General features: G+C 68.1%; 57 protein-coding genes, 4 tRNA genes and 1 riboswitch (1 of these 62 cut by a window edge). Of the genes, 30 read left to right on the top strand and 31 right to left on the bottom strand.

What is annotated here, in order from left to right; genetic code table 11:
• Positions 1-491: the 5' portion of an LmeA family phospholipid-binding protein gene (locus RU01_RS07360; protein WP_042573879.1), read on the bottom strand. It extends 289 nt beyond the left edge of the window; 491 of the gene's 780 nt are visible here — the first part of the coding sequence; its start codon is at positions 489-491; its stop codon lies off the left edge, out of view.
• A gap of 170 nt (positions 492-661) precedes the next feature.
• On the opposite strand from RU01_RS07360, the gene RU01_RS07355 reads away from it, so the two are divergent.
• The 6 genes from RU01_RS07355 to pstB all read left to right on the top strand — a co-directional run bounded on the left by RU01_RS07355 (position 662) and on the right by pstB (position 6,520).
• Entirely contained in the window at positions 662-1,462 is an 801-nt protein-coding gene (locus RU01_RS07355) for a winged helix-turn-helix transcriptional regulator (protein WP_042573878.1), read from the top strand.
• Position 1,463: 1 nt separating this feature from the next.
• Positions 1,464-2,369 carry a mycothiol synthase gene (gene mshD, locus RU01_RS07350; RefSeq protein ID WP_042573877.1) on the top strand — a complete coding sequence of 302 codons (906 nt, stop codon included), beginning with the start codon at positions 1,464-1,466 and terminating at the stop codon, positions 2,367-2,369.
• A 212-nt stretch (positions 2,370-2,581) separates the two neighbouring features.
• Positions 2,582-3,679 (top strand): phosphate ABC transporter substrate-binding protein PstS, encoded by a 1,098-nt coding sequence (pstS, locus tag RU01_RS07345; protein ID WP_042573876.1) that lies wholly within the window; start codon positions 2,582-2,584, stop codon positions 3,677-3,679.
• 82 nt (positions 3,680-3,761) lie between these two features.
• A complete protein-coding gene (pstC, locus tag RU01_RS07340) occupies positions 3,762-4,799 on the top strand; it encodes a phosphate ABC transporter permease subunit PstC (RefSeq protein ID WP_042573875.1) in 1,038 nt (345 codons plus the stop codon).
• Positions 4,800-4,802: 3 nt separating this feature from the next.
• On the top strand, positions 4,803-5,726 hold the full coding sequence (gene pstA / locus RU01_RS07335; RefSeq protein ID WP_042573874.1) for a phosphate ABC transporter permease PstA: 924 nt from the start codon (positions 4,803-4,805) through the stop codon (positions 5,724-5,726).
• A 17-nt stretch (positions 5,727-5,743) separates the two neighbouring features.
• On the top strand, positions 5,744-6,520 hold the full coding sequence (pstB, locus tag RU01_RS07330; RefSeq protein WP_042573873.1) for a phosphate ABC transporter ATP-binding protein PstB: 777 nt from the start codon (positions 5,744-5,746) through the stop codon (positions 6,518-6,520).
• Between the two features lie 75 nt (positions 6,521-6,595).
• Here pstB and phoU read toward each other — a convergent pair whose 3' ends face one another.
• From phoU to RU01_RS07310, 4 genes are all read right to left on the bottom strand, one after another.
• Entirely contained in the window at positions 6,596-7,273 is a 678-nt protein-coding gene (gene phoU, locus RU01_RS07325) for a phosphate signaling complex protein PhoU (protein ID WP_042573872.1), read from the bottom strand.
• Between the two features lie 75 nt (positions 7,274-7,348).
• Positions 7,349-9,319, bottom strand: coding sequence for an LCP family protein (locus RU01_RS07320; RefSeq protein WP_042573871.1), 1,971 nt, complete (start codon positions 9,317-9,319; stop codon positions 7,349-7,351).
• Between the two features lie 60 nt (positions 9,320-9,379).
• Positions 9,380-10,519 carry a tRNA dihydrouridine synthase DusB gene (dusB, locus tag RU01_RS07315; RefSeq protein ID WP_042573916.1) on the bottom strand — a complete coding sequence of 380 codons (1,140 nt, stop codon included), beginning with the start codon at positions 10,517-10,519 and terminating at the stop codon, positions 9,380-9,382.
• A 126-nt stretch (positions 10,520-10,645) separates the two neighbouring features.
• Entirely contained in the window at positions 10,646-11,611 is a 966-nt protein-coding gene (locus RU01_RS07310) for an acyl-ACP desaturase (protein ID WP_042573870.1), read from the bottom strand.
• Between the two features lie 306 nt (positions 11,612-11,917).
• Here RU01_RS07310 and RU01_RS07305 point away from each other — a divergent pair, with 306 nt between their 5' ends.
• Genes RU01_RS07305 through RU01_RS07295 form a run of 3 tightly spaced genes read left to right on the top strand, consistent with a single transcriptional unit; the run spans position 11,918 to position 13,986 of the window.
• Positions 11,918-12,541, top strand: coding sequence for an AIM24 family protein (locus tag RU01_RS07305; RefSeq protein ID WP_056070395.1), 624 nt, complete (start codon positions 11,918-11,920; stop codon positions 12,539-12,541).
• Position 12,542: 1 nt separating this feature from the next.
• Positions 12,543-13,217, top strand: coding sequence for an AIM24 family protein (locus tag RU01_RS07300; protein WP_042573868.1), 675 nt, complete (start codon positions 12,543-12,545; stop codon positions 13,215-13,217).
• 16 nt (positions 13,218-13,233) lie between these two features.
• Positions 13,234-13,986, top strand: a complete 753-nt coding sequence (locus RU01_RS07295) for an AIM24 family protein (RefSeq protein WP_042573867.1) — start codon at positions 13,234-13,236, stop codon at positions 13,984-13,986.
• 37 nt (positions 13,987-14,023) lie between these two features.
• Here RU01_RS07295 and RU01_RS07290 read toward each other — a convergent pair.
• A tRNA-Lys gene (locus RU01_RS07290) sits at positions 14,024-14,099 on the bottom strand.
• 318 nt (positions 14,100-14,417) lie between these two features.
• On the opposite strand from RU01_RS07290, the gene RU01_RS07285 reads away from it, so the two are divergent.
• The 8 genes from RU01_RS07285 (at position 14,418) to RU01_RS07250 (ending at position 20,201) form a co-directional block, all read left to right on the top strand.
• Positions 14,418-15,068: a ScbR family autoregulator-binding transcription factor gene (locus RU01_RS07285; protein ID WP_042573866.1), complete on the top strand. Its 651-nt coding sequence runs from the start codon at positions 14,418-14,420 to the stop codon at positions 15,066-15,068.
• Between the two features lie 96 nt (positions 15,069-15,164).
• Positions 15,165-15,237: transfer RNA gene (locus RU01_RS07280), tRNA-Glu, on the top strand.
• Positions 15,238-15,344: 107 nt separating this feature from the next.
• Positions 15,345-15,418 (top strand) — tRNA-Asp (locus RU01_RS07275).
• Positions 15,419-15,484: 66 nt separating this feature from the next.
• Positions 15,485-15,558 (top strand) — tRNA-Phe (locus RU01_RS07270).
• A 108-nt stretch (positions 15,559-15,666) separates the two neighbouring features.
• On the top strand, positions 15,667-16,920 hold the full coding sequence (locus RU01_RS07265) for an FAD-dependent oxidoreductase (RefSeq protein WP_042573865.1): 1,254 nt from the start codon (positions 15,667-15,669) through the stop codon (positions 16,918-16,920).
• Between the two features lie 93 nt (positions 16,921-17,013).
• The gene (locus RU01_RS07260) at positions 17,014-17,715 is read left to right on the top strand and encodes a response regulator transcription factor (protein ID WP_042573864.1); all 702 of its coding nucleotides are present in this window, start codon (positions 17,014-17,016) and stop codon (positions 17,713-17,715) included.
• Positions 17,712-18,674: a HAMP domain-containing sensor histidine kinase gene (locus RU01_RS07255; protein ID WP_042573863.1), complete on the top strand. Its 963-nt coding sequence runs from the start codon at positions 17,712-17,714 to the stop codon at positions 18,672-18,674. The genes RU01_RS07260 and RU01_RS07255 overlap by 4 nt, the downstream gene beginning before the upstream one ends.
• 75 nt (positions 18,675-18,749) lie before the next feature.
• The gene (locus tag RU01_RS07250; protein ID WP_052493161.1) at positions 18,750-20,201 is read left to right on the top strand and encodes a DUF4153 domain-containing protein; all 1,452 of its coding nucleotides are present in this window, start codon (positions 18,750-18,752) and stop codon (positions 20,199-20,201) included.
• Here RU01_RS07250 and RU01_RS07245 read toward each other — a convergent pair.
• From RU01_RS07245 to RU01_RS07235, 3 genes are all read right to left on the bottom strand, one after another.
• Positions 20,140-20,415 carry a protealysin inhibitor emfourin gene (locus RU01_RS07245; RefSeq protein ID WP_042573862.1) on the bottom strand — a complete coding sequence of 92 codons (276 nt, stop codon included), beginning with the start codon at positions 20,413-20,415 and terminating at the stop codon, positions 20,140-20,142. The genes RU01_RS07250 and RU01_RS07245 overlap by 62 nt on opposite strands.
• 1 nt (position 20,416) lies before the next feature.
• Positions 20,417-21,541 carry a M4 family metallopeptidase gene (locus RU01_RS07240; RefSeq protein WP_042573861.1) on the bottom strand — a complete coding sequence of 375 codons (1,125 nt, stop codon included), beginning with the start codon at positions 21,539-21,541 and terminating at the stop codon, positions 20,417-20,419.
• A gap of 71 nt (positions 21,542-21,612) precedes the next feature.
• Positions 21,613-22,074, bottom strand: a complete 462-nt coding sequence (locus RU01_RS07235; RefSeq protein ID WP_156148828.1) for a hypothetical protein — start codon at positions 22,072-22,074, stop codon at positions 21,613-21,615.
• A gap of 70 nt (positions 22,075-22,144) precedes the next feature.
• On the opposite strand from RU01_RS07235, the gene RU01_RS07230 reads away from it, so the two are divergent.
• A complete protein-coding gene (locus RU01_RS07230) occupies positions 22,145-23,239 on the top strand; it encodes a hypothetical protein (RefSeq protein WP_042573860.1) in 1,095 nt (364 codons plus the stop codon).
• Here RU01_RS07230 and RU01_RS07225 read toward each other — a convergent pair.
• Positions 23,181-24,032 (bottom strand): pseudouridine synthase, encoded by an 852-nt coding sequence (locus RU01_RS07225; RefSeq protein ID WP_197074709.1) that lies wholly within the window; start codon positions 24,030-24,032, stop codon positions 23,181-23,183. The two genes, RU01_RS07230 and RU01_RS07225, sit on opposite strands and share 59 nt — an antisense overlap.
• Positions 24,033-24,167: 135 nt before the next feature.
• On the opposite strand from RU01_RS07225, the gene RU01_RS07220 reads away from it, so the two are divergent.
• A complete protein-coding gene (locus RU01_RS07220) occupies positions 24,168-25,052 on the top strand; it encodes an oxidoreductase (protein ID WP_042573858.1) in 885 nt (294 codons plus the stop codon).
• A gap of 3 nt (positions 25,053-25,055) precedes the next feature.
• On the opposite strand, the gene RU01_RS07215 is transcribed toward RU01_RS07220, so the two are convergent.
• From RU01_RS07215 to RU01_RS07205, 4 genes are all read right to left on the bottom strand, one after another.
• Positions 25,056-25,478, bottom strand: a complete 423-nt coding sequence (locus tag RU01_RS07215; protein WP_042573857.1) for an organic hydroperoxide resistance protein — start codon at positions 25,476-25,478, stop codon at positions 25,056-25,058.
• Positions 25,479-25,505: 27 nt separating this feature from the next.
• Positions 25,506-25,937 carry a MarR family winged helix-turn-helix transcriptional regulator gene (locus RU01_RS07210; RefSeq protein ID WP_042573856.1) on the bottom strand — a complete coding sequence of 144 codons (432 nt, stop codon included), beginning with the start codon at positions 25,935-25,937 and terminating at the stop codon, positions 25,506-25,508.
• Positions 25,938-26,015: 78 nt separating this feature from the next.
• Positions 26,016-26,174, bottom strand: a complete 159-nt coding sequence (locus RU01_RS22790; protein WP_156148827.1) for a hypothetical protein — start codon at positions 26,172-26,174, stop codon at positions 26,016-26,018.
• A 67-nt stretch (positions 26,175-26,241) separates the two neighbouring features.
• Positions 26,242-27,036: a DUF1206 domain-containing protein gene (locus tag RU01_RS07205; RefSeq protein ID WP_042573855.1), complete on the bottom strand. Its 795-nt coding sequence runs from the start codon at positions 27,034-27,036 to the stop codon at positions 26,242-26,244.
• A 200-nt stretch (positions 27,037-27,236) separates the two neighbouring features.
• Between RU01_RS07205 and RU01_RS07200 the strand changes: the two genes are divergently transcribed.
• Entirely contained in the window at positions 27,237-28,319 is a 1,083-nt protein-coding gene (locus RU01_RS07200) for a 3-deoxy-7-phosphoheptulonate synthase (RefSeq protein WP_197074708.1), read from the top strand.
• Here RU01_RS07200 and RU01_RS07195 read toward each other — a convergent pair.
• Both RU01_RS07195 and RU01_RS07190 read right to left on the bottom strand, forming a co-directional pair.
• Complete coding sequence (locus tag RU01_RS07195; protein WP_042573854.1) at positions 28,285-28,914, bottom strand: alpha-ketoglutarate-dependent dioxygenase AlkB; 630 nt, start codon at positions 28,912-28,914, stop codon at positions 28,285-28,287. The two genes, RU01_RS07200 and RU01_RS07195, sit on opposite strands and share 35 nt — an antisense overlap.
• Before the next feature lie 40 nt (positions 28,915-28,954).
• Positions 28,955-30,160: a PucR family transcriptional regulator gene (locus tag RU01_RS07190; protein WP_042573853.1), complete on the bottom strand. Its 1,206-nt coding sequence runs from the start codon at positions 30,158-30,160 to the stop codon at positions 28,955-28,957.
• A 126-nt stretch (positions 30,161-30,286) separates the two neighbouring features.
• Between RU01_RS07190 and RU01_RS07185 the strand changes: the two genes are divergently transcribed.
• Positions 30,287-32,023 carry an aldehyde dehydrogenase family protein gene (locus RU01_RS07185; protein WP_042573852.1) on the top strand — a complete coding sequence of 579 codons (1,737 nt, stop codon included), beginning with the start codon at positions 30,287-30,289 and terminating at the stop codon, positions 32,021-32,023.
• Position 32,024: 1 nt separating this feature from the next.
• Positions 32,025-33,617, top strand: a complete 1,593-nt coding sequence (locus RU01_RS07180) for a GMC family oxidoreductase (protein ID WP_042573851.1) — start codon at positions 32,025-32,027, stop codon at positions 33,615-33,617.
• On the opposite strand, the gene RU01_RS07175 is transcribed toward RU01_RS07180, so the two are convergent.
• The 5 genes from RU01_RS07175 to RU01_RS07155 form a co-directional block, all read right to left on the bottom strand.
• Positions 33,606-34,655: an AraC family transcriptional regulator gene (locus tag RU01_RS07175; protein WP_042573850.1), complete on the bottom strand. Its 1,050-nt coding sequence runs from the start codon at positions 34,653-34,655 to the stop codon at positions 33,606-33,608. The genes RU01_RS07180 and RU01_RS07175 overlap by 12 nt on opposite strands.
• Positions 34,652-35,857 carry a pyridoxal phosphate-dependent aminotransferase gene (locus RU01_RS07170; protein WP_042573849.1) on the bottom strand — a complete coding sequence of 402 codons (1,206 nt, stop codon included), beginning with the start codon at positions 35,855-35,857 and terminating at the stop codon, positions 34,652-34,654. The genes RU01_RS07175 and RU01_RS07170 overlap by 4 nt, the downstream gene beginning before the upstream one ends.
• A 22-nt stretch (positions 35,858-35,879) precedes the next feature.
• Positions 35,880-36,563 (bottom strand): DUF3239 domain-containing protein, encoded by a 684-nt coding sequence (locus tag RU01_RS07165; RefSeq protein WP_042573848.1) that lies wholly within the window; start codon positions 36,561-36,563, stop codon positions 35,880-35,882.
• Position 36,564: 1 nt separating this feature from the next.
• Entirely contained in the window at positions 36,565-38,220 is a 1,656-nt protein-coding gene (locus RU01_RS07160) for a DNA repair helicase XPB (RefSeq protein WP_042573912.1), read from the bottom strand.
• A gap of 78 nt (positions 38,221-38,298) precedes the next feature.
• The gene (locus RU01_RS07155) at positions 38,299-40,584 is read right to left on the bottom strand and encodes a helicase-associated domain-containing protein (protein ID WP_042573847.1); all 2,286 of its coding nucleotides are present in this window, start codon (positions 40,582-40,584) and stop codon (positions 38,299-38,301) included.
• 82 nt (positions 40,585-40,666) lie between these two features.
• Here RU01_RS07155 and RU01_RS07150 point away from each other — a divergent pair, with 82 nt between their 5' ends.
• The gene (locus RU01_RS07150) at positions 40,667-40,858 is read left to right on the top strand and encodes a hypothetical protein (RefSeq protein ID WP_042573846.1); all 192 of its coding nucleotides are present in this window, start codon (positions 40,667-40,669) and stop codon (positions 40,856-40,858) included.
• A 61-nt stretch (positions 40,859-40,919) separates the two neighbouring features.
• Here RU01_RS07150 and RU01_RS07145 read toward each other — a convergent pair whose 3' ends face one another.
• From RU01_RS07145 to RU01_RS07130, 4 genes are all read right to left on the bottom strand, one after another.
• The gene (locus RU01_RS07145) at positions 40,920-41,507 is read right to left on the bottom strand and encodes a transglycosylase family protein (protein ID WP_042573845.1); all 588 of its coding nucleotides are present in this window, start codon (positions 41,505-41,507) and stop codon (positions 40,920-40,922) included.
• An 8-nt stretch (positions 41,508-41,515) separates the two neighbouring features.
• Positions 41,516-41,722: riboswitch (cyclic di-AMP (ydaO/yuaA leader) on the bottom strand.
• A 166-nt stretch (positions 41,723-41,888) separates the two neighbouring features.
• Positions 41,889-43,175, bottom strand: coding sequence for a glycosyltransferase 87 family protein (locus tag RU01_RS07140; RefSeq protein ID WP_052493159.1), 1,287 nt, complete (start codon positions 43,173-43,175; stop codon positions 41,889-41,891).
• A gap of 91 nt (positions 43,176-43,266) precedes the next feature.
• A complete protein-coding gene (locus RU01_RS07135) occupies positions 43,267-43,680 on the bottom strand; it encodes a YccF domain-containing protein (RefSeq protein ID WP_042573844.1) in 414 nt (137 codons plus the stop codon).
• Positions 43,681-43,708: 28 nt separating this feature from the next.
• Positions 43,709-43,927 (bottom strand): hypothetical protein, encoded by a 219-nt coding sequence (locus tag RU01_RS07130; protein WP_442970471.1) that lies wholly within the window; start codon positions 43,925-43,927, stop codon positions 43,709-43,711.
• Between the two features lie 173 nt (positions 43,928-44,100).
• Between RU01_RS07130 and RU01_RS07125 the strand changes: the two genes are divergently transcribed.
• A complete protein-coding gene (locus RU01_RS07125; protein WP_197074707.1) occupies positions 44,101-44,514 on the top strand; it encodes a cold-shock protein in 414 nt (137 codons plus the stop codon).
• On the opposite strand, the gene RU01_RS07120 is transcribed toward RU01_RS07125, so the two are convergent.
• Genes RU01_RS07120 through RU01_RS07110 form a run of 3 tightly spaced genes read right to left on the bottom strand, consistent with a single transcriptional unit; the run spans position 44,511 to position 47,531 of the window.
• Positions 44,511-45,023 (bottom strand): DUF2771 domain-containing protein, encoded by a 513-nt coding sequence (locus RU01_RS07120; RefSeq protein WP_042573842.1) that lies wholly within the window; start codon positions 45,021-45,023, stop codon positions 44,511-44,513. The genes RU01_RS07125 and RU01_RS07120 overlap by 4 nt on opposite strands.
• Positions 45,020-46,711: an MFS transporter gene (locus RU01_RS07115; RefSeq protein ID WP_082042954.1), complete on the bottom strand. Its 1,692-nt coding sequence runs from the start codon at positions 46,709-46,711 to the stop codon at positions 45,020-45,022. Before RU01_RS07115 ends, RU01_RS07120 begins: the two co-directional genes overlap by 4 nt.
• Positions 46,701-47,531, bottom strand: a complete 831-nt coding sequence (locus RU01_RS07110) for a glutaminyl-peptide cyclotransferase (RefSeq protein WP_042573841.1) — start codon at positions 47,529-47,531, stop codon at positions 46,701-46,703. The genes RU01_RS07115 and RU01_RS07110 overlap by 11 nt, the downstream gene beginning before the upstream one ends.
• A gap of 77 nt (positions 47,532-47,608) precedes the next feature.
• On the opposite strand from RU01_RS07110, the gene RU01_RS07105 reads away from it, so the two are divergent.
• The 3 genes from RU01_RS07105 (at position 47,609) to RU01_RS07095 (ending at position 51,681) form a co-directional block, all read left to right on the top strand.
• Positions 47,609-48,409, top strand: coding sequence for a DUF3027 domain-containing protein (locus tag RU01_RS07105; RefSeq protein ID WP_042573908.1), 801 nt, complete (start codon positions 47,609-47,611; stop codon positions 48,407-48,409).
• Between the two features lie 101 nt (positions 48,410-48,510).
• Positions 48,511-51,117, top strand: a complete 2,607-nt coding sequence (locus tag RU01_RS07100; protein ID WP_197074705.1) for a sacsin N-terminal ATP-binding-like domain-containing protein — start codon at positions 48,511-48,513, stop codon at positions 51,115-51,117.
• Complete coding sequence (locus RU01_RS07095; RefSeq protein ID WP_231568625.1) at positions 51,118-51,681, top strand: phosphatase PAP2 family protein; 564 nt, start codon at positions 51,118-51,120, stop codon at positions 51,679-51,681.
• Here the strand turns inward: RU01_RS07095 and RU01_RS22785 are convergent.
• A complete protein-coding gene (locus tag RU01_RS22785; protein ID WP_156148826.1) occupies positions 51,659-51,805 on the bottom strand; it encodes a hypothetical protein in 147 nt (48 codons plus the stop codon). The two genes, RU01_RS07095 and RU01_RS22785, sit on opposite strands and share 23 nt — an antisense overlap.
• A 125-nt stretch (positions 51,806-51,930) precedes the next feature.
• A complete protein-coding gene (locus RU01_RS07090) occupies positions 51,931-52,215 on the bottom strand; it encodes a DUF2530 domain-containing protein (protein ID WP_042573905.1) in 285 nt (94 codons plus the stop codon).
• Positions 52,216-52,277: 62 nt separating this feature from the next.
• Here RU01_RS07090 and RU01_RS07085 point away from each other — a divergent pair, with 62 nt between their 5' ends.
• The 3 genes from RU01_RS07085 to RU01_RS07075 all read left to right on the top strand — a co-directional run bounded on the left by RU01_RS07085 (position 52,278) and on the right by RU01_RS07075 (position 55,546).
• Positions 52,278-53,750 carry an NCS2 family permease gene (locus RU01_RS07085; protein ID WP_042573840.1) on the top strand — a complete coding sequence of 491 codons (1,473 nt, stop codon included), beginning with the start codon at positions 52,278-52,280 and terminating at the stop codon, positions 53,748-53,750.
• A gap of 78 nt (positions 53,751-53,828) precedes the next feature.
• Positions 53,829-54,257, top strand: a complete 429-nt coding sequence (locus RU01_RS07080) for a MarR family winged helix-turn-helix transcriptional regulator (RefSeq protein ID WP_042573839.1) — start codon at positions 53,829-53,831, stop codon at positions 54,255-54,257.
• 26 nt (positions 54,258-54,283) lie between these two features.
• Positions 54,284-55,546 (top strand): MFS transporter, encoded by a 1,263-nt coding sequence (locus tag RU01_RS07075; protein WP_042573838.1) that lies wholly within the window; start codon positions 54,284-54,286, stop codon positions 55,544-55,546.
• Here RU01_RS07075 and RU01_RS07070 read toward each other — a convergent pair.
• Positions 55,543-56,230: sterol carrier protein domain-containing protein (locus RU01_RS07070; protein WP_042573904.1), on the bottom strand; the 688-nt coding region annotated here is incomplete at its 5' end. The genes RU01_RS07075 and RU01_RS07070 overlap by 4 nt on opposite strands.

Below are 56,230 nucleotides of genomic sequence, written 5' to 3'. Positions count from 1 at the left end.
ACGGGAACCGTGCCGGTCAGCACCACGGCCCCGGCCGTGGTCTCCCCGGAGCCGCCCGATCCACCGGTTCCGTCCGATCGGTCGGCGGGAGGTGTCGACACCTGCAGATCCGGGATCTGCAGGAAGCGCCCGAGGTCCGTCGCGTCGATACGGACGCGCGCATCGAGCTGGCGCATCGGCACCGTGCGCACCGACCCGTCCAGCAGGTCCGACGGCGGAATCCGCACGTCACGGAGCGTCGCCTCGATGGTGGTCTTCTCGACGTACTCCGTCGGGACGTCCTGGGCGCGGATCTCCACGCGGCGGTAGCTGCCCTCGGCCGCCTGGGTCAGGAACGGGAACCCGTGGATTGTCACCTGGGGGTCGGACACCAGGTCGCCACCCTCACGGAGTGCGCGCGAAACCCGATATTCGGAGTACGCAGCGGTCCCGAAATCGGCGGCGAGGGCGAGCGCCAGGATGAAGACGAGCCCGACGATCAGTTTTCGCACGGAGTTCCTCTCGGGCGGTCGGACGGCGATGACAGCGGGGGATCGAGGTCTCTCGTCCGCGCGACGCACGTCGTGGGCGAGGGATCCTGACTCCGGACAGGTTAGTCTGTGATCCAGCGACAACCGCCCACCGCAGGTCGTGGGACCCGCCGACGAGACGAGGAGGCCCCGTGGATTTACTGCTGCTGACCTCCGACCCGGACCCGGAGTCCGTTCTGCCGTCCCTGGTCCTGCTCGCCCACACGGTCCGCCCGGCGCCGACGGAGGTCTCCTCTCTCCTGGAAGCCGGCAGTGCCGACATCGCGCTCGTCGACGCCCGCACCGACCTCGCGGCGGCACGTGGACTGTGCAGACTCCTCGGCAGCGCCGGCTCCTCGATTCCCGTGGTCGCCGTCCTCACCGAGGGCGGGCTGGTCGCGGTCAACGCCGAGTGGGGCCTGGACGACATCCTGCTTCCCACCACCGGGCCCGCCGAACTCGACGCGAGGCTTCGTCTGCTCGTCGGCCGCCACGGCGGAGTCAGCAGTCCCGAGGCGTCGGGAAAGATCACCCTCGGCGAGCTCGTCATCGACGAGGGCACGTACACCGCGCGCCTGCGCGGCCGACCGCTCGACCTCACGTACAAGGAATTCGAGCTGCTCAAGTACTTGGCCCAGCACGCCGGTCGGGTGTTCACACGCGCTCAGCTCCTGCAGGAAGTCTGGGGATACGACTTCTTCGGAGGCACCCGCACGGTGGACGTCCACGTGCGTCGACTGCGCGCGAAGCTCGGCACCGAGTACGAATCGCTGATCGGTACCGTCCGGAACGTCGGCTACAAGGCCGTTCGTCCCAGCCGTGCGGGCAAGGGATCGTCGTCTGCCGACGACACCTCCGACCTGGACGCGGACATGCCCGTCGACGATGCTCCCCAGCCGGTGTCGTCCTCCGCCTCGAGCTCGTTCGCTCCGTCCGATCGGTCGGGTTCCTGACATGACCGCAGACATCTCCATCGACTCCCGCCGCCCCACGCCGGAGGAAGCGCAGCTGGTCCGCGACGCCATCGCGCGCGCCACCGTCGTCGACGGAACGCCGCCGCTGTCCGAGCAGGCAGAGCGGGCCGTCGACTCACCCCGTGACGACGAGCATCTGCTCGCCCTCGACGATGGTCGACTCGTCGGCTACGCCACGCTGGCACCCGAGCACGGCGACACCCCGGCGATGGCCGAGGTCGTCGTCCACCCCGATGCGCGCGGTCGAGGCGTCGGAACGCAGCTGGTCGAGCGGGCTCTGCCGTCATCCACCGCACGCGTGTGGGCGCACGGCAGGCTCCCGTCGGCGGATCGCGTCGCGGAGAAGCTGGGTTTGGCCGTCGTCCGGGAACTGCTCCAGATGCGTCGCCCCCTGGGCTCGGACACCCCGCTTCCGGAACTCCCCGTGCGCGAGGGCATCACACTGCGCACCTATCGCGACGGCGACGACGCCGAGATCCTGCGCGTCAACAACGCCGCCTTCGCGTGGCATCCGGAGCAGGGCGGCTGGACCGGCGCCGACATCGACGAGCGTCGAGCCGAGGACTGGTTCGACCCGGAGGGTCTGTTCGTCGCCACGTCCGCGGACGATCCCGACACGATTCTCGGTTTCCACTGGACCAAGGTCCACCCCCCGACCGGCGACGACCCCGAACTCGGGGAGGTCTACGTCGTCGGCATCGACCCGAACGCGCAGGGCAAGGGTCTGGGAGCACTGCTGACGCTGGCAGGCCTGCGCTACCTCGCGGATCGTGAGCTGCCCGCGGTGCTCCTCTACGTCGAGTCGGACAACACGGCCGCCGTCCACACATACAGCAAGCTCGGTTTCACCACGTTCCACGTCGACGCGGCGTTCGCCCGCGCCTGATCGTCCGGCGTTCTCGAGACCGATATCTCATGCCTTTCCGGGCATCCGGTCGCCTTGTTCACCTTCCGTTCACGGAGGCGCGGCACACCGTCCACCACCGGCGCTTACGTTCTCCCTCGGGTAGCGCACGCTAACCGTTGCGATCGAGTGATCGCATCCTTTTCTCGCCCGCCGACCGATCGGTCGCGACGGGCTGTTTCTGGAGGAGACAGGTGAAGCTCGAGCGCAGCATTGCCCTCATGGGCGTACTGGCTGTCGGCGGATTGACGCTGGCTGCATGTGGTTCCGACGCGAACGTCGAGGCCACCGGCAGTGGTGACTCCGCCGCGACTTGCGAGGGCAAGAGTCCCGTCACCGGCGAAGGGTCGTCGGCGCAGCAGAACGCGATGTCCAATTTCACGTCCGTCTACTCGGGTGTGTGCTCCGGCAAGGCAGTGGAGTACACGGTCAGCGGTTCCGGTAACGGCCGTACCCAGTTCGTCGCCGGTCTCGTGGACTTCGCGGGCTCGGACTCGTCCATCAAGGATCAGCAGGCGACGGACGCCGCCACCCGCTGTGCCGGTAACCCGGCGTGGAACCTTCCCCTCGTGTTCGGCCCGGTCGCCGTGGCCTACACGCTCGACGGTGTCGACGACCTGGTCCTGACGCCCGACGTCATCGCCCAGATCTTCACCGGCAAGATCACCACCTGGAACGATCCGGCCATCGCCGCGCTGAACGAGGGCGCGACGCTCCCGACCACAGCTATCACGCCGATCTACCGCTCGGATTCCTCGGGCACGAGCGACAACTTCCAGCGCTTCCTGTCCGACGCCGCACCGCAGTCCTGGACGCTGGATCACAGCTCCGACTGGGCCGGTGGCGTCGGCGAGGGTGCCAACGGATCGTCGGGTGTGGCTCAGGCCGCCGCCGCGACACCGGGCGCTATCACTTACGTCGAGAAGGGCTTCGCCGACCAGGAGAACCTGACCGCCGCCGCGATCGACTTCGGCGCCGGCCCCGTCGAGCTGAGCACCGAGGCAGCTGCCAAGGCCATCGACACCGTCACGTTCAAGGGCGACGGCAACGACCTGGTTCTCGACACCGATGCGTTGTTCGCCAGCAAGGAAGCCGATTCCTACCCGCTGGTGCTCTCGACCTACGAGATCGTCTGCTCCAAGGGATACGACGCGGAGACCGCCGCCGGCGTCAAGTCGTTCCTGCTCAGCGCAACCAACGAGGGCCAGGAAGGCCTCGAGGCTGCCGGTTACGTGCCGCTCCCGGACAGCTTCAAGGAGCGTCTGGTGACGGCGATCAACGCCATTTCCTGACACACTGGTCGTCGCCTGCATCGCTCCACGTCGGAGTGATGCAGGCGACGCAAGTACCCCACCACACGAGACAGTGAGCGGTATGAGCGACACCCATTCGATCAGCGGCGTCACCCCGGCTACCATCCCAGCCGTCGACGCCGCTCGTAAGACGGAAGCGCCGACACCAGTGCCCGACAAGAAAGCCACAGGTACGGTCACCCGCCCGGGCGACCGGATCTTCTCGACGCTCGCCACCGGGTCCGGTGTCTTCGTCATCGTTCTGATCGCCGCGATCGGTGGGTTCCTCCTGTGGCGGGCCATCCCCGCGCTGCAGAACAACACCGTCAACTTCTTCACGTACGACGGTCAGTGGGACACCTCGGACACGTCGGCGATGCTGTTCGGCGTCCGCGACCTGTTCCTCGTGACCGCCACCGTGTCCATCGTCGCGCTGATCCTCGCGATGCCGGTGGCGCTGGGTATCGCCATCTACCTGACGCACTACGCGCCGAAGCGGTTGGCGGGTCCGCTGGGATACGTCATCGATCTGCTGGCCGCGGTGCCGTCGATCGTGTTCGGCCTGTGGGGCCTCTACGTCCTCGCGCCGGCCATCTCCCCGGCAGCCGAGTGGCTCAACACCAACCTGGCGTGGTTCCCGCTGTTCGCCACCGGCTCGGTGTCCATCGCCGGCGGCGGCACCATCTTCACCGGTGCCATCGTCCTCGCCGTGATGATTCTGCCCATCATCGCCGCGGTCACCCGCGAGGTGTTCGTCCAGACACCCAAGGGCCACATCGAAGCTGCGCTCGCACTCGGTGCAACTCGCTGGGAAGTGGTGCGCACCACCGTCATTCCCTTCGGCAAGTCCGGATTCGTCAGCGGTTCGATGCTCGGCCTCGGCCGCGCGCTCGGCGAGACCATCGCGCTCTACATCATCATCCGCAGCACCCAGGAAACATTCGGGTGGACGCTCTTCGACGGCGGTAACACCTTCGCCACCAAGATCGCACTGGCAGCCGGTGAGTTCAACAACCAGCTGCAGGCCGGTGCGTACATCGCCGCGGGACTCGTTCTCTTCGTCCTGACCTTCGTGGTCAACGCCGGCGCCCGCGCCGCCATCGCCGGAAAGAAGGACTGACCCATGGCCGACAACGCCTCGACGGCCACCATGGATCGGCCGGTCAAGCAGCCGACGTTCCAGGGCGTCAGTTCCCGCCGCAAGGTGTCCGACTCCCTGGCCACCGTGCTGGTGACCCTGGCCGTGGTGATCGCTCTGATCCCGCTGGTGTGGGTCCTCTACACAGTCGTCTCACGGGGCATCGGCGCCGTCGCGACGGCCGACTGGTGGCAGTTCTCGCAAGCCGGAGTCACCCCCTTCAAGCCGGGCGGCGGCGCTTACCACGCCATCGTCGGCACGCTCCTGCAAGGACTGTTCTGCGCGGTCATCTCCATCCCGATCGGCATCTTCGTCGCCATCTACCTGGTGGAGTACGGCGTCGGAACGCGGCTCGCGAAGGCCACGACCTTCATGGTCGACATCCTCACGGGTGTCCCGTCCATCGTCGCGGCTCTGTTCATCTACAGTCTCTGGATCGCGACGTTCGGCTTCGACCGCTCCGGTCTCGCCGTCTCCCTCGCCCTGGTGCTGCTGATGATCCCGGTGATCGTGCGGTCCGCGGAGGAGATGCTGCGCATCGTTCCGCAGGATCTCCGCGAAGCGTCGTATGCACTCGGTGTGCCCAAGTGGAAGACCATCGCGAAGATCGTCGTCCCGACGGCACTCTCGGGCATCGTCACGGGAATCATGCTCGCTCTCGCCCGCGTCATGGGAGAGACCGCGCCGGTGCTGATCCTCGTGGGATCCGCCACCGCCATCAACTTCAACCTCTTCGCCGGCCCGCAGACCTCGCTGCCGCTGATGATGGTCGATCTGCAGAAGGCCGGTACGGCCGCGCTGACCAGCGAGCGGATGTGGGGAGCAGCTCTCACCCTCATCCTCATCGTCGCGGTCCTCAACATCGGCGCGAAGCTGGTGTCCCGCTTCTTCGCCCCCAAGAACTTCTGACCTGAAGGATTCTCGACATGGCCAAGCGACTCGATCTGAAAGACGTCAACATCTTCTACGGCAAGTTCCACGCCGTATCCAATGTGACGCTCTCCGTCCCCCCTCGTAGTGTCACGGCCTTCATCGGACCGTCGGGCTGCGGCAAGTCCACCGTCCTGCGCTCGCTGAACCGCATGCACGAGGTCACCCCCGGTGCCCGCGTCGAAGGCTCCGTGCTTCTCGACGGCGAGGACATTTACGGCTCCGGTGTCGACCCCGTCGGCGTCCGGCGCACCATCGGCATGGTGTTCCAGCGTCCCAACCCGTTCCCGACGATGTCGATCCGCGACAACGTCGTCGCCGGCCTCAAGCTCCAGGGCGGCAAGAACAAGAAGCAGCTCGACGAGATCGCCGAGGAGTCGCTCAAGGGCGCGAACCTCTGGACCGAGGTCAAGGACCGCCTCGACAAGCCCGGTGGTGGTCTCTCCGGTGGTCAGCAGCAGCGCCTGTGCATCGCACGAGCCATCGCGGTGCAGCCGGACGTGCTGCTCATGGACGAGCCGTGCTCCGCGCTGGACCCCATCTCCACGCTCGCGATCGAGGACCTGATCGGCGAGCTGAAGAAGGACTTCACCATCGTGATCGTCACGCACAACATGCAGCAGGCTGCGCGTGTGAGCGATCAGACCGGCTTCTTCAACCTCGAGGCCACCGGTAAGCCCGGCAACCTCATCGAGATCGACGACACCGAGAAGATCTTCTCCAACCCGACGCAGAAGGCCACCGAGGACTACATCTCCGGCCGCTTCGGATAAACACCGACAACCTCCGCACAGACGAAAGGGCGCCCTCCGGTCAGGAGGGCGCCCTTTCGTCCGTGTGCGTGTGGGTCAGGAGACGTGCTGCGCGGGGGGAGTCGGCAGGTCGCTGGGGAGGCTGCCGGTGACCAGGAAGATCACTCGACGGCCCACCTCCACGGCATGGTCGGCGAAACGCTCGTAGAAGCGTCCGAGCAGCGTGACGTCGACGGCCGCAGCGACTCCGTGGCTCCACTCCTTGTCCATCAGGACGCTGAAGAGGTGACGGTGCAGGTCGTCCATCGCCTCGTCCTCCTCGCGGAGCTTCGCGGCGCGCTCGGGGTCACGGGTCTCGAGCACCTCGCGTGCCGACGATCCGAGAGCCACGGCGATGCGGCCCATCTCGGCGAAGTAGCCGTTCACTTCCTCGGGCAGAGCGTGCTGAGGATGGCGACGACGCGCGATCTTGGCGACGTGGAGAGCCAGGGCGCCCATGCGGTCGATGTCGGCGACGATCTGGATGCCGGAGACCACCGATCGGAGATCGCCGGCGACGGGGGCCTGGAGGGCGAGGAGGGCGAACGCACGCTCCTCGGCCTGGGAGCTGAGATCGGTGATCCTCTCGTGTTCGCCGATCACCTGCTCGGCGATACGGAGGTCGGCCTGCAGCAAGGACTGCGTGGCACGCTCCATCGCACTACCGGCCAATGCGGCCATCTCGCCGAGCAGGTCGGCGAGTTCTGTCATCTGTTCGTTGTAAGCCACGCGCATGGTCCGATTTTACTCGGCTCGACATGGGCAACGGGCATGCAGGCGGTGAACGGGCGGTGAATGCGGGTTATCGATTCACACGCAGGCGTCGTCGGCGCCGTTCGTGACCGTGAGATCGCTCGGGAGAGCGACCTCGGTGGCCCCGGATGTTCCTACCTGGAAGGTCGGAAGAACCTCGCCGACGGCGGTGGGAACGGACGTGAACCCCTGGTACTCCGATCCCAGCACCACATCGACGATGCCTCCGAGGCTCGGGAGTTCCTCGAGCACCGCTCCCGGAATGGCGCTCGCGACGGTCTCGGCCTCGGCGATCGACCCGGTGCCGTAGCGCACGACGGTGGCGGCAGATCCCGGCACCTCGGCGTTGCCCGTGCCCATGATCTGGAACCCGTACGCGGCGAGTTCGTCGGCCGTGGTGGCAGCGAGTCCGCTGATCTCGGACCCGTTCGAGATCTGCACCGACACCGTGGAGGGATCGACCGCGATCTGCGGCTCGGACGTGATGGGAGGCGCCGTCGTCACGGGAGCCCCGGGAACCTCCGCGGCGCGCTCTTCACCGGGCAGCGGTTGGTCGTCGATAATGGCCTGGAAGATGGCCTTGATGTCGTCGGTCCGCGGGATCTCGTTGCCGTAATCGGTCGTTCCCGACGTCGGCACCGTCAGGAACGTGACCGCGCCGGCGGCCACGCCCCGTAACGATTTGCCGAGAGTGAGCAGGTCCGAGGTCTTGACGTTCTCGACGAACGTGTCCCTCGTGAACGCGGTGACGAAGCCGTTCAGCGCGCCCGGATCGAACAGCACCCGATTGCTCAGCACCGAGCGGAGCAACGACGACAGGAACAGCTGCTGACGCTTGATGCGTCCGTAGTCGCCGGTGCCTTCGGCTTCCACCTTGCGGGCGCGGACGTAGTTCAACGCGGTGCGTCCGTCGATGCGTTGCTCACCCGTCGTGGCCAGGACCGTCCCGAGTTCGTCGTCGACCAACGGAACGGGCGTGCAGACGTCGACGCCACCGACCTCGTTGACCATCGACTCGAAGCCGGCGAAGTCGATGCCGACGAAGTGTCCGATCCGGAGTCCCGAGATCCTCTGGATGATCTTGACGAGGCATTTCGGCCCCCCGAGGGCATAGGTGGCGTTCAGCTTGTCGCCGTCCGCGGCCGGGAACATCTCACCGGTGTAGTCGCCCGTCGTGCTGTTCCATCCCTCGCACTCCGGGCGTTCGACGTCGAGGTCTCGGGGAAACGACACCGCGACCACGCGGCTGCGGTCGGCGGGGATGTTGATCAGCATGACGGTGTCGGAGCGCGCACCCTCGGCGTCGGCCTCCGTGCCGGCACCGATCTCACCACTGGCACCTGCGCGAGTATCGGTACCCACGATGAGGTACGTCTCGTCGCCGTACTGGCCGGGGGCGTCGACCACGTCCGTCGATTCGGTGTCCAGCGCGGCGACCTGTTCGAATCCGCGGTCGGTGGCTCGCAGATAACCCCAGACGACACCCGTGACGAGGAGCGCCATGATCGACACCATCGATACTCCGATGCGGCCGAACACGCGAACGCGTCGGCGCTTGCGGGCCCGGCTCAAGGCGAGCCTGGTCAACGCGGGCGGTGGGATCGGGCCCACGGCTTCCGGGGCGGGCCGATCCTTGTCCGAGCTCTCCCGGGAAGGGGCGGGTACCGGCGGAATGACGACGGTCGGCGGGTCGGTCTCGGCGTCGGGCTCGGGCGGAGCTGAGCGCGCCGGGTGCTCGTCGGTCCGGCGATTCCGGGACGACGCGATCTTCGACACTTTGTCCACCAGCTCGGCGACGGACAGGCGCTTGTCCTCGTCGTCGGAAGGAGGGCTGGGGGTGGGTGCTACCGGCCTCGGGTCGTCCGGCCGTGGCCGAGAGTCCGGGGGGGTCGGGCTGTCAGGTCGAACGGGCTCGACCGGGGGCCGGGGACCCGAATCCTGATCCGAACGGGGAACGCGGGAAATGGGCCGTTCCCAGGGGGCTCGACGTCCGGGTGTGGGTGACCCCGAGTCGTCGTCGTCACCCACTTGTCGTTCCCATCGTCCGCGCGTCGACGAGCGGTCGACGGATCGACGCCATATTACTGATCATCCGCCGGAGTGCATCAGATCGGCGCCCGCGGGCACCGCGCAGTCGTCCGGATCGTCGAGCCATCCGTCCGGGAGCGATACCGTCCCGGGCGACCCCTGGCGGCCGCGGGGACCCTCGGCGTCGGCGGGGAACGGAACCGTCGGGTCGAGTCGAGCGAGCAGGTCGTCGAGCTCGGTCAGCGTGGACACCGTCGCCATCCGGACCCGCAGATCCGAGCCGGCCGGGAAGCCGCGCATGTACCAGGCGACGTGCTTGCGCATCTCGCGCAGACCGCGTCCTTCGCCGTGGTGATCGGCGAGCAGCTGCGCGTGACGACGCATGATGACCGACACCTCGCCGAGGGTGGGCGGAGTCGGCGCGGTGGTGCCCCGGAGCGCGGCGGACAGCTCCGCGAAAAGCCATGGGCGGCCCAGGCATCCACGGCCGACGACGACTCCGTCGCAGCCCGTCTCCGTCATCATGCGCGCGGCGTCGCCGGCATCGAAGATGTCGCCGTTGCCGAGGACGGGCACGTCCCGGACGTGGTCCTTGAGTCGGGCGATCTCGGACCAGTCGGCGGTGCCGGAGTACCGCTGAGCGGCGGTGCGTGCGTGGAGGGCGACCGCCGCGGCGCCTTCGCCGGCGGCGATCCGGCCGGCATCGAGGTGGGTGTGGTGCTCGTCGTCGATGCCGATGCGGAACTTGACCGTGACGGGGATGTCCGTTCCCTCGGTCGCCTTGACCGCAGCTGCGACGATCCGCCCGAACAGTGAGCGCTTGTACGGAAGAGCGGCACCGCCACCCTTGCGGGTGACCTTGGGCACCGGGCAGCCGAAGTTCATGTCGATGTGATCGGCCATGTTCTCGTCGACGATCATCTTCGCGGCGTCGTACGTGGTGTCGGGGTCCACGGTGTAGAGCTGCAGCGAGCGCGGTGTCTCCGTGGGCCCGAAGGTGGTCATGTGCAGCGTGGCGGGTTGGCGCTCGACGAGGGCGCGCGCGGTGACCATCTCGCACACGTAGAGGCCGGACGTGCTTCCGGTCAGCTGCTCCTCGAGTTCGCGGCACAGCGTGCGGAACGCGACGTTGGTGACCCCGGCCATCGGGGCGAGCACGACGGGACTGCGCAGGGTCAGAGATCCGATCTGCAGAGTCATGGCCAGTGTCACCCGTCAGTAGTGGAAACAGCGATGTGCCCGGCATCCGCAGACACGGTTGCCGGGCACATCGAGAGTATCCGCCGAGTCGGAACTCGGCCAATCACGCCGTCGGCGTGAGCGGTGTCAGGACGCCTGCGCCTGACGCTTCGCGGCCTCGCGCGAGAGCATCCGGTCGCGCTGCTCCTCGAACTTGAGAACGTCCTTCTCGAGCTTCTCGAGGAAGGCTGCCAGCTCTTCGCGCGTCTGCTCGCCCGCGGCGGTGAAGTCGGTGCGGTCGAAGATGTTCCACTTGCGCAGGACGGGCATGACGACGTCCTCGAGGTGCTGACGCAGGTCGTAGATGCCGTGCTTGGCCATCAGGACGCCGTTGCGACGGAAGTTCGGCATGCCGGCGCCGGGCATCTGGAAGTTCTGCACGATGTCGGCGATGGCACGCAGCGCCTGGTCGGGGGAGATGTCGAGGGCCGCGCCGCACAGGTTGCGGTAGAAGATCATGTGCAGGTTCTCGTCGGCGGCAATGCGCTGCAGCATGCGGTCGGCGATCGGGTCGTTGCAGACCTTGCCGGTGTTGCGGTGACTGACGCGCGTGGCGAGTTCCTGGAACGTGACGTACGAGACGGAGTGGAGGAAGCCCATCTCGTCGTGACCGCCGGCGGCGGCGGAGGAGAAGCCGTTGGTCATGTGCTCGATGCGGGCCTGCTCGAGAGCGACGGGATCCACACCACGGGTGACGACGAGGTAGTCGCGCATCACGATGCCGTGGCGGTTCTCCTCGGCGGTCCAGCGACCGACCCACGTTCCCCAGGCGCCGTCCTGGGAGAAGTTCTCCGCGATCTCGCGGTGGTACGAGGGCAGGTTGTCCTCGGTGAGGAGGTTGGTGATCATCGCGGCCTTGGCGACCTCGTCGAGACGAGACTGCTCCGGCGACCAGTCCTCGCCGCCGAGAGCAGCGAAGTTGCGACCCTCGTCCCACGGGACGTAGTCGTGGGGGTGCCACTCCTTGGCCATGGAGAGATGCCGGTTCAGATTTTCTTCCGCAACCGGCTGCAGCTCGTCGAGCAGCTCGAGTTGTGTCAGATCCCGTGCCATGCGTGTCCTCCAAGAATGATGTCGGTTCGTTCGAGCCTACGGCACCGTAAGTTTGTTGTGAATCGCTTCGATGCGCGCCGGGGCTGCTGACGTACCGTCCGGTAAACGAGTATCGAACAGGGGTGAAAGTTCGTTACCTCCACAGACGTGGACTGGTTCCTATTATATGCCGCAGCGACCGGGGAACGGGCTTTGTGAGTTGTGGGCGAAACGGTATGGATGTTCTGTACGTCACTCGAGTGCACGACGGGCGTCCGGATCACCGGACGGCCCCCGTTTCCGATGTCGTTCTGCCATCCTGTCCCGGTGGCTCACCTGAGAACAGAGGGACACCGTGTTCTGGTCGTCGAACTGCGCGACGAGACGATACGCGCGATCACGGGATCGATGGTCGCCTACGAGGGCCGGTTGACGTTCAAGAACGCCGGCGTGGGCGGTGGCGGCGGTCTGCGCGCTGCGCTCAAACAGAAGGTGACGGGGGAGTCCCTGTCGCTGATGGAGATCGGCGGTTCGGGTGTGGCCCGACTGGCGGTGGATGCCCAGCACGTGTCGGTCGTCCCGCTGTCGGGCGACGCCATCCACGTCGAGTCGTCCCAACTCCTGGCGTTGTCGGGTTCGCTGCGGTCGGACGTCGCGTTCGCCGGACTGCGCGGAGCATCGTCGGGTCAGGGCCTGTTCACGACCGTGGTCAGCGGGCAGGGTGACGTCGCACTGCTGTCGGCCGGTGGCCCGTTGATAGCGCTGGAGGTATCGCCGCAGTTCCCACTGGTCGTCGATCCCGACGCCTTCGTCGCCCACCGTGGGCAGGTCACCCAGAGTTTCGTCACCGACGTCACGTGGCGGTCCGCCCTCGGCGGCGGAAGCGGCGAGGCGTTCTCCCTGCGTTTCGACGGCACCGGTGTCGTCTACGTCCAGCCCGAGGAGCGCTGACATGCTCGAGGTCGTCAACAGCAAGGTCGTCGCCGCGACGCTGACGCCGGGACTTCCGGCCCTCGCCCGACGAGGATCGATGTTGTTCTATACCGGCGACGTCCGATTCGTCCCCCACAGCATGGGCGGCGCGGCAGGCGCGATGCCGGGCGTCGGCGCTCTCGCGGGAATGGCGGGTCGGATGATGTCCGGCGAGCACGTGGCGACGATGGCCGCGGAGGGGTCCGGCACCGTCCACTACGGCCACGCCGGGTTGCACGTGGCGGTCATCGACCTCGACGGGTCGATGCCGCTGTCGGTCGAGGCGTCGCGGTTGCTGGTGCACATCGGGCACCTGTCCACATCCGTCGTCCCGCTCACCCAGCAGGGCGGCGCCCGAGGCGTCGTCCGTGGCGCGATGACCGGTCAGGGCATGTTCACGACGCAGGTCGCCGGTCGGGGGCAGGTGGCAGTGCTGTCCCACGGAGGTATGACGGCGCTCGAGGTGGGGCCGGACCGGCCGCAGGTGGTGGTGGATCCGCAGGCCTACGTCTGCCATCGCGGACATCTGACCATCGACATCTCGGCGAGCGTCGGGTGGCGGGATGCGGTGGGTCGTGGGTCCGGCGAAGCGGTGCAGCTCGCCGTCGGCGGGCAGGGCACGGTCTGGGTCCAGGCGTCCGAGCAGAAGTTCTGACAGGAGTACGCAGATCATGACCGATGTCGTCCACAACCCCCACACGCTGCCGGTGAACGACAACGTGCCCGGTAACGACTACGCGTTCTGCATCGAACTCGACGGCCCACCGTGGTTCACCGCCAAGGGGGCGATGATCGCCTACTACGGGACCATCCAGTTCGAGCCCCTCGGTCGGACGTCCATGGCGGCGATCGTGGCCAGTCGATTCTCGTCCCCGCTGTACGCGGACGACTGGGTCCTGGCGAGTGGACACGGCAAGGTGATCCTGGGAGATCGCGGGTTCGACATCAACTCCTACGACCTGGACGACGGCAATCTCACCATTCGCGCGGCCAATCTGCTGGCTTTCGAGCCGGGGCTGGAGCTGAAACAGTCGATCGTCCCCGGGTTCCTGACCCTGCTGGGCACCGGGAAGTTCCTGGCGTCGTCGAACGGTGCGGTGGTCTTCGCCGAACCGCCCGTGCGAGTCGACCCGCAGGCGCTGGTGGGGTGGGCGGACTGCCCGGCGCCGTCGCATCATTTCGACGCTGCGTGGATGCAGAACTTCCTCGGCGCGGCTCAGGGGATGCTGCTCGGCGCGAACACGGGGGAGGAGCGGCAGTTCGACTTCACCGGTGCGGGAACCGTGTTGATCCAGTCGTCGGAGAAGGTGGTCAGCGACACGCACCTGCTGCGACATATCGAATCCGAGACTGTCGCGTTGGGGCAGAACGCCCTGCGTGCGCTGCATCAGAGCATCGGGTCGAGGCTCTCGCAGAATCCGTGACCGGATCGTCCTGCGGTGCGTCGTCGGTACTCGCGCGTGGTGCCCCCAGTAGGGCTCGAACCTACGACCTGCGGATTAAAAGTCCGTAGCTCTACCAACTGAGCTATAGGGGCCAGTGCTCGACGAGTGTAATGGACCGGTTCGCGGCGGCCGCCCACCGGCTCCCGCCCGCTGACGGGCAATTGCCTTTGAAATGGCTTTATGAATTTTCACCATTCTTTACGACGCGAGTGCGGACGCTCGCCAGCACGGAACCGGACAAAACCGGCAGTCGGTGCACGCCTGCCAGGTGAGGCGGTCGTGCAGCGACGTCGGAACCGGCGACAACGCGGCATTCGTGGACAGGTCCGAGGGGATTCTCAGGTTTGTCGGTTAAGCTTCGGCGAGTATCAGGGCCCCTTTGGGTGATCATTTTCGGAGGCATAGGCGCAATGGCACAGCAGGAACGCGCTCGACGCACCCGGGCCGCGATAGTCGAGGCTGCGGCGTACGAGTTCAGCAGGCGTGGTTACACCGCGGCATCGGTGAACACCATCTTGGAAGGTTCACGCGCGACCAAGGGCGCGATGTACTTCCATTTCAGTTCCAAGGAAGAACTCGCACGCGCAGTGCTGCAGACCGCGATGGAGAAGTACATCGCCGTCATGGACACGCCGCGCCCCGAGGGCACGGACGCGCTGGAATGGCTGCACACCCTGATCACCAGCCTGGCCACGTCCTTCGAGGAGAACGTCGTCGTCCGCGCCGAGTTCCGTCTCGTCGTCGAACCCGAGTTCCACGAGAGCATCCGTGAAGGCGCCGGCGCCGTCTGGGGGCGCACCGCACACAAGCTGGCGTCCGAGGCGCACGAGACCGGCCTGCTCCGCCCGGACATCGATCCGCGGATGTTCACCCGCGTGCTGGTCACGTCCCTCGCCGGTCAGCGCTACATGGCGGACCTGACCGCCGACGACACCAATCTCACGCTCTTGTTCGAGGAGTCGCTCGAGGTTCTGCTGATGGCGATGGCGTCCCGCGAATGGCTGGACAAGTGGCGCGTCAACGGGTGGCCCTCACGCACCGCTGTCAGCGTCGATTCATAGCCTGACCTGCTGATTTGGGAAATCCTGAAGCAGTGTCATAAGCTATCCAAGCTCCCAACGGAACGCCGTTGGGGTACGGTCGGAGCGATTCGACGGGCCCCCTTCGTTTAGCGGCCTAGGACGCCGCCCTTTCAAGGCGGTAGCGCGGGTTCGAATCCCGTAGGGGGTACGTTTCGGTGTGTGACATCACCGCAACGGGTTGGGCCACTCTTCGAGTGGTAAGAAGTACGACGAAGATGCAGTAGGGTCTTCCACGCAGTACATGCTTCACAGCATGGCCCTGTGGCGCAGTTGGTTAGCGCGCCGCCCTGTCACGGCGGAGGTCGCGGGTTCGAGTCCCGTCAGGGTCGCAACAATCGCATCATCTCGGTGGTGCGAATGCATCAGTACCATCCGGTGTCAGCCACGGATGTCACGGCCAGGTAGCTCAGTCGGTACGAGCGTCCGCCTGAAAAGCGGAAGGTCGCCGGTTCGATCCCGGCTCTGGCCACCGAAGAACGACCATGAATCGACAAGCCACCTGCGTGCAGGTGGCTTTCGTGGTTTCAGGGCTGTGTCGGATCGGGTGGTGACGACGGCCGGATAGCATCGACGGATCATGACTGACATCGACGCGGACGTGATCGTGGTGGGGGCGGGCATCGCCGGTCTGCGATGCGCTGCAGCCCTCCGGCGACGCGGACTGACCGCCAGGATCGTGGAGGCGGGGACCGCGCCGGGTGGGCGCATCCGCACCGACGTCATCGACGGCTTCCGGTGCGACCGAGGATTCCAACTACTCAATCCGTCGTACCCGGCGGTGAAGAGGCATGTCGACATCGATGCGCTCGACTTGCGGGTCGCCGGTCGAGGCGTTCGGATCGTCGACGATTCGGACGCCGTGCGGACAGTGGCCGATCCGACCCGTCACCCGACGTTGCTGCTGGAGACGGTTCGATCCGCCGTCGGGCTCGGGTTGATCAGGCCCCGAGCGGTCGCCGGGGCGGTGCGGTGGGCACTGCCCGCAGTGGGGTCCGTCCGTCGACTGGGCAGCGCACCCGATGCCGCACTGGCCGACGACTGGGACCGGTTCGGTCTCCGCGGGCCCCTGCGAGATTCGCTGCTCGCTCCGTTTCTCAGCGGAGTGCTCGCCGACGGCGTCGGTGCCACGTCCGACCGGTACGTCAGGTTGGTGCTCCGCAGCTTCCTGCTGGCCACCCCCGGTGTTCCGAATGCCGGCATGCAGGCGTTTCCCGAGCAACTCGCCCGGGGCGCGGGTGTCGACATCATGTACTCGGCCAGGGTCGATCGCGTCACCGACGACACCACCACGCCGACGGTTCGGACCGCCGACGGCACAGTGCTGCGGTCCCGCGCCGTGGTGGTGGCAACGGATGCGCCGGCTGCAGCCGCGCTGATGGACACGGAGACCTCGTCGATGCGCGGGTTGTCCACCTGGTGGTTCGACGCCGACAGCGCCGACTCCGACACCTTCCTCCGCGTCTCGGGCGCGGGCGGTTCTGTGGTCAACACGGCCGAGATGAGCGCGATCGCCCCCGGCTACGCGCCGACCGGAAAGACCTTGGTGCAAGCGACAACACTCCTGGGTGCCGCCGGACCGGCGGCGGAGTCGGTCGTGCGCGCCGAATTGGACCGGCTGTGGGGACGGTCGACCTCGTCGTGGCGGGTGATCGTCCGACACGACGTGTCGCACGCACTTCCCGCCCAGGCACCCGGGACACCACTGCGTCGACCGCTACGAGTGGGAGACCGCGTGCTTCTCGCCGGTGACCACCGCGACACGCCCTCGATCCAGGGTGCGCTGGTATCGGGTGGTCGCGCGGCCGCGGAGGTGGCACGCCTGCTCGGCTGACGCTGCGTCCGGTTCATGGGCCGAGAGTGATCTCCACGGAATCTTCACATCGCGTCCCCGAGACCCGCACATGATGCCGTTACGGTCTGCTTCATGGATCGACGGCGAATACTGGTGGTCGAGGACGAGAAGGCTCTGGCGGATGCCATCGCGGCGCGGCTGCACTCCGAGGGCTTCGACGTCGACCTCGCATCGAGCGGACCGGCCGCCGTGGAGACGGTAGCGCGAACGAATCCGGATCTGGTGGTCCTCGACGTGATGCTGCCGGGGTTCGACGGTCTCGAGGTGTGCCGACGTATCCAGTCCCGCCCCGAGGGCCCGGTCGCCGTCCTCATGCTCACGGCGCGGTCGGACGAGACGGACCAGCTGGTGGGTCTCGGGGTGGGTGCGGACGACTACATGTCGAAACCGTTCTCGATGCGCACCCTGGTGGCCCGCGTGCACGCATTGCTGCGCCGGGTGGAGCGCCATCCCGCGCCGACGCCGACCGTCGTCCACGAGTTCGACGACGTCCGCGTCGACGAGCATGCGCGACGGGTGTTCCGTGACGGTGACGAGGTCCACCTGACGCGCACGGAGTTCGATCTGCTGCTCTTCCTCGCTCGGCGGCCGGGCGCGGCCTTCGCGCGAGACCGGTTGTTGTCGGACGTGTGGGGGTGGTCGCGAGACGACTCCATGACATCGGTGCCGTCCCGCACGGTCGACAGCCACGTCAAAGCGCTGCGGCGCAAACTGGGTTCCGACGTCGTCCGCACCGTTCACGGTGTCGGGTACGCGTTCCGGGCACGCGGATGATCCGCCCTCTCGACTCGCTACGTTCGTTCAAGGTCAAGACCGGCCTGGTGGTGGTCATCGCACTGTTCGCGGCGTCGGGCACCTTCTGGCTCGCGGCGCAGCAGCCCTTCCGGTACGCGCTGCTGCTCGCACTCGTCGTAGCGCTGGTGGTCACACAGATCGTCGCGCACGGGATGACCTCGCCGCTACGCGAGATGACCGCAGCCTCGCGAGCGATGGCGAACGGGGACTACACACACCGCGTCCGGGCCACGTCGCGGGACGAGATCGGCCAGCTGGCTGTCGCCTTCAACACGATGTCGGAGGACCTCGCCGAGGCGGATCGCTACCGTCGGGAACTGATCGGCAATGTCTCGCACGAACTCCGGACGCCGATCGCGTCGCTGCAGGCCGTGCTCGAGAACATCGCCGACGGGGTGCAGGAGGCGACCCCCGCGGCGGTCGGAGTCGCACTCGAGCAGACCGAACGCTTGGCCCGGCTCGTGGACGACCTCCTGGATCTGTCGAAGCTCGAGGGTGGCGCACTCGGCCTGTCGCGCAGCACGTTCGACCTCCGAGAGTTTCTGACCAGCGTGGTCACCCAGAGCACGGCGACCCGGTTCTCGGTGTCGGTCGAGCCGTCCGGTGCGACGGTGACCGCCGACGAGGAGAGGGTGCGACAGGTGGTGGCCAATCTCGTCGAGAACGCCGTGCGCCACGGCCCACCCGACGGTGCGGTGGCCGTCTCCGCCGTCGTGGGTGAGGACTCGGTGCGCATCGACGTCGTCGACGAGGGCGACGGGATCGCTCCGCCCGACCGCGCTCGGGTGTTCGACCGGTTCGTCCGCGGCGGGTCGACCGACGGCGGCACCGGTATCGGGCTCGCCATCGCCCGATGGGCCGCCGAATTGCACGGCGGCACACTCGATGTGGTCGACGTCGCCGCCGGGTGTTGCTTCCGGCTCACCCTTCCCGTCTGACCCCACCTTCCGCACTCACCACGTGACACCGCATCCGGTGCTCGCGCGATCACCCCTGCCCGAGAGAGGTTCACGATGACCACCGACCTTCTTCCCGATCCGGCGGCGCAGTCGCCGGTCCGCAGCGTCACCGAGTCTCCGCGTCGTCGGGCCGTGGGTATCGCCGCGGCAGTCGGTATGGTCGCCGGCGCCGCGCTGACCGACCGCCCGTCGGTGGCCTACCTCGTCGTCGGCGTGGCCGCCGTTCTCGCCGCAGGGCTGCTCGACCGGCGATCGCGCTGGTCGGTGGCGTGGATCGTCGTCGCGTTCGCACTGCTGCTGGTGCCGTTCGTCCGCGACTCGGGGTGGCTCGCCGTGTCGTCGATCGGACTGGCCGTGTGGTGTGTGGCCCTGTCGACGACGACATCGACGACGTTCACCGCGACGGTGCTCTCTCCTCTCATGCCCGTCGTTGAGCAAGGAGCGGTGTTCCGCTCGCTCGGTTCCGGCGCCGCCGAGGTGACGCTGCCGTCGCGGCGGTCAGCAATGCGCGCAGTGCGCGTCGTGGTGAGCACGGCCCTGCTGGTCACCGTGTTCACGCTGCTGTTCGCGGGCGCCGACGATCGCTTCGCCTCCCTCGTCGACGCGGTGATCCCGACCGTGTCCGTCGATGTCGACCCTCTGGGTCCGGTCGTGGCGCTGTGCGTCGCGCTGTGGATTCTGGGTGCCGCCCACGCGGCGCGTCACGCGGTGCCACTCGACGCGCTCGCCCCCGGCGCCGGGCGGCGACGACCGGTGTGGGAGTGGGCCGTGCCGGTCTCGGCGCTGGTCGTCGTGTTCGCAGCGTTCGTGGTGGTGCAGGCGGCCACGTTGTTCGGCGGACACGACCATGTGATGACGACGGACGACCTGACATTCGCCGATCACGCCCGATCCGGGTTCTGGCAGTTGGTCACGGTGACCGTCGGCGTACTCGTCGTGGTCGCCGTTCAGGCGCGCAAGGTCGATGCCGAGGTGCGGCGCGACCGTGTTCTCGCCCGAGTCGCGTTCGGGTCGCTGTGTGTCCTGACGTTGGTGGTCGTCTGGTCGGCGGTGTATCGAATGTCGTTGTACGAGCAGCAGTTCGGTCTCACCCGCCTCCGCGTGGGTGTCATGGCCGTCGAGGTGTGGCTGGGCGTCGTCGTGCTCGCCGTCATCGTCGCCGGTGCGCGATGGTCGTCGCGTCGTCTGCCCGCCGTGATCGTCGGTACGGCGGCAGTGGGCGTGCTGGTGATGGCGGTGGTGAACGTCGATGCGCTGGTCGCGGAGCGGGCAGTCGAGCGCTACGAGCGGACCGGACTGATCGACGTCGACTATCTGTCCACGCTGTCCGCGGACGCGGTGCCGGCGGTGTCCACTCTGGAACCGGAGTTGCGCGCCTGCATCCTCGACGAGCCGGGGAGCGACCCGTGGTGGAACGCGAACCTGGCACGCAGGGAGGCCGCCGCTATCGCGGCGGACGCCCCTCCTTCAAGGTGCGTTCCGCAAGCTCGCGCAGCGGACCGGTGAGCGCCGAATCGCCGGTTTCGCAGGAGTGGTCACCGATCTGGAGTCGCCACCGGAAACCGTCGCGCACCGACGTCGACGAGTCGTCGAGCGAGGAGAGCAACGGGAGAGCGCGCTCGACCAACTGTTGCCAGTCGTCGCCCACGGTGGTGGTGTCGACGCTGCCGCGGCGGGTCATCCCGGCCACACCGCCACTGCGCACCACCACGATGACCATGTCACGCCCTTCGGCTCACCTCGTCCGACGCGTCGGACCCCGTCTGCTCGACGCCCACGGTAGTCCACCCGCCGAGCACGGCCCGGTGAACGTCGGAACCGGAGCCGTAGCGAGTGATCGCCGCGGTGACGGTGGCAGCAGCGAAAGTCGCGAAATCTGCTGTCGGCGTGATGTTTCCGGAGGTCAACGTGTCGAACCAGACCTGTCCGAGGCGGTCCCACGCCGGGCCGCCGAGAGCCACCGCGGCCTCGGCGAACGCCCTGTTCGGGATGCCGGAGTTGATGTGGACACCGCCGTTGTCCTCGGTGGTCTCGACGTATCCGGCCATGTCGGCGGGCTGCGGATCCTTGCCCAGGACGTCGTCGTCGTACGCGGTGCCGGGTGCGAGCATCGAGCGCAGCGCGGACCCCTGCACGTCGGGGAGGAAGAGGCCTTCGCCGACCAGCCAGGACGCGTCCTCGGCGTTCTCACCGCGTGAGCGCTGCTCGGCCAGGACGCCGAACACGTCCGAGATGGATTCGTTGAGCGCACCCGACTGGCCGGAGTACTCGAGCTGCGAGGTGTACTGGGTGAAGCCGTGAGCCAGTTCGTGGGCGACGACCGACAGGGACACCGTGAAGCGGGTGAACACCTCGCCGTCTCCGTCGCCGAACACCATGCGGTCGCCGTCCCAGAACGCGTTGTCGTACTGCTCGCCGTAGTGCACGGTGGCGTCGAGAGGGAGACCCTTGCCATCCAGACTCGCCCATCCGTAGACCTCGTCGAACAGGGCGTACGTCAGCCCCAGCCCGTCGTAGCTCTCGTCCGCTGCGGCATCGCCGACAGCAGGATCACCCTCGCGCCGGACGACGTCGCCGGGAAGGGTCTGCGTGTTCTTCGCGTCGGCGACGGTCCGTACGAGACGTCCGGCAACTGCGCCGCGAGAGGCGCTGGGTGACAACGATTCCCGTGTCACATCGCGCCGTCGACGCATCTCGTCGTCCAGCTCGAGCGTGCGACTGGCGACGGAGGGGGCCGTGTCCAGGCGAGCGCTGCGCTCGGTCGGTGCCGATGCGAGGCGCTGCAGAAGGTAGGGCGGGACTACGCCCTGGCAGCACGGTCGGTGAGTCGAGACAGGCTCCGGCATGATGGCGATCCTTCCGTCGGGGGAACGATCGCCACGCTAGCCGCGCACACCGACACGTGCTGCTGTGGCGATCAGGGGCAGGCGACCTTGGCCTGCTCGTAGATGTTGCCGGCCTCGTCGACACCTGGCTCGTTGCCGTTGTTGGTGGCTGCGGATCGGATGTCGGTGACGACGGCGTCCTTGTCCTTGCCGTCGGTGATCTGCTGGCAGATGCTGCCCAGCAGTCCCTCGATGTCCTCGTCCGACTTCCCCTCGGACAGGGTGGAGAACTGCGCCTTGTACGCGGCGACGAAGGTGGCGCGCTTGGCATCGTCGAACACGTTTCCGGCGTCGTCGGCCAGGTTGCCGGCGCTGGACTGGATGCCGGGGGCGGCCGACTGTGCGGAGCTCAGGGCGCCCTGAGCAGCGTCGCCGACGGACTCGGCGGCGTTGTTCGCGGTGTCCTGCGCGGACTGCTGATCTTCGGAGCTGCATCCGGTGAGCACGAGCGAGAGGGCGGCGGTTGCGGCGAACGCGACGGAGACGAGTTTCATCGACCGAACATTACCGTGACGAATCGGCGACTCGACCGCCAAAACCCACTGTGAGTTGCCATAATCGACGATGGCCACCACGAAGCCGCCGACGGTGTCGACCCCTGTGCGGACGCCGATCGTGCGCAGTGCCCTCGGAACGTCGTCCGTGGAGCTGTTCGTCATCGGCGCGGTCGCCACGATTCTCCTCACGCGGGCGTATCTCGAGCTGACCGACTATCCGCAGGTGGGCGGCGGGTCCCTGCACATCGCGCACGCGCTGTGGGGCGGGGCGCTGATGATGGCCGCGCTCGTGTCGGGGTGGCTGTTTCTCGGTTACGGCGTCCGGTCCGTCGCGGTGGTCCTCGGTGGTGTGGGGTTCGGACTGTTCCTCGACGAAGTCGGCAAGTTCGTGACCAAGGACAACGACTACTTCTACGGACCGTCGGCCGAGATCATGTACGTGACCGTCGTGCTGGTTCTGATCCTCAGCCGGACAGTGCGTGACCTCCGCAAGCCGACCTCGCGTGAGTGCCTGGCGAACGCCGCCGCCATCGCCGCCGACGGTGTGATCGGCGGACTTCCTGAATCGCGCCGCGAACTCGCGCGGGAGCTTCTGGACAGGGCGCGGCTGACGGGCGCCGACGCCGAGGTCGTCGCCGGTATCGACACCATCCTGACCCGGTGCGCGCCGGCGTCGTCCCGGACGACGGTCTGGCGTGCGCGTACATCACGCGCCGTGCCGTCGATGCTGACGAGCCCGCGGTGGGTGACCGTGTTGTCGTGGCTGATGGTCGTGACGGCCCTGGCGACCGTGCTGGCCGGGGTGGCGCAGCTGCTCACCGGCGGCCTGGTGATCGAGAGCGACGATCTGGACGTGACCCTGGACCGCATGACCCTGTCCGGCGGCATCCTGTGGCTGACCGCTTGTGCGACAGTCGTTCTCGCGCTCCCCGCGCTGATCGCCCGGCGTCGCACGGGGGCGCAGTGGCCGCTACGCAGGCTGCGCACCGCCGCGCTGATCTACGCGCTGCTCGGCGCGCTCGTCGACTTCGCCGAGACCGGATTCGCGGCCCTGAGCAATCTGGCGATAGGCCTGCTGACCCTCGCCGCGATCTCGCACCAGATCACGATCCGAACGGCCCGAGGCTCCGCCGAGACTCGAAGTGCCGCGGTGCGCCTGTGATCGGGTCGGTGAAGGTGATGCTCCGCGCGAGAAGTTGCAGGGGATCCCGATAGTCGTCGACAGCCACCTCGCGCGGAACGGGGTACAGCGAGTCGCCGACGATCGGTAAGCCGAGTGACGCCATGTGGACGCGCAGCTGGTGCGTCTTGCCGGTGCGCGGGTGTAGGCGGTAGTGCGCCAGCGCGCCCCCGCTGCCGATCTTCTCCACCAGGGTCTCGCTGTTGGCCTCGCCGGCGACCTCCAGGGCCTGCAACGACCCCCGTTCCTTGACGATGCGACTTGTCACCGTGCGCGGGAACGTGGTCGTGGACGACTCCGCAGCGACCGCCTCGTAGACCTTCGTCATCGTGCGGTCGCGGAACATCTCCTGGTACGCCCGCCGCACGTCGGTGCGCGCGGTGAAGATCAGGACACCGGCGGTCAGTCTGTCGAGCCGATGCGCGGGGGACAGTTGGTCGTTCCCCAGCATGCGACGGAGACGAGTCAACGCCGTCTGCACGACGAACCGGCCGCGCGGCGTGGTGGCCAGGAAGTGAGGTTTGTCCACCACGACGATGGCATCGTCGCGGTGGATGACCTCCATCGTGAACGGCACCTCAGGCTCTACCGGGGGATCCCGGTAGAGGTAGATGTCCGACCTCGGGACCAGCGGTGATTCGGCGGACACCGGTCGTCCGGCGCTGTCGACCACCTCGCCGGCCTCCACCTTCGCGCGCAGGGAGTCCGCGTCGTCCGGGAACCTGCCGGACAGGTACCCCACGACGGTGTCGCCGTCGGACGACACCTCGGGCATGCGGATCCTCGTCGGATTCAGTCCGTCGCGGATGGGCAGGGGTGCGGGCACCGGTCAAGTAAAGCGCGTGCGCGTCAGTAGTGTCGTGTCGCACGAGCAGGATCGGTCGACGAGCAACTCTCTGGGGGATGAACGATGGCAACGAAGACACGTAGATGGGCCGAGACCGACATCGCGGATCAAACCGGTCGGACCTTCGTCGTCACGGGGGCGAACAGCGGGCTGGGCGCCGAGGCGGCCAAGGCATTGGGGCGGGCCGGTGCGAACGTCGTCCTCGCGTGCCGGACGGTCGAGAAGGCCGCGCCGATCGCAGCCGAGATCGGTGAGCGCGCGCAGGTCCGTCGACTCGATCTGGCGGATCTGAGCTCGGTGCGGGAGTTCGCGGAGAACACCCCCGAGGTCGACGTGCTGATCAACAACGCCGGGGTGATGGCGTTGCCGCACAAGAAGACTGCCGACGGGTTCGAGATGCAGTTCGGCACGAACCACCTCGGCCATTTCGCCCTCACCGGTCTGTTGCTGGACAAGATCACCGACCGGGTGGTCACCATGTCGAGCTTCATGCACCAGGTGCCGGGGCTGAAGGTGTCCGACCCGAACTACGAGAACCGTCGCTACAGCCGATGGGGTGCGTACGGGCAGTCCAAGCTGTCCAACCTCATCTTCGCCTACGAGTTGGACCGACGTCTGCGTGCGGCAGGATCACCGCTGAAGTCGTTCGCGGCCCATCCCGGATACTCGTCGACCGAACTGCAGGGGCGCACCGAGTCGTTCCAGGACGCCGTCATGTCGATCGGCCGGTTGTTCGCGCAGTCGGCGTACATGGGCAGCCTGCCCGAGCTGTACGCAGCCACCGAGCCCGGACTCGACTCGGGTGGGTACTACGGCCCGGACGGCTTCCAGGAGCTCAGCGGCTATCCGAAGAAGGTGGGCTCGAACAAGGCGTCTCACGACGAGAAAACTGCCCGTGAGCTCTGGGACAAGTCCGTCGAGCTCACGGGCGTGACGTACCCGATCTAGTGCTCAGTCGTCGCTGACGGTGATCTGGACGTCGATGTTTCCGCGGGTGGCGTTGCTATAGGGGCAGACCTCGTGGGCCTTGTCCGCGAGGGCCTGCGCCGTGTCGTGGTCGAGGTTGGGGAGGGTCACCTCGAGGACGACGGCGAGCTGGAAGCCGCCGGCGTCGTTCGGGCCGATGCTCACCTTCGCGCCGACGGACGAGTCGGAGATGTCGGCCTTCTGCTGGCCGGCGACCATGCGCAGTGCGGAGTGGTAGCAGGCTGCGTACCCGACAGCGAAGAGCTGCTCGGGATTGGTGCCCTTGCCGTTGCCGCCCATCTCGGTCGGGATCGACAGGTCGACGTCGACCTTGCCGTCGGTGGTGCGTCCGTGGCCGTCGCGGCCTTCTCCGGTGGCGAGTGCCTCGGCGGTGTACAGGGTCTTCATGAGTGAGCCTTTCTGTTGCGGGTGGGTTCAGGAGTGGCGGAGTGCGGCCGTCGTCTTGCGGACGAGGGCGACGAGCGTGGTGGCTTCGTCGGCGGTCAGCCCCGACGCGGTGAAGATGCACTCCGGTATGGATCGCGCACGGTCACGCAGAGCGTGGCCGGCGTCGGTCAGGCGGATCTCGACGCGACGCTCGTCGTCGGGGGATCGTTCCCTGGTGATCACGCCGATCGTCTCGATCCTCTTGAGCAGCGGTGACAGGGTCCCGGAGTCCAGGTCCAGGCGTGCTCCGAGTTCGGAGACGCCCAAGCCGTCCTGTTCCCACAGCGCCAGGAGGACGAGGTACTGGGGGTAGGTGACGCCGAGATCGTCGAGCAGCGGCCGGTAGACCGCCGTGGTGGCGCGCGACGCCGAGTAGAGGGCGAAGCACAGCTGCTTGTCGAGAGCCAGTGTGTCGTTCACTCCCCGAACAGTAGTGCACAGCTAGATTGTGCACAACCTTTCTCCCCTGGGACAAGTCGCAGTGACGCTCGACGACGGTCAGCGCGCGAAGAGGAACATCGCGAAGGTGCGGAGGATGCCCGGGTAGGCATCGTCCGTCGGACGCGACGGCGTGGTGAGCGGGGTGGTGGGCACCGATGGGTAGTGACCCTCGGTAACGGGTGCCGTGGAGGTTTTCGGAGCGTGCAGCAAACTCATACCCCGTAGTGTGCACTACGTCGCTGGTAAAAGGCTGTGAACGGCCCACGGGTTCGCCGAAGAACTTCTACATCTTGGCGTGACGCGCGAGCACGAAGGCGTACACGCCGTACAGCGCGAGACCGAGTCCGGCCAGGACGAGGAGTACCTGCCCGAACGGCTGCGATCCCAGGGTCTTGAGAGCTCCGTCCAGTCCGGTGGCCTTGCTCGGGTCGGCAGTCAGCACCGCGACGGCCACCAGCACACCCGCGCCGGTGAGCACCAGGCCCTTGGCCGCGTAGCCGGCCACACCGATCGCCCGGACCGGCCGTCCCACCCCGCCCTGAAGGTCGTCCGTGAAGTTCGTGGAAACACCCTTGTAGACGTGGTAGATGCCGACGGCGACGATGACCACGGCGGCCACGAGCAGCACGACCTTGCCGACGCCGGACTCCATCAATCGCGCGGTGATGCCTGCGTTCTGCTGCCCGCTCGACTTCCCGGATCCGCTCGCGAAGGTGAAGGCCGACCAGGCGAAGGCAAGGTAGACCACGGCCAGAGACGCCGCTTTGAGGCGGTCGGTCACACCCCCGGAATCGGCGTCGGACTTCTTGCCGACGCTCGCCTCGACCGCGCGCCACGCGGCGAGCGCCAGGAACGCCACGACAGCGATCCACAGCACGACAGCGCCGCCCGGACGCGAGGCGAGCTCGCCGAGTGCGCCCGACTGGTCGGCGTTCCCGCCGCCGCCCAGGGCGAGTCGCACGGTGATGTACCCGATCAGGAGATGGACGACTCCGCTGCCGAGATGACCTGCCCGTGCGGCCTTCTCGAAGCCGGGACTGCGTTGTATCCGGTCACCTGTGGATCTCGCGTCAGACATCGACGTATCGTCCCACGTTCGCTGTCCGCTACAGTGCAGATGTGCAGCGAGCGTATTTTTGGTTCAGCAGGCCGGCCCTCGGTGGTCCGGTCAGCGGAACCATGCGCTGACCAACCCCACCCGACGAGCCGGCAGGACCGGCTCGCGTGGAAGTGCGTTCGTCGGTCGTGCCGGGTCACCCGAGCCCGACGAGGACAATCATCGTGACTCTTGCACTGGACACCGCGCCCGATCAGATCCTGACGGGCCCACTCCTCTCACCTCGTGAGCTTCGCTCTGCCGTGCCGTCGTCGCCGTTCGCGCCCGCTCGCGTCGCCGACAGTCGTGCCGAACTGCGCCGCATCCTTGCCGGCGACGACGATCGCATCGCCGTCGTCGTGGGGCCCTGCTCGATTCACGACCCGGCTGCGGCGATGGACTACGCGCAGCGTCTCGCCGTCCTGTCGGGGGAGTTGGCCGACCGGATACAGGTGATCATGCGGGTGTACTTCGAGAAGCCGCGCACCACGGTCGGGTGGAAAGGGCTGCTCTCCGACCCTCGGCTCGACGGATCGGACGACTTGGACGGCGGCCTCCGTGCTGCGCGCCGCGTGCTCGCGGACATCGTCGACGCCGGTCTGCCGGCGGCGACGGAGTTCCTGGACCCGATGATCGCCGGTCACCTGTCGGACCTGGTGACCTACGGGGCGATCGGCGCGAGAACAGCGTCCTCCCAGGTGCATCGGCAGATGGTGAGCGGCCTGCCGATGCCGGTGGGCATCAAGAACGGCACCGACGGCGACGTCCAGGTGGCTGTCGACGGCATCAGGTCCGCGTCGTCGGCGCACGTGTTCCCCGGTGTCGACGACGACGGCCGAGTCGCCATCGTGCGTACCGACGGAAACGCCGATTCCCACGTGATCCTGCGCGGCGGCACAGCAGGACCGAACTACGATGCGGCCTCGATTGCCGACGCGACGCGGCGCCTCGAGCTCGCCGGTCGGCCGGGTCGGGTGGTCGTCGACGTCAGCCACGGCAACAGCGCCAAGGATCATCGTCGCCAGAACGTGGTCCTGGGCGATATCGCCGACCGAGTGGCGGCCGGTGACCGCGCCGTCGTCGGCGTCATGATCGAGAGCTTCCTCGTCGAGGGCCGCCAGGATCTTCTCTCCGGACGCGATGCCGCCCTGACCTACGGCCAGTCGGTGACCGACGCGTGCATCGGATGGGACGACACGGCCACGGCACTGCACGCGCTCGCCGACGCGGTCAGCGCACGCCGTGGGGCCGGAACTGGACGCTGATGCGAGGACCGGTCGGCCGGGCGGTCTTGGGGATGCTGTGCTCCCACGTCCGCTGGCACGAACCGCCCATGACGATCAGATCACCGTGTCCGAGTGCATGTCTCACCGACGGACCACCGCCGCGCGGTCGCAGCAGCAGCGACCGCGCGGCGCCGAAGGACACGATGGCGACCATCGTGTCCTCGCGGGCGCCGCGCCCGATGTCGTCCCCGTGCCACGCGACGCTGTCCTTGCCGTCCCGGTAGAAGCAGAGCCCGGCCGTCGCGAAGTCCTCGCCGAGTTCTGCTCGGTAGTGCCGACTCAACTCGTCTCCGGCCTCGACGAGAGCGGGTGACGGGAGCCGTGCCGGGTCGGGGTAGAACGAGATCAGCCGCGGCACGTCGACCACCCGGTCGTACATCGGACGACGCTCGGCGCGCCACGGAACGTCCTCGACCAGGGTGTCGAACAGAGCGTCCGACCCACGGACCCACCCCGGCAGTACGTCGATCCACGCCCCGTCCGTCAGCGTCGTCCGCCTGATGTCCGACAGCGGGCCGAGTGACGGTCCGTCCGCGGCATCGTCGAACAGGGACGCCTGAAGTGCGTAACTCACGCAGCCATTCTAGCGCGGAGTCGAACGCATGTTCTAGTGGTCACCTCAGGCCGGCGAGTTCGGCGGCGCGGAGTCCGACGTACAACTCGGCGGCGTGCGCGGGGTCGGTGTGATCGCGCCCGGTCAGCTCGTGGATCCGGCGGAGCCGGTAGAGCACCGTGTTGCGGTGATAGTGCAGCGCGTCGGCCGCTGCCGTGGTGGATCCGCCCGAGGCGAACCAGGCATCGAGAGTGTCGAGAAGACTCACGCGGTCGTCGACCGCGGACGTGGCCAGCGGTCCGAGTATCTGACGGGCAGCCAGGGCGGCCGCGTCGGGCGTCGTGACCAGCAGGAGTGGAATCGGGGACGCGTCGTAGCGGATTACCCGCGCGCTCCCCGCCGGAGCGCATCGTCGGGCGCTGCGGGCCTGGGCCACGGCGACCGGAGTCGCGAGCGACCGGTGGAAGTACGTCCCGACACCGACCCTGGTGCCGTACAGGGCGCCGAGGGTCTCGACGGCACGATCCAGGGCCGCATCCGACGATCCGACCAGTAGGCCCAGGTGGCCGTCCGCGTCGGTGTCCCACACCGAGTCGACACCGGCAGCGAGCACGGCGTCGCGGGCGCGACCGGACAGCGCGCCACGCTCGAGCGATGTCTCCGCCGAGACCACGGTGAAGTGCCCGGAGTCGGGGATACGGAACGTCCGCAACGCGTCGAGCAGCGACGACGGGTCGGACGAGGCCTCGTCGAACAGGGCTCGGAGGACCCGGCGGCGTGCGTCCGCGTCGTCCAGCGCCAAACGGTCCGCGGCATCCCGGTAGGCGTCCGCGGCGGCGTCCGAGTACGTGTCCACCATCGCCCAGACGTCCGTCGCCATGGCGAGCAGCACTTCCGGTGTGCGACCGGCGGCTGTCACGGTGAGTTCCTGCCAGATCAACCGCCCGCCGAGACGGAACGCATGCAGCAGCGCCGCGAGCGGAACTCCGTTCTCGGCTTTGATGCGACCGGCTGCTCGCGCGGGCTCCAGATCGCCGGTACCGCCGGAGGCCAGGGCGTCGAGCATGGACCGGAGATTGCCGGTGCACACCGTGTCCAGCTGATCGCGCGTCAGCGACGTCGAGTCGAGGTAGGACTGCTCGACCGTCAGGATGTCGGCGACCAGCCGGTCGCTGAGCTCACCCACATGGGCTCGTAGCTGCGACGCGAGCGACTCCGAGGTCAGAGGCGCGGCGCCGGTCGGGCGAGTGACCACGGGTGTCGACATTCCTCGACCCTACGGGCCGCGTGTAACGGGCGCCACACCGCTACTGTGCGCGGGCACAATGCGCCGCGGTCAGGCACCGGCGCGTGCCTATGGCCACCGCATGTAGTGCACGTCACAATCGAACCTATGACCACAGGCGAATTGTCCTCGAGCACCACCGACTCACCCACCTTCCCCGACGTCGACACCGCCCTGACCGATCTCGCGCAGGGCGAGACGGTGTGGGGTCGCACCTCGCTCGCCGACCGCGCACGACTTCTCGACGAGGTCAGCGCACTGACGGCGAAGCACGCCCAGGCGTGGGTCGACGCCGCTGCCGTCTTCAAGAAGCTCCCCGCGTCGTCGCCGTTGATGGGCGAGGAATGGTTGTCGGGTCCGTACTCGGTGATCACCGCATGCGGCGTGCTCGCGCAGAGCATCCGTCAGCTCGACGCCGGCCGCAGTCCGTTGACGGGCGTCGATCTGGGCACTGCTCCCGGTGGTCGCACCACCGTGAAGGTGCTGCCCTCCAACATCTTCGACACCTTGCTGCTCAACGGGTTCAGCGCCGAGGTGTGGCTCGAGCCGGGTGTCGACGCGGACACGGCCAGGAAGAACGCCGGTCTGGCGCAACGTGATCCCACCACCACCGGAGGCATCGGTGTGGTGCTCGGCGCCGGCAACATCACGTCCATCGCACCGCTCGACACCCTGTACGAACTCGTCGCCCACAATCGGGTCGTCGCACTCAAGCTCAACCCGGTCACCGATCCGATGGCACCGGTGCTGCGTGCGGCCTTCGCGCCGCTCATCGACATCGGTGCGGTCCGCATCCTGACCGGTGGTCCCGATGTCGGGGGCTACCTGGTGCGTCACGACGGTGTCGCGCACGTCCACATGACCGGCAGCTCGCTGACGCACGACGCCATCGTGTTCGGGACGGGTGAGGAGGGCGCGGCACGCAAGAAGGCGAACACGCCCGTCCTCGACGTACCCATCTCGAGCGAACTCGGCGGCGTCTCGCCCGTCATCGTCCTTCCCGGCGACTGGTCGGACGCGGACATCGCGTTCCAGGCCGAGCACGTGGTCACCCAGCGACTGCACAACGGTGGATACAACTGTGTCGCAGCACAGGTCGTCGTCATCTCGTCCGAGTGGGACAAGCGCGACAAGTTCCTGGCGGCGCTGCGCAAGGCCCTTCACGACGCCCCCGGCCGCGACGCCTACTACCCGGGCAGCGCTACCCGTGTCGCCGGGGCTCGGGCGGACTACCCCGGCGCGCAGTCGCTCGGACCTGCCGGCGAGCGCACCCTCGTCAGCGATCTCGACCCCGACCGCTACCGCGCGCTGCTCACCACCGAATACTTCGCTCCGGTCCTCGGCGTCATCGAGATCCCCTACAGCGGTGAGCGATACGTCTCCGAGGCAGTGCGCATGGCCAACGAGGAGTTCGTCGGGACACTCGGAGTCAACATCATCGCCCACCCCGCCACGCTGTCGGAGATGGGACGCGGGGTGGACACGATGATCGAGAGCCTCCGCTACGGAACCGTCGCATTGAACGCGTGGACCGGAGTCGGATTCCTGACCGCGGCCGCGACCTGGGGTGCGTTCCCGGGGCACACCCTGGACGACGTCCAGAGCGGAATCGGTGTGGTGCACAACGCTCTCCTGATCGACCGGCCCGAGCGCACCGTCGTCCGCGGACCGTTCCGGCCGTCGCCGCGCTCCATCCTCAAGGGCGAGATGACTCTGTCCCCGAAGCCGCCGTGGTTCGTCACCAATCGCACGGCAGCCACCACCGCGAAGCGCTTCACGGCCTTCGCGGCGGCACCGTCCTGGAAAGCTCTGCCCGCCATCTTCGCATCCGCTCTGAGAGGCTGACATGCCCGAGATCACCACCGACTACGTCGTCGTCGGCGCAGGTTCCGCCGGCTGCGTCGTCGCCAACCGCCTGAGCGCGTCGTCCGCCAACGACGTCGTCGTCCTCGAGGCGGGGCCCGAGGACAAGGACAAGTTCGTCCACATCCCGGCCGGCTTCTCCAAGTTGTTCCGCTCCGAGATGGACTGGGACTACGACACCGAACCGCAGGCGGAACTGGCGGGCCGCAGGATCTTCTGGCCGCGCGGGAAGATGCTCGGCGGCTCGTCGTCGATGAACGCCATGATGTGGGTGCGCGGATTCGCCGCCGACTACGACGACTGGGCCGAGGCGGCAGGGCAGAACTGGTCGTTCGACAGCGTCGTCGAGACCTTCCGACGTATCGAGAACCTGGAAGGTGCCACGGAATCCGACGAGGGGACCGGTGGGCCCCTGCACGTGTCCAAGCAGCGGAGTCCTCGCAAGATCACCGCGGCGTACCTGGAAGCTGCTGCGGCGCTGGGATTGTCGACCGAGCGCGCCAACCTGCCGGCGCCCAAGGGAATGACCGAGACCATGGTCACCCAGAAGCGCGGCGCCCGTTGGAGTTGCGCCGATGCGTACCTCCGACCGGCGATGTCACGTCCCAACTTGACGGTGGTGACGGAGGCGCAGGCGACGCGCGTGCTGTTCGAGGGAACACGCGCCGTCGGCGTCGAGTACTCGAAGGACGGTGCGCTGCACACCGTTCGGGCGAGGGCGGAGGTGATCCTGTCCGGAGGCGCCATCAACACTCCCCAGCTGCTGATGCTCTCCGGTGTCGGTAATCCCGAGCACCTGGCCGAGCACCGCATCGACGTGGTGCACGCGGCACCGGAGGTCGGCGAGAACCTGATGGACCACCTGGTGTCCGCGTTGGGATACGGCGTGCAGTCCGACACCCTGTTCACGGCCGAGAAGATTCCGGAGTTGATCAACTATCTCGCGCGGCGTCGCGGCATGCTGACCTCGAACGTCGGTGAGGCGTACGGGTTCGTGCGCAGCCGCGACTCCCTCGATCTCCCGGATCTCGAGCTGCTGTTCGCGCCCGCTCCGTTCTTCGACGAGGGACTGATCCCGGCCGATTCCCACGCGGCCATTCTCGGGTCGATCCTGCTCAAGCCGGAGAGCCGCGGGCGCATCTCGCTACGGTCGTCGCAGCCGCTGGACAAGGCCGTCGTGGATCCGCGGTACCTGTCCGACGCCGACGGCATCGACCGTGCTGCCATGCTCAGCGGGCTCCGCTACTGCGCGGACATCGCGCAGACCGAGCCTCTGAAGTCACGGCTGGGGGAGATGGTCCGGCCGGTCCTGCGCCACAGCGAGGCCCTCGACGAGGCGCTGACCGAATCGCTGGACACCATGTCGCACACGCTGTATCACCCGGTGGGCACCTGCCGGATGGGGTCGGATGCGAACTCGGTGGTCGACCCCCAACTCCGGGTCCGCGGCGTGTCCGGACTCCGGGTCGCCGACGCGTCGGTGATGCCCACGATCATCCGGGGCCACACGCACGCGCCGTCGGTGCTCATCGGAGAGAAGGCATCGGAGATGATCCTGAGCGCGTCACGCGTGTGAGCGGTAGGAACCGGGGGTCACTCCGGTCCACCGCTTGAAGGCGCGGCGGAACGCGCTGGGCTCGGAGAAGCCGAGGCGGGTCGAGATCTCCTCGGCCGTCTCGCCCCGTTCGAGCCCGGCCACCGCCGCGTCCCGGAGCACCTCGTCGCGGAGTTCCCCCAGCGACGTGCCTTCCTGGCGGAGGAGCCGACGCAGGTGCGGAACGCTGATGGACAGCATCGCGGCGATGTCGGTGGTGGTCGACGCCCTGCCCATCGCCCCCAGAGCGAGCGCGCGTCGCACCACGCTCGCAGCGCTGGACCCGTAGTCCCGCTCCGAGAACAGGCGGTTGGGCGACTCGCGCAGGTACTCCTCGAGCGATTCCTCGGTCTGCACCAACGGCGACGCCATGATGGCGTCGTCGAACTCGAGGGCGGCGACGTCGCTGCCGAATCTCACGTGCACCCCGAAGATGTCGTCGTACACGCGAGGCGACGGCTGCGCGGGCTCGGGGAACGGCATCTCCACGGACAGAAGTTTCAGGCGACGGCCGATGAGCCACGCCGAGAAGCGATGCCACAGGATCAGCAGGAATTCGATCTGGATCCGTCGTGCCGCTGCCGCCACCTCGGGGGAGAGTTGACCGTCCAACATCGTCGGGGTGTCGGTGAGTTCGAGTCGAGCGCGGCCGCCCCCGCGCATCAGGACGCCGCGAGGCACGCCGGGGAACGCTCGCCCCACGTCGACCATGCGCTCGAGCGCACTGCCGAGGTCCGGGCGATGGATCATCGTCAGGCTGAGGGCGCGGAACGTACCGCGTCGCACCGGCGCGGACCCCAGGCCCATCAGCTCGTCCCCGGTCATCTGCCACAACGCTCGCGTCAACCGGGTCACCTGATCGGTGGTGAGGCGGGCGCCCGGGCGGGACAGCACGTGCGGGTCGATGTCGGCCTCGCGCAGACACGCCGTCAGATCGAGCCCTGTCTCGCGGGCCAATGCCACGGCGGTGCGGACGAACTCGACGGAAATGGTCGGAGACGCCGGACTCTCGCTCGTCATGCCGTGTCGGTGAGACGAGCCAGACGGGCGGCTGCCTCGGCGAGAACCTCGTCCTGCTTGCAGAACGCGAAGCGCACCAACGTGTTCCACCCCTCGCGGTGGTCGACGAAAGCGTCCACCGGCACCCCGACCACACCGATACGTTCGGGCAGCGCACGGCAGAACGCGTCGGCGTCGTGCTCACCGAGCGGGGCGATGTCCGCACACACGAAGTACGTTCCCTCGCTGCGCTTCACACCCAGCCCGGCATCGGACAGGGCTGTCGAGAGCACATCCCGCTTGGTCTGAAGCCCCGCGCGGAGGGATTCGACCCACGCGCTCTCGTGCTCGAGGGCGTGCGCCACCGCCGGCTGGAACGGTGCGCCGCCCACGAAGGTCAGGAACTGCTTGGCGGTCTTGACCGCCGCGATCAACGGAGCAGGCCCGCAGGCCCATCCGGTCTTCCAGCCGGTGGCGTTGAAGGTCTTCGCGGCGCTCGAGACGGTGATGGTCCGCTCGGCCATTCCGTCGAACGTCGCCAGGGGGGTGTGCACGGCGTCGTCGAAGACCAGCCGTTCGTACACCTCGTCCGTCAACACCAGCAGATCGTGCTCGCACGCGACCTCGGCGATCGCGGCGAGTTCCGGTGTCGTGAAGACGGTTCCGGTGGGATTGTGCGGAGAATTGACGACGATCATCCGCGTGTCCGGCCCCACCGACGAACGCAGGGCATCGAGGTCGAGGGCGAAGCGGTCACCGTCGACGACCAGCGGGACTGTGCGTCGTCGCGCGCCGGCCAGGGCGACCGCGGCGGCGTACGAGTCGTAGTACGGCTCGATCAGCAGCACCTCGTCGCCCGCCTCGACCAGTCCGAGCATCGCGGCGCTGACGGCTTCGGTGGCTCCCACGGTCACCAGGATCTCGGAGTCCGGGTCGTACTGCGTGCCGTAGCGCCGCGCGCGGTCGCCGGCGATCGCGTCGCGCAGTACTTTCATGCCCGGGCCCGGCGGGTACTGGTTCAGGCCGGAGGCAATGGCCTCCTGCGCCACCTCGAGCATGCGTGCGGGCCCGTCGGTGTCGGGAAACCCCTGACCGAGATTGACCGCGTCGTGCGTGGCGGCCAGTGCCGTCATCTCGGCGAAGATGGTCGAGCCGAACGGACGAAGGCGGGCCACCGTGGGGATATCGCGCTCGTTCACAGCCTCACCATCGGTCACGGACATGGACAAAGCCTAGCGGCCGGGGTCAGCCCTGGTCGGGACGGAGCAGTTCCTCGGGGAGATCGTGCGGGTCGATGAGGATCTGGTTGTTCTCCGCCGATCGCACCTTCTCCGACAGGGACAGGTTCTTGCGCAGCAACTTCCACTCCACCGAGTCGATGGCTTCGATCGCGGTCCGCAGAACCGTGCGGTCGCGGGTGCCCCACGCGATGGGCATCGGGCTGACCATCTGCCAGGTCTCGGAGATCGACTTGGTGCTGCGATCGGTGAGTACGGCTACCGAGGGAACCCGTTCGCCTTCGGTCAACGTGTGGCCGGGCAGAGCGCGGACGTTGCGCACGACGAGGGCGTAGTGCGGCACGGCCGTGTCCGGCTTCGCCACGTCGATCAGCGCGAGGATGGTGGCGCCCCGCGGACGTGTCTCCGACACCATCGCCGGCACCAGGGCACTGCTGGAGTACAGCTCCTCGATCGATCCCACCTTGCGCGGAGCCCACACCGACACCCAGAGCGAGATGACGGCGGCGACGGCGAGGACGGCGCCGAGGATGTAGGACCACGGGTGCTGCAGAACGAAGAGCCAGGCTGCCCCCGCTCCCAGGACGATCGCGAAGACGACGGACGACAGCTGCAGTCGCCGAACGTCTCCGAGCGTTTCGTTGACCGACTTCGCATGGGGGCGGTCGACCGGGAATTCGAAGCGTCTCATGTCAGATCGCCGGTCCCAGCAGGTCGTCGGCATCGGTGATGCGGTAGGCGTAGCCCTGCTCGGCGAGGAATCGCTGGCGGTGCGCCGCGTACTCCGCGTCCAGGGTGTCCCGGGAGACGACCGAGTAGAAATGCGCCTGTCCACCATCGTGTTTCGGGCGGAGCAGCCGGCCGAGGCGCTGGGCCTCCTCCTGGCGGGAGCCGAACGTTCCCGACACCTGGACGGCGACGGACGCTTCCGGGAGGTCGATGGAGAAGTTGGCCACCTTGCTCACCACCAGCGTCTTGATCTCGCCGCGTCGGAACGCGTCGAACAACAACTCGCGCTCCTTGTTCTTGGTCGATCCCTGGATCACCGGGGCGTCGAGGGCGGCACCCAACTCGTCGAGCTGGTCGAGGTACGCACCGATGACCAGCGTCGGCGAATCCTGGTGCTTGGACAGGATCGACTTCACGACGGCGATCTTGGTGTGGGCGGTGGAGCAGAGCTTGTAGCGCTCCTCTGGTTCGGCGACGGCGTAGGACATCCTCTCGGCGTCCGTCAGCGTCACCCGGACCTCGATGCACTCCGCCGGGGCGATCCACCCCTGCGCCTCGATGTCCTTCCACGGCGCGTCGTACCGCTTGGGGCCGATGAGGGAGAACACGTCACCTTCCCGGCCGTCCTCGCGGACCAGGGTCGCGGTGAGCCCGAGGCGGCGACGGGACTGCAGGTCGGCCGTCATGCGGAACACCGGCGCGGGGAGCAGGTGCACCTCGTCGTAGATCACCAACCCCCAGTCGCGCGAGTCGAAGAGCTCGAGATGCTTGTACTCACCCTTGGTGCGCCGGGTGATCACCTGGTACGTCGCGATGGTGACCGGACGGATTTCCTTGCGCTCACCCGAGTACTCACCGATCTCTTCCTCGGTGAGCGTCGTGCGGGCGATCAGTTCACGCTTCCACTGACGGCCGGCGACCGTGTTGGTGACCAGGATCAGCGTGGTCGCGCCGGCCTTGGCCATCGCGGCCGCCCCGACCATCGTCTTGCCCGCACCACAGGGGAGGACCACCACGCCGGAACCACCGGCCCAGAACGAATCCGTGGCCATCTGCTGGTAGTCGCGCAGCTCCCAGTGGCCGCCCGAGAAGTCGAGATCGATGGGGTGGGCCTCACCGTCGACGTACCCGGCGAGGTCCTCGGCGGGCCAGCCGACCTTGAGCAGCATCTGCTTGAGGCGGCCGCGCTCGCTGGGGTGCACCAGCACCGTGTCGTCGTCGACCTGTGCGCCGAGCATGGGCGCGATCTTCTTGTGGCGCATGATCTCGGTCAGCACGGCGCGGTCGAGGCTGACGAGCGACAGGCCGTGCACCGGCGACTTCACCAGCTGCAACCGGCCGTAGCGGGCCATCGTGTCGACGATGTCGACGAGCAACGGCTGCGGTACCGCGTACCGGGAGAAGGTGACCAACGCGTCGACGACCTGCTCCGCGTCGTGACCGGCGGCGCGTGCGTTCCACAGGGCCAGCGGGGTGATGCGGTAGGTGTGGACGTGTTCGGGCGCGCGCTCGAGTTCGGCGAACGGAGCGATGGCCGCGCGGGCCTGCGACGCGAGGTCGTGGTCGACCTCGAGCAGCAGGGTCTTGTCGGACTGGACGATCAACGGTCCGTCGGTCACGGGTGTCTCCTCACGCACCCCGTGTGGACGAGTCCGGGGCGCAACCAGTCCATTGTGCCCTCTGTGTACGACAGGGCCTCACCCCAGCAGAGCAACCGACGTGATGCGGTGCAGGGTGAAGTGACGCATGACACCGGCATCGGCGTCCCACGCGTCCAGTTGGCCGCCGCCCACGCCGACCGGTTCCACGACGCGATTGCTCGACACTCCCGCGGCATCGACGTATCCGATGCTGATCGGGGACCGGGAGACCGCGGCACGTTGCAGCAGAGCGATCGTGGCGGCTCCGGACGCGCGGGTGCCGTCCGAGCGCACCCGTTCGCGTTCCGAGCGCCGGACGTCCCCGGCCTTCGTTCCCGCACGCATCTCCGACACCAGCCGACCCAACTGCTCGTCTGTCGGCACGGCGGGCGTCCGGTACGGCGACCGACCCCGCCGCGGGACCACCCTGGCGCCGCGCTCGCGCACGTCGACGATGGTGCCGGACGAATCCTCGCCGGCCGGCGCGAAACCGGCGGTACGCAATCCGGCGAGGACGTCGGCGAGCGGGGCCTGCGACACCGCGACGGTCGGGGCGAGTGCGCGCAACGCCAGAGCCTCGGCCGCGGGGGAGGAGAGGACCTCGGCGAGCAGGGCCGGGTCCTCGCACCGCACGAAGGAGGACGCGACACCGGCCCGCAGCCGGCCGTGACGACGCGCGACGTCGTCGATGAGGTAGGTCAGCGCCTGGGGGACCGGAGTGCGCGAGTGCACGCCGAACAGCGAGTGGATCTCCGCCGCGGTGGATCCGCCGTCGAGCGCGCGGCGGAGGGTCTTCTCGTCGACGCGGTACATCGTCGCGGCACCTGCCGATTCGATGTCCGCCACCGCGGCCATCCGCTGGGCCAGTTCGGGAGTCAGCGGGCCGGGAGCCACCACGGTCAGGTCCGCCTGGACCAGGACGTAGTCGATGGGGTCCGGGAGGACCCGGTTCATCGCGGCTGCCGCCGTGTCCGGATCCGACAGCAGGGCCCGGCCGGGAGTCGACAGCGCACCGCGTCCGACGATGCCGAGCGTCGTCGCCTCGGCGAGATAGCGCGAGACCGGGCCGACACCGAGTCGACCGGCCAGGCGAGGCCGTCGCCACGTGGCGATACGCACCACGTCCTCGGTGGCGGCTGCGCGACCGGACGGGAGGTCCGCGAGCACCGACAGCACGACGCGTCGGTCGCGGGGGGCGGCTGCGGACCTCGCCTCGTCGGACAGCGCCGCGATCGGCTTGTCGTTCGAGTCCCGCATCCCGATGAGCCACGGCACGCGCGCGAGGTCCAGCCATCCGCCCGCCAGCGCGGCCCAGCGGCGGTCCGGGCCGGCCGTGAGCCATGCGTCGGCTGTCGGTGTGGGGGCCCAGAGGTCGTCGATGTCGCCGGCGGGGCCCGAGTCCGGTAGGCCGACCGCGACGAGTCCGGCAGCGGACAGCAACTCCAGCAGCAGACCGACTCGCGCCTCGTCGAGGTCGGTCGACTTCCCGATGCGCCGGATCTCCCGCACACCCAGTCCGCCCGCCTTGAGCGCCGGGGCAGGTGTCCGGCCGAGCGCAGCGAGGATGTTCTCGCTCTGCCGCAGCAGCTCGAGTGCTTCGCCGGCCGCGGCGGCGTCGACGTCGGCGACCTTGACCTGCTGGGTCGACGGAGTCGGAGGCGTGAGCGCGAGCGGGTCGGTCACGGGCTCGCCGCGCAGCGCCTGGGACACCTGCGGCGGTAGTTCGACGGTGTTGTCGTCCAGCCAGGTCAGGAGCCCGGAGGCCAACAGTTGCTGCACCGGCCGGTCCGCCGGGGTGCCCGGCGCCGCGTCGCGTGTGCGTCCTATCGACGACGAGCGCGTCAGCGTGGTCAACAGGTCACGACTTCGGTCGTCGACGGCCGCGAGCTTGTCGGCCACCACCTCGGCGGTCAACCCGGAATCGGCGTCGAGGAATCTGCCGACGCGCCAGGGGACCGCGTCCCGCGCTGCGGCCACCATCGTCAGCGACGTCGTTCCCCGGATCAGGGCGCGGGTGCGCAGCAGGGCCAGTGCCGCGTCGACGGCCTTCTTCGTCGCGCGCTTGTCCACCAGCTCGTCGAGGCGGCTCCGCGGTACCGGGTCCGTGTCGCCGCCTTCGTGAGCGAGCAGTTCGAGGACCGTGAGGCACAGAGTGTCCAGGTCCTCCGCGGCACGCAGTACCGACGCCCGCTGGTGGGATCTGCCGGCGAGCACGTCGAGGGTGGGAGGCGGCGGGATGGTCAGGTCCGGCCGCAGACGCAGCAGTTCGGCCAGTTCGTCGTCGCTTCGGGAGGACAGCCACTCGGTGAGTGAGTCCGCCCGATCGCCCTCGTTGTCGGTCATCGCCGTCAAGCCTAGAGACTTCGGTGGCGGCGCCTGCAGACCAGGACTGGCAGACGTGCCCTTCGTAATGGTGAAATGAAGCATGGCGAACAAAGAGAAGAAGCGATACGTCGATCCGGGCTGGCCTCACAGTGCTGACGACGACGACCATCCCGTGACGGAACTGGCGTCCGCTCGCGCCGGCAGTCTGTCGCCGTACGGCGAGGAGACCGAGTTCCCGTTGCCGGCCGAGTCACTTCCGTACGCACATCCGCATACGGTCATCAACCGCTGACCAGGACGTACGAGAAGGGCCCCACCGCATGCGGTGGGGCCCTTCTCGTACGAGTGGAGCGTCAGCGAGGCAGGAGATCCTGGTTCGCGGCGATGAAGCTCGCGATCTGGGGGTCTCCGGCTGCGGCCTGGACGAATCCGAGGATCGCCGGGTCGTTGGTGAAGTTCTGGACGACCTGGGTCAGTCCCTGTACGGCCTGCTCGGTCGACGGGATGCTCGTCAGATCGGGGAGTGCCGGTGCGGTGGGCGCCGTGGTCGCCGGTGCGTCGCGCTGCGTCGGGCCGCTGCTCAGTCCGAGCTGCGAGGAGCAGGACGGCCATGCGCCCCAACCCTGCGACTCGAGCACGCGCTCGGCGACGACGATCTGCTCTTCGCGGCTGGCCTGGTTCGCGGTGGCCGCGTACTCGCCGCCGCCATGGCTGGTCCACGTGCTCGGGGAGAACTGCAGTCCGCCCTGGAACCCGTTACCGGTGTTGATGCCCCAGTTGCCGCCGGCCTCGCACTGCGAGAGACGGTCCCAGTCGGAATCGGGGGCTGCGTTGGCCGTGCCGCTGAATGCGAGACCTGCGGTGCCGACCAGTGCGCCGGTGACGGCGACCTTGGCGACGGTCTTGCCCGTGGTGCTCGGCTTGCGATGACGTCCGCTCATAAGGGTAGAAATCCTCTCCACACGCGCCTGCGAGGTCAGCTGTCGGATTCGGGCTGAGAGGTAGCCCGGCCTCGGTGCGCTCCTGGCTGGAGCGGAGAGGCTTCACCCCTAGGTCGACTGCTCGGGGCCCGGTGGGGCGCCGCGAGAGCCGGCCGGATATCTACGAAGGACGTGTGGGTCCCCCGCCCTCGTCCCTGATCATGTCTGTGAGGGATGTCCGGTACCCGCGGGACGAGGTTTGGCGCGGCGGGCCGAACGTCGGCCGAACTTCCGGCCGAAGGGGACACTATTACGAATCGGGCACAGATGTCACTGTTCGATAACTTCGCCTGGTGTACGCGTCGCGTCGCCGTTGTGACGTGTCGCAACGGGTATCCGCAGCTAGGACGGGGAGGACGTGTTGACTACCGCGTCGTCACCCGTTCGTGACCGCTTCGTTATGTGGCGGAAGTCACATGTGCGCAGGATCACGGCCACCACCACGATCACCACGACGCCGGTGGTCGGATACACCGTCTGAAGTGCGACGGCCTCGAGTCGGTTGGACGGCGGGAGCATGAACGTGCCGATGGCGTAGACGTTGTCGGGTGCCACCCAGAACCACGCGATCTGGGGAAGGCTGGCCAGCAACGGCAGCAACCAGGCGACGGGATTGCTCGCCCGGAGAGCGACGTCCATGCACACGATCAGCAGCGGCAGGAGCCACACCCAGTGATGCCCCCACGAGAACGGGGACACCAGAGGTGCCGTCAGCCCGCAGACGATCAGTCCGAGCAGCGGAAGTCCCTTGCGGTGCGCAGCCGCCGCGACGAGCAGGCCCGCCACACCGACCGCGCCGGCGATCACGACCCACAGCAGGACCGGTGCTTCGTCGAAGCCGAACCATCGGGGGATCGAGGCGCGCAGAGACTGGTTCGCGCCCGAGCCGATGTCGCCGATCCGGGACGAGTCGGAGATGGCTCCGAACCAGTACGTGACCGCGTCGGAAAAGAGCACGACGAATCCCAGGACGACGCTCACGGCGGCGGTGACTGCTCCGATCAGGAGAGCCTTCCACTGCCGCGTCAACGCGAGATGGATCAGGAACAGGCCCGGAGTCATCTTGATTCCGGTGGCGATGCCGACTCCGATGCCGCGGAGCCTGCTTCCCTCGGGGCGGGTCAGATCCCACAGCACCAGGGCCAGCAGCACCAGATTGATCTGGCCGAGCCAGATCGTCATACGGATCGGCTCGAGCCAAGTGAAGATCACCGACAACGAGAGGCAGACGATGCGCAGGCTGCGGTCGTCGCGAAAGCCGAGGAACAGCCAGCAGGACCGGACGATGAAGTAGAGCAGGACGATGTTGCCCAGCCAGAACAGCAGGTGCGTCGTCGTGGTGGACATCACCCCGAGGGGGGCGAACACGAGAGCCGCGAACGGGGGATAGGTGAAGGGCAGCTCGCCGACGAGATTCCCTGCGTACAGCGGTTCGGGGCCCAGCACCGTGGCGCCGCCCGCGCGGTAGACGAGCGCGTCGATTCCGAACTGGAAGAGGCCGAACTTCGGGACGTCGAACGGGATCAGCCGGTCGTGCGCGAACACCGCGATCGCGGCGCCGAGGACCGTGAGCGCGACGAAGATCCTATGTGATCCGAAGGTGCGGTCGTCGGATTTCCTCAGTATCACGCACAGGATCGTAGACCGAAAGGGAGCCGACAGCCGGTCAGGGCACGCCGAAACGCGACCGCTCGTTACGGTTGGTGGGTTTTCGAGGTGGTCAGTACCGCATCGGTGCGGGCGCTCCGACGACGCCCACCGCGTCCGAATCGACGATGTCCTTGCCCAGCGGCATCAGCGACACCGGAATCATCTTCAGGTTCGCCAGGGCCAGGGGGATGCCGACGATGGTGATCGCCATGGCGATCGCGGTGAGGACGTGCCCGATCGCGAGCCAGATGCCCGCCACGACGATCCAGACGACGTTGCCGATCATCGAACCGAGGCCGGCCGTGGGCTTGTCGACGACGGTCCGGCCGAAGGGCCACAGCGCGTAGACGCCGATCCGGAAGGCTGCGATCCCGAACGGGATGGTGATGATCAGGATGCAGCACACGATCCCGGCGAGGAAGTACCCCAGCGCCAGCCACAGGCCGCCGAAAACGAACCAGATGATGTTCAGCAGCAGTCGCATGTGACCAGTATGCCCGGTTCGCCGGCGGTCAGCGCCGGACGCGTCGACCGCTCCGCAAGGCGTGGACGAGGCCCAGCAGGAATCCGAACGGGCACAGCATCGCCGAGAGGTAGAGCCACAGGCCGGGGGGCGTGTCCGACAGGAGCAGCACCAGGAACATGACGACGATCGCGAGCAGACCGAGGCCGAAGCTGATCAACGCAGCAGCGAGCAGAGGCGGCATGGAGGTGCGCGAGGAGTCGGTCACGGTGGCGAGTTTAGTCGGACCGGCCTCGGCACCGAGAAACTCCGGTGCTCGCACGTTCCGGTGCGGAGTAGCATTTCCAGTTGTCGCGTCCAGAAGCCGACCGAGCAGTGCAGTCGGCGACCCGGGCGCGATTATTCGTGTGAGACGACCAACGGATTGAACGGGTGAGTGCGGTGCCGACCGGCAAGGTGAAGTGGTACGACGTCGACAAGGGTTTCGGCTTCCTGTCGCAGGACGAGGGCGAGGACGTGTACGTGCGCTCGTCCGCGCTCCCTCAGGGTGTCGAGGGCTTGAAGGCAGGCCAGCGCGTCGAGTTCGGCATGGCCGCCGGCCGCCGGGGACCCCAGGCGCTGAGCCTGACGGTGCTCGAACCGGCGCCGTCCGTCCGTCAGAACACTGCCGCCCGCAAGGAACCTGCTGCGCGCAAGCACACGCCGGACGAGCTGCACGGCATGGTCGAGGACATGATCACGCTCCTCGAGGCCACGATTCAGCCCGACCTCCGCAAGGGCCGCTACCCGGACCGCAAGACCGCGCAGAAGATCTCCGAAGTGGTCCGCGCGGTCGCTCGGGAGCTCGACAGCTAGCTGTCGGTCTCGGGTGTCGTCGCGATCGACCAGATCGCGTGACTGACGATCTCCTCTTGATCGGTGTCGACGTCGATGACGCCCGAGGGCAGCCGGATCTCGACGCCGATCAGGGTGAGCCCGTCGTCGTTCACCGCGGGCACCGTCAGGGTGTTGCGGCTGCCCGGTGCGTAGTACTCGTCGGCTTCGACGACGGTGCCGCTGGCGTCGTCGGCGTAGACGCTGGCGAATCCCCACGGGTTCTCGGAGATCGCGCCCGGTAGCGAGAGCTGCAGCGGGTACCCCTCGCGGACCGGGAGCGAGGCGGTCGTGCCCTCGTAGTCGCACAAGGGTTCCTGGACGGGGCAGTACCGGAACGGCTCGACTTCCTCGTACCGGCCGTCCGCGAAGGCGCTGACCCGAGGCGCCTCCTCGGGCGCGCTCAGGATGGCGTTGCCCACCACCAGGACGAAGGCGACGCCGACGACGGCGACCAGCGCAGACAGTGCGATCAGGGTCCGTCGCGTCACAGAGCTGCATCCTTCGTGGTGGGGGTGTCGACTCTCGGTATCCGGCCGGTGGGGGTGCGTCGTCGACTACCCGCGACCTCCTGTTCGGCTCGGACCGGTCTGTTGCCGCCGAAGCCGGGAAGAAGTGATCCGCCGCGGTAGGTCACGAATGTCTGCACCAGGCCGATCGTAAGGATGACCGACACCACGGTGAAACCCAGCCAGTACTCGGTGGGGAGAAGCACTCCCAGAGTTCCGCCGATGACCCAGCTGAGCTGCAACACGGTCTCACTGCGCCCGAAGCCCGACGCGATGGACTCGGGAGGCAGGTCGTTCTGCAGGGATGCATCCAGTGACACCTTGGCCAGCGCGCTCGCGCCCGACGCGACCAGAGCGGCCAGGGCGGCCGTCAGCAAGCTGTCGGTGACGGCCGCGACGACGGCGACCGCGGTCACGGCCGCGGTGCTGCGCAGCACCAGCAGGGACGGGCGTCCCAGCGCGATGCGCGCGCCGGCCGCATTACCGCCGAAGTTGCCCAGACCGGCGGCCGCGCCCACCAACGCCAGCATCAACGCTTGCTGCAGAGGTTCGTGCTCCGTGCGCGATTTGGCGACGAAAGCGACGTAGAGCGTCAGGAATCCGGTGAGGACTCGGATGGTCCCGTTTCCCCACAAGCCGGTCAGGACATCGCGACCGAGGGGCTGGCGGCGCTTGCTCGGCGCGGGGACGACGCCGATCGCATCGGTGGTGGCATCCGCGTGATACCCGAGAGTGGCCGGCACCTCGCCTTCCGTCACCTCGACCCACGACGGGATGCGCATCGACAGGTAGGCGCCGAACAGGGTGACGGCGAACGTGAACCACAGGGCGCCGGCCGATCCCAGCGCGTACGCGATGGCTGCCGCCACGGCGCCGGCGGAGATGGTGCCACCGAGGAGACCGAAGACGGTGAGGCGGGAATTGACCCGCACCAGGTCGATGTCGGGTGGGAGAACCCTCGGTGTGACAGCGGACTTGAGGACGGAGAACGACTTGCTGAGGACCATCATCCCCAGCGCTGCCGGATAGAGCAGCCAACTGTCGAAGTTGAAGACCAGCACGACCGCGAGAACCGCGCGCAGCACGAACGACGCGGCCAGTGCGATGCGCCTGCCGTGCTGGAGGCGGTCGAGCATCGGCCCGATCAACGGCGCGATCACCGCGAACGGGGCGATGGTGATGACGAGGTACAGCGCGACCTTGGTCTTGTCCTCACCCGTCGCAGCCGAGAAGAACAACGTGTTCGCCAGCGCGACGGCCATGGCGGCGTCCGAGGCGAAGTTGGCCATCGTCGCGTAGGTCAGGGCGGTCAGGCCGGACTTGTCCGCGCCGTCCGCCGTCGCCGCCCGCCGGAACGTCGCGATGCCCTTGCCGGTGATCTCCCGGCCGCGCATCGCAGCGACACGCGTGACGGTCAGCTTGCGAGGAACGCGGGGGCGCCGAGGTCCGGCGTCCGGGGTCGCAGGTCCTGATGTCGTCGGGTGCGGATCGTGGGCGGCCGAGCCGTCGTCGGAGCCGTCGACCGGATGCAGTGGGGGCAGCGGTGATCGCCGTGGGGGGAGTCGCTCGGACGGCGAGTAGTTGTCCCAACCCGGATGGCGCGAATTCTCCGGACCTGTCACAGGTTCATTGTCCCCTACGCGCGGTTGCGCGGTGGACTCACGGCGCATCCGCGTCGCGGGGCACGAACTCCACCTCGAACAGCGTCGGCCACAGCTTCCCCGTCACGAGGAAGCGATCGGTGTCGGGCACGGCGGCGATCCCGTTCAACACGTCGATTCCCGACGTGTCCGCGCCGCTGTCCTCGAGTGCTGCGCGCAGCGGCGACGCGTCGGTCACCGCGGTCACCGTTCCGCTCGCAGGGTCGATCCGGACGATCTCGTCGGTCTTCCAGATGTTGGCGTACACACCGTCGGATGTGCATTCGAGCTCGTTGATCTCCTCGACCGCTTGTCCGTCGTCGCGGACGCGGACGGAGCCGGTGGGCTCGAACGTGACCGGGTCACGGAACGTCAGCGTGTCCGTCCCGTCGCTCATTACCAGCGAGCTGCCGTCGAAGCACAGTCCCCACCCTTCGCCCTCGTAGCTCACGCGACGGACCTCCTGCAGAGTGTCGGGGTCGCGGGCCACGGCGACACCGTCCTGCCACGTCAGCTGCCACAGAGTGTCCCCGGCGACCGTCAGTCCCTCGCCGAACAGCGGTGCGGGCAGGTCGACGGAGGCCAGCGGCGCGCCGGTCGCGAGGTCGGACGCCGTCACCCTCGATCGGCCGGAGCGCCCGGTGCCCTCGAGCAGCCGATTCCCGTCCACTTCGAGTCCCTGCGTGAAGGCGGACGGATCGTGCGGGCGGGTCGAGACGATCCGCACGTCGAGCGTCGCGTCCGCCGGAGTCGAGACGGCGTCGGGATCACCGGCGCACCCGACGACGAGTGCGGCGCCGGTGATCAGCGCGATCAGTAACGGACCGTGGACGGCTCGACCGGGGCGCATCCGCTCATCCTGTCAGCCCACCCGCTACGCCGTCGGTCCCCGCGCTGTACGGCCCAGTGGGCGCGCGCAGCGGGGTGATGCTGCAAAATAGAGGTGTGAGTGCCCCTTCCGTGACCGAGATCCGCCCGCTTCTGGCCGGAGCAACCGAGGTGGCGCGTGCCGCCGTCGTCGAAACGGACGAGGGCGCTGTCGGTGACCACCTCGGTGTCGAGGCCGTCGACGACTCCGCCGCGATCCACCGTTTCGCCGCCGACCTGCCCGGTTACCGCGGCTGGCAGTGGGCCGTCGTCGTCGCAGCCCACCCCGGCGCCGAGTCCGTGACCATCAGTGAGCTCGCTCTCCTGCCCGGCCCCGACGCACTGGTCGCTCCCACCTGGGTCCCCTGGGACGAACGGATCCGCCCCGGCGATCTGGCGCCGGGCGACCTGCTCCCGCCCCGTCACGACGACGTGCGTCTGGTGCCCGGATACCTGGCCACCGGCGATCCCGCGGTCGACGACGTCGCGCTCGAACTCGGTCTGGGCCGCAAGCAGGTCATGAGCCGCGAGGGTCGGCTCGAGGCCGCGGAGCGATGGGCGGAGAGCGACTTCGGTCCCGATGCCCCGATGGCCAAGGCCGCACCCGGCACCTGCGTGACATGTGGCTTCTACCTGGCTCTGCAGGGCTCGCTCAGTGCGGCGTTCGGTGTCTGCGGCAATGAGTTGGCTGCCGACGGCCGCGTCGTCCACGCGTCCTACGGATGCGGAGCCCATTCGGACACCGAGGGCCCGACGGGTGCAGGTTCGCCCGCCTACGCGGCGTACGACGACGGTGCACTCGAGACCGTCCCCACTCCCGACGCTGCCGAGTCCGACGCGGGGTCGTCGTCGGCGGACTAGCGGACCCGTTCGGGACCGCTGCACTTCGCGAGTCGGTTCTCGCGGCGTGGGAGTCGTCTCCCACCCGCCTGCGTGAGGATGCGGCCACCGAGGCGGACCTGGTGGCCGGCGGGTACCGCGACCGCGTCGTCACGGAGTTGGCGCAGAACGCCGCCGATGCGGCGTCCCGTGCGGGAGTCGACGGCCGCCTGTCGATCCGGCATGACGGTACGACGCTCCGTATCGGCAATGTCGGTGCGCCCCTGTCGGTCTCGGGTGTGCAGGCGCTCTCGGCGCTGCGTGCGTCGGACAAGGACGGCGGGTCGATCGGCCGATACGGCGTCGGCTTCACCTCCGTCCGGGCACTGTCCGACCGCATCGAGATCCGGTCGACGACAGGGTCGATCGTGTTCGACGCTGCCCGGACCCGTGCGGAACTTCAGGCGCGAGGTCTGCCCGAGCCGGCGGTGGGCGCGCCCGTGCTGCGGCTGCCGTGGCCCCTCGACGAGGTACCGGCCGACGGCTGGGACACCGAGATCGTCCTGAACGGCGTCGGTGACGCGGCGGCAGTGGTCGAGGCGGCCGAGCGCGAGGCCGTCGATCTCCTCCTCGAGCTGGATGCGCTGACCTCGATATCCCTGCCCGACGTCGACATCACGCGGTCGACGGCGCCCGGTCCGGGATCGTGGACCGAGGTGCGGATCGGCGCCGACCGGTGGTGGCGCGGCGACGCCCCGTGCGCTCGGTGGTTCCTGCCGCTCGTCGGGGGCGAGCCGTCCCCGGTCCGCCGCGACGTCCTGCGCGCCCCGACGAGATCCGACGAGGTGCTGACTCTTCCGCTGCTGGTGGTCGCGGACGTGCCGCTGCAACCGGATCGTCGTCGGGTTCTCCCCGGCGCGGATCTGTCCACGGTGGCCACGGGTTACGGCGACCTGGTAGCCGAACTTCCCGCAGCGGATCGCACTGCGGCGGTGCCGGTTCCGGGTCTGCCGGCGTCCGGCGTCGACGAGGAGCTCCGAGCGGCGATCATCGACGACCTGGAGGCCACCGCCTGGGTGCCGACAGCTGTCGGAAAGCCTGTCCGGCCCGCTGATGCCGCTGTGCTGGAATCGATCTCGACCGAGTTCGCAGACCTCCTCGCCGACGTCGTGCCGGGACTCGTCGCTGCCGACGCCTCGGGTCGATCCGGAACGCGCGCGCTGATCTCGGTCGGTGCCCGACGTCTGGGCCTGGCCGCCGTCGTCGAGGCGTTGTCGGGACTGTCGAAGCCGCCGCAGTGGTGGCGTCGCATCTACGGCGCACTGGCCGACATCGTGCACGACACGGCCGACGTCGACGAGTGTGCGGCACTGCCGGTTCCGCTGACCGACGGCCGAACCGTCACCGGTCCTCGCACGGTGCTGCTGGTGGACGGAGTCGACCTCGGTCCGATCGGCTGGGCACGCGTAGTCCACCCGGACGCGGCGCATCCGCTCCTGCAGCGGCTCGGCGCACAGACCGTGCGGCCGGCCGATCTGCTCGCGGATCCTGCGTTGGCAGCCATGCTCGAGGACCCGGACTACGTCGATGAGGACCTCGTGCACCAGGTCCTCACGGTCGCCGGCGCCGTCGGCGGCACCGACACAGCTCCCGGCCTCGGAGCGCTGCCCCTGGCGTCGTCGGACGGTGACGTACGGGCCGCGGACGAATTGGTGCTGCCCGCATCACCGCTGCTCGCGGTGATGGTGTCGGATCACCCGTTCGGTGTGGTGGCCGATTCGGTTGTGCAACAGTACGGTTCCGACGCGCTGCGAGTCGTCGGCGTCGGGTGGACGTTCGGAACGGTCGTCGACGACGAGCCGACGGGGCCCGACCACGATCTCGACGACGAGAGCGGGTGGTGGGACAGTGTCACGGCATCGTCCGAGCACTCCGCGGAACCGACGGCCCTGATCGCGGTACGGGACCTCGACCTGGTCGACGAGTCGCAGTGGGCGCAGGCGCTCACCCTCCTCGTCGATCGTCCCGAGACGGCCGCTGCTCTGCGGGATCGCGCGGGCTACACCCCGTGGTGGTTGCGTCGACACGCACGACTGCAGGGGACACCGCTGGGGTTGCTGCGACTGCCGGAGGACTCGACGTTCACGGGGTTGCTCGATCCGGTCGATCATCCTCGCGCACCCGAGTTCCGGTCGGCCCTCGCGGGTGTCGACGTCGACGACGCGGACACCGCGACCGACATCCTGACGGCGGCGGCCGATCCCGAGCGGTCGGTGTCACCCGCCGTGGCCGTCACCGCTCACTGCGTCCTCGCATCTGCCGCCGCGTCCTCTCGGCTGGACGTTCGCGACGTCGACCCGCCCGACGCGGTACGGACGCTGTCGGGGACCGTGGTCGATCCGAGCCGCGTCGTCGTGCTGGATCACGCCAAGTGGATCGCGGTGATTCCCCCCGATCGGGCGGTGATGGGGTCGCTCGAGACCGCCGAGGCACTCGCCGATCTCCTCGACGTCGAGACCGCGTCGTCGGTGCTGACCGTCGACGTGGTGTCGAGCGGCGTGACCGTCGTCGTGGACGACCACCCGTTGCTGGCCGCGATGCGTGCCGCGGTCACCTGGCTTGTGCCGGATGTCGTCGAACTCCACGATCGGCTGACCGTGCGGTGCGAGGGAATCGTCGCCGTGACGCGCGACGTGCCGTTCTGGATCACCGACGACGGTGTCCTTCATCTGTCGGGGAGCGTGATCTGAGTGGCTGTAGCGCCCGCACGGTGGCCCGATCAGGCGGTGCTCGACTGGATGGTCGATCACCGCGACCCCGTCGTCACGGACATCGTCACGGCGATCACGACGGTCGGGAGCACAGGGGGCGTCGCCCTGGCCACGATCGCTGTCGCGGTGTGGTTCGTGACCCGCGGCGCGAGGCCGCATGCGCTCGCGCTGGTGGTGACGATGCTCCTCGGGTGGGGGCTGATGAACGCGCTCAAGTACACGTTCCGCAGGGACCGACCTCCGCTTCCCGAGAGGCTCGTCGACATCTCGACGTTCTCGTTCCCGTCGGGCCACGCGATGATGTCGGCGATGTTCGCCGCCGCGGTGGTGTGCGCCCTGGCGCGGATGGACCTACCCCGGAAACGAACGAGAGCAGCGGCCGCCGTGGTCACGGCGGCATCGCTGCTCATCGGGTTCTCCCGCGTCTACCTCGGTGCCCACTGGCTCACCGACGTGGTCGCCGGGTGGGCTCTCGGGGCGGCGTTCGGCGCCGCGGGGATCGTGCTGGTGCTGAGGCTGATCAGCGCTCGCGCTGGGCGATGACGAGGAGCTCGTCACGCATCGCGGGGCTACCGACGTTGTCGGCACGCGCGTAGAGATCGCGCAGGGCCCGAACGTGGCGGCGGCGGTTGAGGAAACTTTCGACGTACTTCACTGTGGTGTTCACTCCGGACATTGACGCTGAATGGATGTCGTATCTGACATAACCCATCCTCCACGTTACGTTCGTGTTACTCAACCTCGACAGGGGTGAGTTTGCGCACGTCAGAGGCATTTTCGGTGTAGCCCGGGTCACACGTCGGAGGCGTCCGGGGGTGCGACGAGGCCCTTCTGAGCCGTCCGCCGACCACTGCGAGCCGCGCGGCGCTGGAGGGCGAAGAGGCCGAACCCCAACGCGCCCAGAACGGTTCCCACCCAGCAGGTCGGTGCAGCGCCCGACCAGGAGTCGACGATCGTGCACAGGATCGCCGCGACGAGGAAGAGGCCCGTTCCGGCCGCGAGCACGGGTGCGGGATCGGTCCATCGCGCCGGAAGTCCGGGCGGGGGAGAGGGAGTCGCATGCGGCTGTGTCGGCACGGCGCTGACGCTACTCGCGGCCGACACGGCGCCGACGCCGGTCGTGCTTTAGTCTCCACCTCATGTCTCGAGCGTTGTCCCGCGCCGGTTCCTTCCGGCGAGTCGATTCGTACTTCAAGATCACCGAGCGCGGATCCTCGCTGTCGGCGGAAGTACGCGGCGGTGTCGTCACCTTCGTGGCGATGGCCTACATCGTGGTTCTCAATCCGCTGATCCTCGGCAGCTTCTCGCCCGACGACGCGGCCGCCAAGACCGACGTCCTGGGCGACATCCTGCCGGTGCCCCAGGTCGCCGCCGTGACAGCGCTCGTCGCCGGCGTCATGAGCATCCTGTTCGGCGTGATCGCCAACTACCCGTTCGCCATCGCAGCGGGACTCGGGATCAACACTCTTCTCGCCGTCACCATCGCGCCGCAGGTCACCTGGGCCGAGGCCATGGGCCTGGTCGTCATCGACGGCATCATCATCGTGGTGCTCGCATTGACGGGATTCCGCACCGCGGTGTTCGAGGCGATACCGAAGGAACTCAAGGCCGCCATCGCGGCCGGAATCGGTGCCTTCATCGCGCTCATCGGGCTCGTCGACGCCGGATTCGTCCGACGCGTGCCCGACATCGCCGGAACGACCGTGCCCGTCGGCCTGGGTATCGACGGGTCCATCGCATCGTGGCCGACGGCGACCTTCGTCTTCGGACTGCTGCTCATGGGCGTCCTCGTGGCACGCCGGGTTCGCGGCGGCCTGCTTATCGGCATCGTCGTCACCACCGTCGTGGCCGCGATCGTCGAGGCGATCACCGACACCGGTGCGTCGCAGGGCGTCAATCCGAAGGGATGGAACCTCAGCGTCCCCTCCCTGCCGGACGTCGTGGTCGAACTCCCGGACCTCTCCCTCGTCGGCAACGTCGATCTTCTCGGCGCATTCACGCGCATCGGAGTCCTCGCGGCCAGCCTGCTGGTGTTCACCCTCGTCCTCGCGAACTTCTTCGACGCCATGGGAACGATGACCGGACTGGGCAAGGAAGCGGGTCTCGCCGACAAGGACGGCACTCTTCCCGGCGTCGGGAAAGCGTTGGTGGTGGAGGGTCTCGGAGCCGTGGCGGGCGGCGCGGGCTCGGCGTCGTCGAACACGGTGTTCGTCGAATCCGCCGGCGGCATCGCCGAGGGCGCGCGCACCGGTCTGGCCAACGTGGTCACCGGCGTGCTCTTCCTCGCCGCGATGTTCCTGACTCCGCTGTACTCGGTGGTGCCCATCGAGGCGGCAGCGCCCGCACTGGTCGTCGTCGGAGCGTTGATGATCGGTCAGGTCGCCGACATCGACTTCTCGAAATTCCATGTCGCGCTTCCCGCGTTCCTCACCATCGTCGTCATGCCGTTCACGTATTCCATCGCCAACGGCATCGGCGTCGGTTTCATCACCTGGGTGGTGCTGGCCATCGGTCGCGGCAAGATCCGCAGTGTCCACCCACTTCTCGGCATCGTCGCGCTGCTGTTCGTCGCCTACTTCGCCCTCGGCCCCATCACGGACGCCATCACCTGACGGATCCCCGCAGGATGTGCTGCGGGGCAGCACGACCGATAGTCGGTTCCACCTGCTCGGATGTCGTATTCTCATGCGATGCCTCAAGAACTGCGCGCGCTGGCCGGCGATCTGTCTCTCGCCGTCGTGCGGATGACACGTCACCTACGAGGCCGTCGCACCAGTCAGGTCACGCTGACCCAGTTGTCGGCACTGGCCACCCTCGCGCGGGACGGGGCCATGACACCTGGCACCCTGGCGGCGCGTGAACGCGTCCAACCGCCGTCGATGACCCGCGTCGTCGCGTCGCTCGGAGACGTCGGTCTGGTCGAGCGGATGCCGCATCCCACGGACGGCCGACAGATCATCGTCTCGCTGTCCGAGGCGGGGCGGAAGGTCGTCGAGGACGAGGTCAACGCCCGCGAGATGTGGCTGACCGAGCAGCTTCGCGGTCTCGATGCCGAGCAGCTGGCAACGATGAGGCGCGCGGTCGACATCATGTCGGCGATCGTCAACGAATCCGAGTGACACGCACCGGAGTAAATTGATACTTCGTGCAACTACTTCATCGCCGGACGGGCGGCCCGTCGCTCTTCGATGCGCTCCACTCGCGTAACTACCGGCTGTGGGCGTCGGGGCAGATCGTCTCGCTGATCGGCACCTGGATGCAGCGGATCGCGCAGGACTGGCTGGTCCTGGAGCTGTCCGGAGGCAACGGTTTCGCCGTGGGCATCGTCATGGCTCTGCAGTTCGGACCCACCCTGGTGCTGTCGGTGTGGGGCGGGGTTCTCGCCGACCGCTACGACAAGCGTCGACTGCTGATGGCCACCCAGGCGGCGGCAGCCGTCTTCGGATTGGTGCTGGGCCTGCTGGACGTCGGCGGGTTCGTCGAACTCTGGCACGTCTACATCCTCGCGTTGCTGCTCGGATGCTCGTCGGCGATCGACGCTCCGGTGCGACAGTCCTTCACCATCGAGATGGTCGGACCGGAACGTCTTCCCAACGCCATCGGGCTGAATTCGATGACCTTCAACCTGGCCCGTATCATCGGCCCGGCCATCGCCGGCGTCGGGATCACCCTGGTGGGTACGGGCTGGGTCTTCCTGGTCAACGCCGCGTCGTTCGTCGCCGTCTTCTTCGCACTGAAGATCATGCGACCCGACGAGTTGTTCCGCGTCGAACGAGCACCGCGTCGGAAAGGTCAGGTGCGGGAGGGATTCCGGTACGTCGCCGGACGGCCCGACCTGTGCGTCATCCTCGGCACGGTGGTGGTCGTCTCGACGTTCGGCATCAACTTCCCGCTCAGTCTGTCCGTCATCGCGCGCAACACCTTCGACAAGGGTGCCGACGCCTACGGCCTGTTGTCGACGGTGCTCGCGGTCGGCACGATGTTCGGTGCGACGTTGGCCGCACGGCGACGCGGGACGCCCGGTATCCGGCTGTTCGTGTTGTCCGCCATCGCCTTCGGCGTCTTCGAGACGCTCGCCGGGTTGATGCCCGCGTTCTGGGCCGTCGCCGTGATGCTGATCCCCGCCGGTGCAGTGCAACTGACCTTCAGCACAGTCGCCATGAACATCCTCCAGGCGTCGGTGCCCTCGGACATGCGTGGACGCGTCATGGGGATCTACATGCTGTGCTTCCTGGGCGGAACCCCACTGGGCAGCCCACTGCTCGGGTGGATCGCCGATGTCGTGGACCCGCGCGCACCCTTGGTGGTGGGCGGCGTCGTCTCACTGCTCGCCGGCCTCGGAGCGGCCCTCGTGGTGCGGCGCACGCACGTGGACCGCATCGACGAGGCGGTCGGCGCCAGCGTCTAGAAGTGCCAGCCGATCTGCGGCTGACTCGGCGTACCGAAGACGAGGTCGAACTCGTGCAGCGCCTTCTCCGACGTCGCCGCAACGCGTCCCGCGGCGGCGAACTGACGCGCCCGGTGCGCACCCAGATACATGCTGCCGAGCACCGACGACGACACCGTGACGTCGGGATCGGCGTCCGTGCGGGTCACTTCCGCGTGGCCGTCGCGGGAGACGAAGCGGAACGCTCCACCGGCGTTCAGGAACGGGTCCTCGACGCCGATGGTGAGATCGGTGTCGATTGCGTACGTGCGGGCGGAGAGGGCCGCGGGAACGTCCATGAGGCGGACCCACAGGCCGTCCTTGACGCCCGTGACCGCGGGGACACGGCGATCGGTGAGCAACGTCAGCAGCGGATCGCCGACCGGCAGGGTCACCTCGATGGTCTCCACCAGGTCGATACCGCACATCACCTGCCACAGGTCCGAGCGCGCCTCGTCCGTCGCGGCGATGATGTCGACGATGCGGGCCTCCTGCGCTCCCGCGGTCCCGACGCGGTAGCCGCGGCGGAAGGCGATGTACCCGTCCGGGTGCACGATGAAGAACAGCTTGGAGAAGCCGCCGCGGGAGTTCTTGCGGTCGGCGAAGAACCGGTGCCACCGGGTCTGAGGCATCGGTTGGGCACCGGCAGTCTGACGCTGCCAGCAA

The organism is Rhodococcus sp. MEB064 (genome assembly GCF_000834565.1).
Classification (GTDB): domain Bacteria; phylum Actinomycetota; class Actinomycetes; order Mycobacteriales; family Mycobacteriaceae; genus Rhodococcoides.
The sequence above is the reverse complement of the archived record's forward strand: the minus strand, read 5'-3'. Positions and strand labels throughout refer to the sequence as shown.

Coding starts and splice junctions, on each gene's coding strand:
- mshD (WP_042573877.1), top strand. CDS start 1,464: ATGACCGCAGACATCTCCATCGACTCCCGCCGCCCCACGCCGGAGGAA.
- pstC (WP_042573875.1), top strand. CDS start 3,762: ATGAGCGACACCCATTCGATCAGCGGCGTCACCCCGGCTACCATCCCA.
- pstA (WP_042573874.1), top strand. CDS start 4,803: ATGGCCGACAACGCCTCGACGGCCACCATGGATCGGCCGGTCAAGCAG.
- pstB (WP_042573873.1), top strand. CDS start 5,744: ATGGCCAAGCGACTCGATCTGAAAGACGTCAACATCTTCTACGGCAAG.
- phoU (WP_042573872.1), bottom strand. CDS start 7,273: ATGCGCGTGGCTTACAACGAACAGATGACAGAACTCGCCGACCTGCTC.
- dusB (WP_042573916.1), bottom strand. CDS start 10,519: ATGACTCTGCAGATCGGATCTCTGACCCTGCGCAGTCCCGTCGTGCTC.
- RU01_RS07310 (WP_042573870.1), bottom strand. CDS start 11,611: ATGGCACGGGATCTGACACAACTCGAGCTGCTCGACGAGCTGCAGCCG.
- RU01_RS07300 (WP_042573868.1), top strand. CDS start 12,543: ATGCTCGAGGTCGTCAACAGCAAGGTCGTCGCCGCGACGCTGACGCCG.
- RU01_RS07295 (WP_042573867.1), top strand. CDS start 13,234: ATGACCGATGTCGTCCACAACCCCCACACGCTGCCGGTGAACGACAAC.
- RU01_RS07285 (WP_042573866.1), top strand. CDS start 14,418: ATGGCACAGCAGGAACGCGCTCGACGCACCCGGGCCGCGATAGTCGAG.
- RU01_RS07265 (WP_042573865.1), top strand. CDS start 15,667: ATGACTGACATCGACGCGGACGTGATCGTGGTGGGGGCGGGCATCGCC.
- RU01_RS07260 (WP_042573864.1), top strand. CDS start 17,014: ATGGATCGACGGCGAATACTGGTGGTCGAGGACGAGAAGGCTCTGGCG.
- RU01_RS07255 (WP_042573863.1), top strand. CDS start 17,712: ATGATCCGCCCTCTCGACTCGCTACGTTCGTTCAAGGTCAAGACCGGC.
- RU01_RS07250 (WP_052493161.1), top strand. CDS start 18,750: ATGACCACCGACCTTCTTCCCGATCCGGCGGCGCAGTCGCCGGTCCGC.
- RU01_RS07245 (WP_042573862.1), bottom strand. CDS start 20,415: ATGGTCATCGTGGTGGTGCGCAGTGGCGGTGTGGCCGGGATGACCCGC.
- RU01_RS07240 (WP_042573861.1), bottom strand. CDS start 21,541: ATGCCGGAGCCTGTCTCGACTCACCGACCGTGCTGCCAGGGCGTAGTC.
- RU01_RS07235 (WP_156148828.1), bottom strand. CDS start 22,074: ATGAAACTCGTCTCCGTCGCGTTCGCCGCAACCGCCGCCCTCTCGCTC.
- RU01_RS07230 (WP_042573860.1), top strand. CDS start 22,145: ATGGCCACCACGAAGCCGCCGACGGTGTCGACCCCTGTGCGGACGCCG.
- RU01_RS07225 (WP_197074709.1), bottom strand. CDS start 24,032: ATGCCCGAGGTGTCGTCCGACGGCGACACCGTCGTGGGGTACCTGTCC.
- RU01_RS07220 (WP_042573858.1), top strand. CDS start 24,168: ATGGCAACGAAGACACGTAGATGGGCCGAGACCGACATCGCGGATCAA.
- RU01_RS07215 (WP_042573857.1), bottom strand. CDS start 25,478: ATGAAGACCCTGTACACCGCCGAGGCACTCGCCACCGGAGAAGGCCGC.
- RU01_RS22790 (WP_156148827.1), bottom strand. CDS start 26,174: ATGAGTTTGCTGCACGCTCCGAAAACCTCCACGGCACCCGTTACCGAG.
- RU01_RS07205 (WP_042573855.1), bottom strand. CDS start 27,036: ATGTCTGACGCGAGATCCACAGGTGACCGGATACAACGCAGTCCCGGC.
- RU01_RS07190 (WP_042573853.1), bottom strand. CDS start 30,160: ATGTCGACACCCGTGGTCACTCGCCCGACCGGCGCCGCGCCTCTGACC.
- RU01_RS07185 (WP_042573852.1), top strand. CDS start 30,287: ATGACCACAGGCGAATTGTCCTCGAGCACCACCGACTCACCCACCTTC.
- RU01_RS07180 (WP_042573851.1), top strand. CDS start 32,025: ATGCCCGAGATCACCACCGACTACGTCGTCGTCGGCGCAGGTTCCGCC.
- RU01_RS07175 (WP_042573850.1), bottom strand. CDS start 34,655: ATGACGAGCGAGAGTCCGGCGTCTCCGACCATTTCCGTCGAGTTCGTC.
- RU01_RS07170 (WP_042573849.1), bottom strand. CDS start 35,857: ATGTCCGTGACCGATGGTGAGGCTGTGAACGAGCGCGATATCCCCACG.
- RU01_RS07165 (WP_042573848.1), bottom strand. CDS start 36,563: ATGAGACGCTTCGAATTCCCGGTCGACCGCCCCCATGCGAAGTCGGTC.
- RU01_RS07155 (WP_042573847.1), bottom strand. CDS start 40,584: ATGACCGACAACGAGGGCGATCGGGCGGACTCACTCACCGAGTGGCTG.
- RU01_RS07150 (WP_042573846.1), top strand. CDS start 40,667: ATGGCGAACAAAGAGAAGAAGCGATACGTCGATCCGGGCTGGCCTCAC.
- RU01_RS07145 (WP_042573845.1), bottom strand. CDS start 41,507: ATGAGCGGACGTCATCGCAAGCCGAGCACCACGGGCAAGACCGTCGCC.
- RU01_RS07135 (WP_042573844.1), bottom strand. CDS start 43,680: ATGCGACTGCTGCTGAACATCATCTGGTTCGTTTTCGGCGGCCTGTGG.
- RU01_RS07115 (WP_082042954.1), bottom strand. CDS start 46,711: ATGCGCCGTGAGTCCACCGCGCAACCGCGCGTAGGGGACAATGAACCT.
- RU01_RS07110 (WP_042573841.1), bottom strand. CDS start 47,531: ATGCGCCCCGGTCGAGCCGTCCACGGTCCGTTACTGATCGCGCTGATC.
- RU01_RS07105 (WP_042573908.1), top strand. CDS start 47,609: ATGCTGCAAAATAGAGGTGTGAGTGCCCCTTCCGTGACCGAGATCCGC.
- RU01_RS07085 (WP_042573840.1), top strand. CDS start 52,278: ATGTCTCGAGCGTTGTCCCGCGCCGGTTCCTTCCGGCGAGTCGATTCG.
- RU01_RS07080 (WP_042573839.1), top strand. CDS start 53,829: ATGCCTCAAGAACTGCGCGCGCTGGCCGGCGATCTGTCTCTCGCCGTC.